The sequence below is a fragment of the Moritella dasanensis ArB 0140 genome (assembly GCF_000276805.1).
Taxonomy (GTDB): domain Bacteria; phylum Pseudomonadota; class Gammaproteobacteria; order Enterobacterales; family Moritellaceae; genus Moritella; species Moritella dasanensis.
In genome coordinates this window covers 173015-230685 of sequence record NZ_AKXQ01000002.1, presented here as the reverse complement: position 1 = coordinate 230685, position 57671 = coordinate 173015, and the positions used below count along the sequence as shown (strand labels likewise).

The 57671-nt window shown below is 40.8% G+C and carries 49 protein-coding genes and 2 tRNA genes (2 of these 51 running past the window's edge); 35 read left to right on the top strand and 16 right to left on the bottom strand.

Features of this window, described 5'->3' with window-relative positions; genetic code table 11:
• The 13 genes from A923_RS0102770 to A923_RS0102715 form a co-directional block, all read left to right on the top strand.
• Window positions 1-1217: the 3' portion of an HD domain-containing phosphohydrolase gene (locus A923_RS0102770; RefSeq protein WP_237716159.1), read on the top strand. The gene continues 1618 nt to the left of window position 1, outside the view; 1217 of the gene's 2835 nt are visible here — the last part of the coding sequence; the start codon falls outside the window, past its left edge; its stop codon occupies window positions 1215-1217.
• Window positions 1218-1528: 311 nt separating this feature from the next.
• Window positions 1529-4282 carry an HD domain-containing phosphohydrolase gene (locus A923_RS0102765; protein ID WP_337454607.1) on the top strand — a complete coding sequence of 918 codons (2754 nt, stop codon included), beginning with the start codon at window positions 1529-1531 and terminating at the stop codon, window positions 4280-4282.
• A 279-nt stretch (window positions 4283-4561) separates the two neighbouring features.
• Entirely contained in the window at window positions 4562-7108 is a 2547-nt protein-coding gene (gene nirB, locus A923_RS0102760; protein ID WP_017220118.1) for a nitrite reductase large subunit NirB, read from the top strand.
• Window positions 7105-7431 (top strand): nitrite reductase small subunit NirD, encoded by a 327-nt coding sequence (gene nirD / locus A923_RS0102755; RefSeq protein WP_017220117.1) that lies wholly within the window; start codon window positions 7105-7107, stop codon window positions 7429-7431. The genes nirB and nirD overlap by 4 nt, the downstream gene beginning before the upstream one ends.
• Window positions 7432-7578: 147 nt before the next feature.
• Window positions 7579-8427, top strand: coding sequence for a formate/nitrite transporter family protein (locus tag A923_RS0102750; RefSeq protein WP_017220116.1), 849 nt, complete (start codon window positions 7579-7581; stop codon window positions 8425-8427).
• A gap of 238 nt (window positions 8428-8665) precedes the next feature.
• Complete coding sequence (locus A923_RS0102745) at window positions 8666-9964, top strand: DEAD/DEAH box helicase (RefSeq protein WP_017220115.1); 1299 nt, start codon at window positions 8666-8668, stop codon at window positions 9962-9964.
• 197 nt (window positions 9965-10161) lie between these two features.
• Complete coding sequence (locus A923_RS0102740; protein WP_017220114.1) at window positions 10162-11100, top strand: metal-dependent hydrolase; 939 nt, start codon at window positions 10162-10164, stop codon at window positions 11098-11100.
• Window positions 11101-11244: 144 nt separating this feature from the next.
• A complete protein-coding gene (locus A923_RS0102735; RefSeq protein ID WP_017220113.1) occupies window positions 11245-12702 on the top strand; it encodes a YcjX family GTP-binding protein in 1458 nt (485 codons plus the stop codon).
• Entirely contained in the window at window positions 12693-13721 is a 1029-nt protein-coding gene (locus A923_RS0102730) for a TIGR01620 family protein (RefSeq protein WP_026006031.1), read from the top strand. The genes A923_RS0102735 and A923_RS0102730 overlap by 10 nt, the downstream gene beginning before the upstream one ends.
• 223 nt (window positions 13722-13944) lie before the next feature.
• Window positions 13945-14274, top strand: a complete 330-nt coding sequence (locus A923_RS0102725) for a DUF3302 domain-containing protein (protein WP_237716162.1) — start codon at window positions 13945-13947, stop codon at window positions 14272-14274.
• A complete protein-coding gene (locus A923_RS0102720) occupies window positions 14274-15233 on the top strand; it encodes an HlyD family secretion protein (RefSeq protein ID WP_017220110.1) in 960 nt (319 codons plus the stop codon). Before A923_RS0102725 ends, A923_RS0102720 begins: the two co-directional genes overlap by 1 nt.
• A gap of 184 nt (window positions 15234-15417) precedes the next feature.
• Window positions 15418-15657: a zinc ribbon domain-containing protein gene (locus A923_RS22705; protein ID WP_083849948.1), complete on the top strand. Its 240-nt coding sequence runs from the start codon at window positions 15418-15420 to the stop codon at window positions 15655-15657.
• Between the two features lie 174 nt (window positions 15658-15831).
• Entirely contained in the window at window positions 15832-16179 is a 348-nt protein-coding gene (locus A923_RS0102715) for a DUF2956 domain-containing protein (protein WP_017220109.1), read from the top strand.
• A 335-nt stretch (window positions 16180-16514) separates the two neighbouring features.
• On the opposite strand, the gene A923_RS0102710 is transcribed toward A923_RS0102715, so the two are convergent.
• Complete coding sequence (locus tag A923_RS0102710; RefSeq protein ID WP_017220108.1) at window positions 16515-18962, bottom strand: helicase-related protein; 2448 nt, start codon at window positions 18960-18962, stop codon at window positions 16515-16517.
• A 415-nt stretch (window positions 18963-19377) separates the two neighbouring features.
• On the opposite strand from A923_RS0102710, the gene A923_RS0102705 reads away from it, so the two are divergent.
• The 10 genes from A923_RS0102705 to A923_RS0102660 all read left to right on the top strand — a co-directional run bounded on the left by A923_RS0102705 (window position 19378) and on the right by A923_RS0102660 (window position 27661).
• A complete protein-coding gene (locus tag A923_RS0102705) occupies window positions 19378-19782 on the top strand; it encodes a GNAT family N-acetyltransferase (RefSeq protein ID WP_017220107.1) in 405 nt (134 codons plus the stop codon).
• 364 nt (window positions 19783-20146) lie between these two features.
• Complete coding sequence (gene dfrA, locus A923_RS0102700) at window positions 20147-20632, top strand: trimethoprim-resistant dihydrofolate reductase DfrA (RefSeq protein ID WP_017220106.1); 486 nt, start codon at window positions 20147-20149, stop codon at window positions 20630-20632.
• Window positions 20633-20740: 108 nt separating this feature from the next.
• Entirely contained in the window at window positions 20741-21361 is a 621-nt protein-coding gene (locus A923_RS0102695; RefSeq protein ID WP_017220105.1) for a hypothetical protein, read from the top strand.
• Window positions 21362-21872: 511 nt separating this feature from the next.
• Window positions 21873-22133, top strand: a complete 261-nt coding sequence (locus A923_RS0102690; protein ID WP_017220104.1) for a hypothetical protein — start codon at window positions 21873-21875, stop codon at window positions 22131-22133.
• Window positions 22134-22233: 100 nt separating this feature from the next.
• Window positions 22234-22869 carry an HAD family hydrolase gene (locus A923_RS0102685; RefSeq protein ID WP_017220103.1) on the top strand — a complete coding sequence of 212 codons (636 nt, stop codon included), beginning with the start codon at window positions 22234-22236 and terminating at the stop codon, window positions 22867-22869.
• Between the two features lie 22 nt (window positions 22870-22891).
• Window positions 22892-23476 (top strand): nucleotidyltransferase family protein, encoded by a 585-nt coding sequence (locus A923_RS0102680; RefSeq protein ID WP_017220102.1) that lies wholly within the window; start codon window positions 22892-22894, stop codon window positions 23474-23476.
• A gap of 143 nt (window positions 23477-23619) precedes the next feature.
• Entirely contained in the window at window positions 23620-24519 is a 900-nt protein-coding gene (locus tag A923_RS22595; RefSeq protein WP_017220101.1) for a JmjC domain-containing protein, read from the top strand.
• Between the two features lie 216 nt (window positions 24520-24735).
• Window positions 24736-24924 carry a hypothetical protein gene (locus tag A923_RS0102670; RefSeq protein ID WP_017220100.1) on the top strand — a complete coding sequence of 63 codons (189 nt, stop codon included), beginning with the start codon at window positions 24736-24738 and terminating at the stop codon, window positions 24922-24924.
• Between the two features lie 162 nt (window positions 24925-25086).
• A complete protein-coding gene (htpX, locus tag A923_RS0102665) occupies window positions 25087-25962 on the top strand; it encodes a protease HtpX (RefSeq protein ID WP_017220099.1) in 876 nt (291 codons plus the stop codon).
• Window positions 25963-26206: 244 nt separating this feature from the next.
• On the top strand, window positions 26207-27661 hold the full coding sequence (locus A923_RS0102660) for an SLC13 family permease (RefSeq protein ID WP_017220098.1): 1455 nt from the start codon (window positions 26207-26209) through the stop codon (window positions 27659-27661).
• 13 nt (window positions 27662-27674) lie between these two features.
• Here A923_RS0102660 and A923_RS0102655 read toward each other — a convergent pair whose 3' ends face one another.
• Window positions 27675-28604, bottom strand: coding sequence for a hypothetical protein (locus A923_RS0102655; protein WP_017220097.1), 930 nt, complete (start codon window positions 28602-28604; stop codon window positions 27675-27677).
• Between the two features lie 132 nt (window positions 28605-28736).
• A complete protein-coding gene (locus A923_RS0102650) occupies window positions 28737-30116 on the bottom strand; it encodes a class II fumarate hydratase (RefSeq protein WP_017220096.1) in 1380 nt (459 codons plus the stop codon).
• Between the two features lie 194 nt (window positions 30117-30310).
• On the opposite strand from A923_RS0102650, the gene A923_RS0102645 reads away from it, so the two are divergent.
• Window positions 30311-31369 (top strand): hypothetical protein, encoded by a 1059-nt coding sequence (locus A923_RS0102645; protein WP_017220095.1) that lies wholly within the window; start codon window positions 30311-30313, stop codon window positions 31367-31369.
• A 156-nt stretch (window positions 31370-31525) separates the two neighbouring features.
• Here A923_RS0102645 and A923_RS0102640 read toward each other — a convergent pair.
• The 3 genes from A923_RS0102640 to hmpA form a co-directional block, all read right to left on the bottom strand.
• A tRNA-Val gene (locus A923_RS0102640) sits at window positions 31526-31601 on the bottom strand.
• A 6-nt stretch (window positions 31602-31607) separates the two neighbouring features.
• Window positions 31608-31683 (bottom strand) — tRNA-Val (locus A923_RS0102635).
• 95 nt (window positions 31684-31778) lie between these two features.
• Window positions 31779-32969 carry an NO-inducible flavohemoprotein gene (hmpA, locus tag A923_RS0102630; RefSeq protein WP_017220094.1) on the bottom strand — a complete coding sequence of 397 codons (1191 nt, stop codon included), beginning with the start codon at window positions 32967-32969 and terminating at the stop codon, window positions 31779-31781.
• Between the two features lie 419 nt (window positions 32970-33388).
• On the opposite strand from hmpA, the gene A923_RS0102625 reads away from it, so the two are divergent.
• Entirely contained in the window at window positions 33389-33889 is a 501-nt protein-coding gene (locus A923_RS0102625) for a GNAT family N-acetyltransferase (RefSeq protein WP_017220093.1), read from the top strand.
• A gap of 201 nt (window positions 33890-34090) precedes the next feature.
• On the top strand, window positions 34091-34609 hold the full coding sequence (locus tag A923_RS0102620) for a YgjV family protein (protein WP_017220092.1): 519 nt from the start codon (window positions 34091-34093) through the stop codon (window positions 34607-34609).
• Between the two features lie 82 nt (window positions 34610-34691).
• On the opposite strand, the gene A923_RS0102615 is transcribed toward A923_RS0102620, so the two are convergent.
• The gene (locus A923_RS0102615) at window positions 34692-35924 is read right to left on the bottom strand and encodes an NAD(P)/FAD-dependent oxidoreductase (protein ID WP_017220091.1); all 1233 of its coding nucleotides are present in this window, start codon (window positions 35922-35924) and stop codon (window positions 34692-34694) included.
• A 250-nt stretch (window positions 35925-36174) separates the two neighbouring features.
• Between A923_RS0102615 and norR the strand changes: the two genes are divergently transcribed.
• The gene (gene norR / locus A923_RS0102610; protein ID WP_017220090.1) at window positions 36175-37830 is read left to right on the top strand and encodes a nitric oxide reductase transcriptional regulator NorR; all 1656 of its coding nucleotides are present in this window, start codon (window positions 36175-36177) and stop codon (window positions 37828-37830) included.
• Window positions 37831-37950: 120 nt separating this feature from the next.
• On the opposite strand, the gene A923_RS21925 is transcribed toward norR, so the two are convergent.
• The gene (locus A923_RS21925; RefSeq protein ID WP_017220089.1) at window positions 37951-39324 is read right to left on the bottom strand and encodes an MATE family efflux transporter; all 1374 of its coding nucleotides are present in this window, start codon (window positions 39322-39324) and stop codon (window positions 37951-37953) included.
• Window positions 39325-39597: 273 nt separating this feature from the next.
• Between A923_RS21925 and A923_RS0102600 the strand changes: the two genes are divergently transcribed.
• The gene (locus A923_RS0102600; RefSeq protein WP_017220088.1) at window positions 39598-40203 is read left to right on the top strand and encodes a riboflavin synthase; all 606 of its coding nucleotides are present in this window, start codon (window positions 39598-39600) and stop codon (window positions 40201-40203) included.
• Between the two features lie 118 nt (window positions 40204-40321).
• Here A923_RS0102600 and A923_RS0102595 read toward each other — a convergent pair whose 3' ends face one another.
• The 3 genes from A923_RS0102595 to A923_RS0102585 form a co-directional block, all read right to left on the bottom strand.
• Window positions 40322-40525, bottom strand: coding sequence for a CPXCG motif-containing cysteine-rich protein (locus A923_RS0102595; protein ID WP_017220087.1), 204 nt, complete (start codon window positions 40523-40525; stop codon window positions 40322-40324).
• A 124-nt stretch (window positions 40526-40649) separates the two neighbouring features.
• Window positions 40650-41339, bottom strand: coding sequence for an LrgB family protein (locus A923_RS0102590; protein ID WP_017220086.1), 690 nt, complete (start codon window positions 41337-41339; stop codon window positions 40650-40652).
• On the bottom strand, window positions 41336-41731 hold the full coding sequence (locus A923_RS0102585; RefSeq protein WP_017220085.1) for a CidA/LrgA family protein: 396 nt from the start codon (window positions 41729-41731) through the stop codon (window positions 41336-41338). The genes A923_RS0102590 and A923_RS0102585 overlap by 4 nt, the downstream gene beginning before the upstream one ends.
• Window positions 41732-41871: 140 nt before the next feature.
• Between A923_RS0102585 and queE the strand changes: the two genes are divergently transcribed.
• The 4 genes from queE to A923_RS0102565 all read left to right on the top strand — a co-directional run bounded on the left by queE (window position 41872) and on the right by A923_RS0102565 (window position 46685).
• Complete coding sequence (gene queE, locus A923_RS0102580) at window positions 41872-42540, top strand: 7-carboxy-7-deazaguanine synthase QueE (RefSeq protein WP_017220084.1); 669 nt, start codon at window positions 41872-41874, stop codon at window positions 42538-42540.
• A 121-nt stretch (window positions 42541-42661) separates the two neighbouring features.
• Window positions 42662-43063, top strand: a complete 402-nt coding sequence (locus A923_RS0102575; RefSeq protein ID WP_017220083.1) for a nuclear transport factor 2 family protein — start codon at window positions 42662-42664, stop codon at window positions 43061-43063.
• Between the two features lie 290 nt (window positions 43064-43353).
• Window positions 43354-45216, top strand: coding sequence for a DUF1302 domain-containing protein (locus A923_RS0102570; RefSeq protein WP_017220082.1), 1863 nt, complete (start codon window positions 43354-43356; stop codon window positions 45214-45216).
• A 92-nt stretch (window positions 45217-45308) separates the two neighbouring features.
• Window positions 45309-46685: a DUF1329 domain-containing protein gene (locus tag A923_RS0102565; RefSeq protein ID WP_017220081.1), complete on the top strand. Its 1377-nt coding sequence runs from the start codon at window positions 45309-45311 to the stop codon at window positions 46683-46685.
• A 154-nt stretch (window positions 46686-46839) separates the two neighbouring features.
• Here the strand turns inward: A923_RS0102565 and A923_RS0102560 are convergent, their stop codons facing one another.
• Window positions 46840-47367, bottom strand: a complete 528-nt coding sequence (locus A923_RS0102560; RefSeq protein ID WP_017220080.1) for a carboxymuconolactone decarboxylase family protein — start codon at window positions 47365-47367, stop codon at window positions 46840-46842.
• Between the two features lie 159 nt (window positions 47368-47526).
• On the opposite strand from A923_RS0102560, the gene A923_RS0102555 reads away from it, so the two are divergent.
• Window positions 47527-47970 (top strand): MerR family DNA-binding protein, encoded by a 444-nt coding sequence (locus tag A923_RS0102555; RefSeq protein ID WP_017220079.1) that lies wholly within the window; start codon window positions 47527-47529, stop codon window positions 47968-47970.
• Window positions 47971-48010: 40 nt separating this feature from the next.
• Here A923_RS0102555 and mobB read toward each other — a convergent pair whose 3' ends face one another.
• From mobB to radD, 4 genes are all read right to left on the bottom strand, one after another.
• Window positions 48011-48553 carry a molybdopterin-guanine dinucleotide biosynthesis protein B gene (mobB, locus tag A923_RS0102550; RefSeq protein ID WP_017220078.1) on the bottom strand — a complete coding sequence of 181 codons (543 nt, stop codon included), beginning with the start codon at window positions 48551-48553 and terminating at the stop codon, window positions 48011-48013.
• 163 nt (window positions 48554-48716) lie between these two features.
• Window positions 48717-51845 (bottom strand): multidrug efflux RND transporter permease subunit, encoded by a 3129-nt coding sequence (locus A923_RS0102545; protein WP_017220077.1) that lies wholly within the window; start codon window positions 51843-51845, stop codon window positions 48717-48719.
• An 11-nt stretch (window positions 51846-51856) separates the two neighbouring features.
• Window positions 51857-52966 carry an efflux RND transporter periplasmic adaptor subunit gene (locus tag A923_RS0102540; protein ID WP_017220076.1) on the bottom strand — a complete coding sequence of 370 codons (1110 nt, stop codon included), beginning with the start codon at window positions 52964-52966 and terminating at the stop codon, window positions 51857-51859.
• A 324-nt stretch (window positions 52967-53290) separates the two neighbouring features.
• On the bottom strand, window positions 53291-55006 hold the full coding sequence (radD, locus tag A923_RS0102535; protein WP_017220075.1) for a DNA repair helicase RadD: 1716 nt from the start codon (window positions 55004-55006) through the stop codon (window positions 53291-53293).
• A 199-nt stretch (window positions 55007-55205) separates the two neighbouring features.
• Between radD and A923_RS0102530 the strand changes: the two genes are divergently transcribed.
• Both A923_RS0102530 and A923_RS0102525 read left to right on the top strand, forming a co-directional pair.
• Entirely contained in the window at window positions 55206-56420 is a 1215-nt protein-coding gene (locus A923_RS0102530; protein ID WP_017220074.1) for an acetyl-CoA C-acetyltransferase, read from the top strand.
• 2 nt (window positions 56421-56422) lie between these two features.
• On the top strand, window positions 56423-57671 hold the 5' portion of the coding sequence (locus tag A923_RS0102525; RefSeq protein ID WP_017220073.1) for a 3-hydroxyacyl-CoA dehydrogenase NAD-binding domain-containing protein. It continues 902 nt past the right edge of the window; the window shows 1249 of its 2151 coding nt (coding positions 1-1249); it begins with the start codon at window positions 56423-56425; the stop codon falls past the right edge of the window.

The window sequence follows — 57671 nt, the reverse complement described above, 5'->3', positions numbered from 1 at the left end:
TAGCTTTTAATGAAATTGTACTTGAGCAACTTGAACAAGAGCATGAGCAACGCGCATTATTCCATTCTTTTGTGGAAATGATGGCGACGTCGGTTGATATCAAGTCTCCTTACACGGGAACCCATTGTCAGCGTGTGCCGCAAATTACCAAGATGATCGCGAAAGCAGCAGAGCAAGATAATCAAACATTTAAGGCGTTCTCATTAACCGAAGACGGTTGGGAGGAACTACTGATGGCGGCATGGTTGCATGACTGCGGTAAGGTAACAACACCTGACTATGTGATGGACAAAGCCACCAAGCTTGAGACGATTTATGACCGTATCCATGAAGTGAGAATGCGTTATGAAGTGCTTAAACGTGATGCTGATATTGTCTATTGGAAAGCCGTTGCCCAAGGGCAAGATAAAATTGCCGCGAAAGTAGCCTGTGATGAACAAAAACGCGTATTAGAAAGTGAGTTTGAATTTATTGCGCAGTGTAATATTGGTCATGAGCCCTTACAGCCCGAATCGATAGCGCGCTTAGAGCAAATAGCTGGCCGAACTTGGCTGCGCACACTGCCAGATAATATCGGCGTATCGCAAGAATCACTCGATAAAGCAGATACCGCGAGTCAAGCACTGCCGATCACAGAACAAATATTGGCAGACAAGCAAACGCATTTATATCCTTGGCTAGAAAGCAAAAGATTAGAATCGCAGAGCAAACGTGAATTCAAGTTAGTCAAACCTGAACATCAATACAACCGTGGTGAATTACATAATTTACGTGTCACCAGTGGTACATTGACAGCTGAAGAACGCTATAACGTCAATGACCACATCATACAAACGTATTTAATGCTGGATCAATTACCATACCCTGAACATTTAAAAAATGTGCCACTTATTGCTGGCTCTCACCACGAGAAAATGAATGGTAATGGTTACCCGCTGAAGCTAAAAGGTAATCAAATCCCGCTTGGTGGCCGGATGATTGCCATTGCTGATATATTTGAAGCGCTAACGACCGCTGAACGGGCATATAAAAAAGCGAAGACGTTAAATGAGTCGTTAATGATTATGGCTGCGATGGTTAAAAAGGGTGAGTTAGACGCAGACTTATTCGAATTGTTTATTACTCAAGGTATCTATCAACAATACGCAGATGAGTACTTAGCCGAGTCACAGCTTGATAAGGTTGATATATGCGCTATTAAAGCGGTGTTAAAATGAAAGTAAGCGTACAACTGTTAGCTAAGACGCTTGTTTTAGCTGTACTCGCGACACTATAAAGTGAACACTTTTATATAATGGGCTGCATTATAAAGTGAAATATTATCGTTTTATAAAGAGCAATATAGAAATTATGTTTATGCGATTTCAAGCGGTTATTTCATATCTTTCACGGAAACGAAAGCTTATTATAGCGACACTTTAACAGATGGAAGAGTAGTGGTTTGATCATTAAGTCGATGTCATTTAGGCGATATATAGCAAGTATATTTATTTCGATAATATCTTTGCTGAGTGGCGCGTTAATCTATGTGAGTGTCCAGCACTCTCAAGAAATATCAACAACCTTATCGAAAGATATCGTGACCAACTACGCAGAAGAACTGCCAGTTAAAATTGAAAAAGTGACTTCACCACTCAGTACGTTATTAAATACCTTGGCGATGGGGCGATTTAGCTCACGTGATGTGGGTATTCCCGATCCTGCTTGGCTTGATGCGATGACGACGATACTGGAAAAAAATCAGTATTTGGATTCAATGTATTTTGGTAAAGAAGATGGCAGTGCTTTTCTGTTTCAACCCCTGCATGACGTAAAGATCAAACAAAGCTTATCAGCGCCCGTCGATGCGCGCTTAATGGTGCGTTATTATACGCTTGGTGCACAGCGTATTCAGTTCTATGATACAAATATGAACTTGATGGAAGAACAGCACATTAGCAGTGATTACGATACCCGTGACCGACTTTGGTATAGCGAAGTTAAAAATCCTGAACAAATCTACATGACTGGTCCGTATAACTTTTCTAATCCAGCACAAGATGGCATCACTTTTTCACGTAAAACACGTTCTGGTGATGCGATTATTGGGGTAGATATTACCTTAGATAAATTGACTAAATTAGTACAGTATTTTGAATTCTCACCTAACTCTAATATATTTTTACTCAATGCTGACGCGCAAATCATTGGTAGTAATCAGCTCTTCTCGTTGATGATGGGTAAGGATTTATTTACTGCTGCAGACCTAGAGTTTGATACGTTAGTGACAGAATTAGCAGCGGAAAATAAATCAAGGCTGTCGGCAAAAACCGTCGTTTGGCAAGGTAAGACTTGGGAATTAATGATTTCGCCGCTAACGCTTGCAGATAGTAGTATGCTGCGCGTGGTGAACTTTGTGTCCCATGATGATTTGTTTGAAACCTCCTCTAGTCTGCGTAATGACCTTATTATCATTTCGCTTTTTGCTGTCATTATTTCATTTCTAATTGTGCTGTATATCGCTCGCCGCATTGCTAGCCCGCTGACTTATTTAACCAACTCTATCGAAAATATCCAACGTTTTCGCTTTCAACGTAAGCGTTATCAGCCATCGCATATTCAAGAAATTGATAAGCTTAACGAAGCGATGGGTTTGATGGAAAATGTATTATTAGATTTTTTTAATAATTTACGTAATGTTGCACGCACGTCACGTCCAGAAGCGCTGTCTGAATCCATCGTAACGCAAGTAAAAGAGATCTTGTCAGCGGATGATTGCCAGTTATTTACCAATACCCCCGATGGCCGTGATGTGTTTACACTGTCGGCAAAGTCGGGCGTAACTACAGATTTTAACTTACAGTGTCTGTACGACCACAATCCTAACGCTTTTACAGAGTCCATCTATGAGCTAACAGCGGATGAAGCCAATCATATTTTTACTGATATGTCGTGTCATTCAGGTTTTATCATTCCGTTGTTTAATCGCAACAATGATAATACCGGTGCGTTATTAATAGGTTTCACCCTTGATATCACAGATGATACCCGAAATCGTTTACGCTTTGTGCGTGAGTTTATTGGTTTTAATGAAATTGTATTAGAGCATTTAGAAAAAGTAGATGAACAACGTAAATTATTCCATTCATTTGTGGAAATGACTGCAACAGCCGTCGATATTAAATCGCCATATACCGGGGGACACTGCCAGCGGGTGCCTAAAATAACCAAGATGTTAGCCCAAGCTGCAGCAGACGATACCGATAAGTTTGCTAACTTTACGTTAACCTCAAAAGGCTGGGAAGAATTGCTGGTGGCGGCCTGGTTACATGATTGCGGTAAAGTGACGACGCCTGATTACGTGATGGATAAAGCCACTAAACTAGAAACTATTTACGATCGTATTCATGAGATCCGTATGCGTTATGAAGTATTAAAACGTGATGCTGAAGTGGTCTATTGGCAGTCGCTTGCTGGTGGTATGAATGAAACTGAAGCGCAACAAGTTTGTGATGATTTAAAAGATGAATTAGAACAAGAGTTTGCCTTTATCGCCAGTTGTAATCCGGGCAGTGAATTTTTAGATCCTGAAAAGCAGCAACGTTTAGTTGAAATTGGCGAACGCACTTGGTTGCGCACATTACCTGATGATATTGGTGTGTCGCAACAAGAGTTAGGTAAAAAGAATCAAGCTAACAAAACATTGCCAGTCACAGAGAAAGTGCTTGCTGACAAGCCCGAGCATTTATTTGTCTGGGAAGAGAAAAAACAGTTACAAGCAAACAGCAAGCGTGACTTTAAAATGTTACAGCCTGAACACCGTTACAACCGCGGAGAGCTGCATAATTTAATGATCAAAAGTGGCACGTTAACGCCAGAGGAACGCTACAACATTAATGATCATATCGTGCAAACGTATCTCATGCTTGATCAACTGCCGTACCCAGAACACCTCAAGAACGTACCGCTTATCGCTGGCAGCCATCACGAGAAGATGAATGGTCAGGGTTATCCACTGCAATTAAAAGGGGAGGAGATCCCAATCGGTGGTCGTATGATTGCGGTTGCCGATGTATTCGAGGCATTAACGGCCAATGATCGCCCATATAAAGCAGCCAAAACCTTAAGCCATTCATTGAAGATCATGTCATTCATGGTTAAAGATGAGCACTTGGATGGCGATGTGTTTGATTTATTTTTAACCCAAGGTATTTATCAACCTTATGCGGATGAATACTTGATGGCTGAACAGCTTGATGTTGTCGATGTCGACGCACTGCGCGCTATTTACTGTCAACGCTAGTTTATGGTGAGTTAACTAAACTTGTAATAAAATAACAAAATACACCTAAATACCTACTTGTGGGTATTTAATTTCATTGTTTTGTTGTTTTTTAATTACATTAATGCCATTATTCACGTGCATCCCCCTGCTCAAATGCCACATTTCGTCACAAAATGACGTTTTACTTCACACTTTTGATCTTGATCACACTTATCGTTATCCAAAATTGATCTAAGTCATGTTCATCCCTTAAGTAATACCTCAAAATACCTACATAATAAATATATAGGAATACTTATGAGCAAAGTCAGACTGGTTATTATCGGTAATGGTATGGTTGGCCACCGTTACATCGAAGATTTAGTAGAAAAAGCAGAAATTGAAAATTTTGATGTAACCGTGTTTTGTGAAGAACCCCGCGTTGCCTATGATCGTGTCCATCTCTCTTCTTATTTCTCTCACCACACTGCAGATGAATTATCGTTAGTAAAAGAAGGCTTTTACGACAAACATAATATCAATGTATTGATTGGTGAACGTGCGATTAATATTAACCGCTCGCAAAAAATCATTTATTCAAACTCAGGTCGTGAAATTAAGTACGACAAGTTAGTGATGGCGACAGGGTCAAAACCTTGGGTGCCGCCAATTAAAGGTAACGAAAGCAAAGACTGTTTTGTTTACCGTACTATCGAAGATTTAAAAACTATCGAAGCAACAGCAAAACGCAGTAAAAGCGGTGTTGTTATCGGCGGTGGTTTATTAGGACTTGAAGCTGCTGGTGCATTGAAAGCACTAGGTGTGGAAACACATGTAATTGAGTTCTCGCCGGTATTAATGGCAGAACAGCTAGACCGTGAGGGCGGTGAGCAACTACGCAAAAAAATTGAAAAACTGGGCGTGCAAGTGCATACCAGTAAAAACACCTTGGAAATTGTTGCTAAAGGCGAAACCGCACGTAACACCATGATGTTTGCTGATGGCACCACGCTTGAAGTTGATTTCATCGTCTTCTCAACGGGTATTCGCCCACAAGACAAACTGGCACATCAATCTGGTTTAGCAACAGGCCGTCGTGGTGGTATCACCATTAGTGACCATTGTATTACGAGCGACAGTGATGTTTACGCCATTGGTGAATGTGCATCTTGGAATGAACAATTCTTTGGCTTGGTTGCACCGGGTTACAAAATGGCACAAGTTGCTGTTGACCATCTATTAGGTAACGACAACGCATTCGAAGGCGCTGACATGAGTGCAAAGCTTAAATTGCTTGGTGTGAAAGTTGGTAGTATCGGCGATGCCAATGGTCGCACACCAGGTTGTAAGAGTTTTGTTTATCTTAATGAAACAGAAGAAGTATACAAACGTATTATCGTTTCTGAAGACGGTAAGAAGTTATTAGGTGCGGTATTAATCGGTGATACATCGGATTACGGTAGCTTGTTACAACTTAAGCTAAACGACATGGACTTGCCAGAACATCCAGATAGCTTGATTTTACCTGCCCATGCGGGTGGTGATAAACCGGCAATGGGCGTTGAAGCATTACCTGATGCTGCTGTACTTTGTTCTTGCTTTGATGTGACAAAAGGTAAAATTGCTGCTGCAGTTGCTGATGGCCATACGACGATGGGCGAAATCAAAGCAGTAACGAAAGCGGGTACCGGTTGTGGTGGTTGTGTACCACTTATTACGCAAGTACTGAATTCGGAACTGGCTAAATCTGGCATTGAAGTGAAAAACCACTTATGTAGTCATTTTGAATATTCTCGTCAAGAGCTATTCCACCTTATTCGTATCGAAGGCATTAAAACCTTTGAAGAGCTATTAACTAAATACGGTAAAGGTTACGGTTGTGAATTCTGTAAGCCAATCGTAGGTTCTATCTTGGCGTCTTGCTGGGGTGACCATGTATTAAGTCGCGACAATGTTGGTCTGCAAGATACCCATGATAACTTCCTTGGTAACATGCAAAAAGATGGTACTTATTCAGTTATTCCGCGTATGGCTGGCGGTGAAGTTACACCTCAAGCATTAGCGGTACTGGCGGAAGTTGCTGCAGAGTATAACCTTTATACTAAAATCACTGGCGCACAACGTATCGGTTTATTCGGTGCCCACAAAGGTGACTTACCAACAATCTGGAAAAAACTGATTGCTGCAGGATATGAAACCGGTCAAGCGTATGCAAAAGCACTACGTATGGCGAAGACATGTGTTGGTAGTACTTGGTGTCGCTTTGGTGTGCAAGACAGTGTTGCTTTAGGTGTGTTACTTGAAAACCGTTATAAAGGTATTCGTACGCCACACAAAATGAAATTCGGTGTATCAGGTTGTACCCGTGAATGTGCTGAAGCACAGGGTAAAGATTTAGGTATTATCGCAACAGACGCTGGTTGGAACATGTATGTGTGTGGTAACGGTGGCATGAGCCCTCGTCACGCAGACTTACTGGCTTCAGATTTAGATGAAGCGACGTTACTTCAATATGTAGACCGATTCATGATGTTCTATATACGTACCGCAGACAAGTTACAACGTACGTCGGTATGGATGGATAACCTAGACGGCGGCGTTGATTATTTACGTGAAGTGGTTGTTAACGACAAACTGGGTATCAATGCGCAGCTTGAAACAGACATCAACAAACTAATTGGTGAGTTCAAATGTGAATGGTCTGACGTTGTTGACAGTGAAGAGCAGCAAACACGTTTCGCTCACTTTATTAACTCTAAAGAGCATGACAGTAATGTGCGCTTTGTTCCAGCACGTGACCAACATCGTCCGGCTACAATCGCAGAAAAAGATACATACGCAATCACAGTGGGAGAGCACGCATGAGTAAATGGATTAACGTTTGTCAGTTAAACGACATCACCCCAAAAACCGGCGTTTGTGCACTGATTAATGGTAAGCAAGTTGCGATTTTCCGTCCACGTGACAACGATGAGTTATTTGCTATCGACAACATGGACCCATTTGCTAAATCAAACGTGCTTTCACGCGGTATTATTTGTGAGCATGACGAGCAACTTTGGGTAGCAAGCCCGTTGAAGAAACAACGTTTTAACTTAACGACAGGTCAATGTTTAGAAAATGACTTGGTGGCACTGGCGACGTATAAAGTGCGTGTGAACAAAGACGCTGTCGAGATCAGCGCTTAAGACGCACTGTGTGAATAGCGACAAGATTTTATAGTTCAAGGGTGCTAGCCACCAAAGGCTAGCACCTTTTCCTATACGATTTTGCTTTATTATTTACCTTTTTCTTATAATTTTACTTTTAATTTTGAATATTCTTGGAGTTCTTATATGTCTGCTTTAAAACCTGCTGAATTCGTTCAGACCATGATTGATGTTGGCGAAGCTAAAATTCGCACCAGTAGTAGGGATCTTGTTTTACGTGGCACTATGGCTGGTATTATTCTTTCTTTAGCCGTTGTTGTTGCTATCACGGCGATTGTGCAAACGGGTGTTGGTCTGGTTGGCGCGTTAGTTTTCCCTGTTGGTTTTTGTATTTTAAGTTTAATGGGTTATGACTTGTTAACGGGTGTGTTTGGTCTAGCGCCATTGGCTAAATTTGATAAGCGTAGTGGTATTACTTGGGGTCGCATTCTACGTTGTTGGGGTTTTATTGGTCTAGGTAACTTGATTGGTTCACTCATCGTTGCTTTCCTTATCGCACTTATATTTACGACTAACTTCAGTGTTGAAGCTGGCGCAGTAGGGCAAAAGTTCATTGGCGCGACGATGGCGCGTACAGTTGGCTATGCTGAGCATGGTTTTGATGGTTGGATCACGGTATTTGTTAAAGGTATTTTGTGTAACTTAATGGTTTGTTTAGGTGTTATTGGTAACATGACTGCACGTACGGTTGCAGGTAAAATCGCGGCAATGTGGCTACCAATCTTCATCTTCTTCTCGTTAGTATTTGAACATGCTGTTGTTAACATGTTCTTATTCCCACTGGGTATGTTGTTAGGCGCTGATGTTGGTGTTGCTACTTGGTTAAATTGGAACCTTATTCCAACGCTGCTAGGTAACCTTGTAGGTGGTCTACTATTTACATGTATTCCGTTATATCTAACGCACGCTAAAACAGCGCCAGCATTAACTGATAACGTTGAAACTGCAACAGCTGGTAAAACAGCTAAAGCATAATCATGTTGTGATTTGCATCGTTTAGAATAATTAATAAACGCCTCCTGGTATTCGTTATGAATGAAGAGGGCGTTTTTGTTTGTAAATGAAACCAGTCGTTGATGCGGTTGGTTTTTTTATATTCAGTCGTTACCCCTCTAACCCTTAAATCAGCCCTTTATCGAGTTTATCTGCAATCTTGTAAGAGTTCTGCTAAACTGCGCGACATATCGTTTTTGTTGTGTTTAGTAAGGTCATTATGGGTTTTTCTGCTTTAAATCTTAATCAAAATTTAATTAATACTGTTACCAAGTTAGGCTATGAAACGCCGACACCAATTCAAGCTCAGGCTATTCCAGCAATTCTGGAAGGGCGTGACATTATGGGTGGTGCACAGACTGGTACAGGTAAAACAGCTGCATTTGCATTGCCTATTATCCAGCAACTAATGGCTCAACAGTTAACAGCTAACGCATCAGAAGAAACTGGCAAAAAGAAAATCCGTGCTTTGGTATTAACACCAACACGTGAGCTTTCACAGCAAGTGCACAAAAGCTTTGTTACGTATAGCGAAGGTAGCGAACTAACAGCTGAACTTGTTTACGGTGGTGTTAGCATTAACCCACAAGTAAAAGCGCTGGCTCAAGGTGCAGACATTTTAGTTGCAACACCTGGTCGTTTACTTGATCTATTAGATCGTGAAACGCTAACACTTGAGTTTGTTGAAAAGATCGTATTCGATGAAGCTGACCGTATGTTAGATATGGGCTTTATGGAAGAGATTCGTCGTATCTTGAAGCACCTACCGAAAAAACGTCAGACAATGTTGTTCTCGGCAACCTTTGATGAAGCGATCTTTAAATTAAGCAAAGGCTTATTAAACGATCCATTATTAGTGGAAGTTGATACGCGTAATGCAGCGGCTGAACAAGTAGAGCAAATCTTTTACGCAGTTGATACCGATCGTAAACGTGAATTAACGTCTTACTTGATTGGTTCACGTAACTGGCGCCAAGTACTTATCTTCACTCGTACTAAGCAGGCCGCTGATAGCCTAGCAAAAGAAATGTGTAAAGATGGTATTAAAACAATCGCAGTACACGGTGATAAATCACAGGGCGCACGTGAACGTGGTCTTGAAGATTTTAAAGCGGGTAACGTTCGTGCATTAGTCGCGACAGATGTTGCTGCACGTGGCCTTGATATCGAACAGCTTAAGCATGTAATCAACTTTGAATTACCGTTTAAAGCAGAAGACTACATTCACCGTATCGGTCGTACAGGTCGTGCTGGTTTATCTGGTACTGCAACGTCTTTAGTTAGCATCGGTGAAAACTGGTTGTTAGAAGAGATTGAAACACTGCTTGATACCCGTTTAGTGGCGCAATGGTTACCGGGTTATGAACCTGACCTGAGCAAGCCTGTTGATGACGGTCGTAATAGCGGAGGTCAAAGCAAAGGCAATGGCCGTAACGATGACAAACGTCGTGCTAAAAACCGCTCTTATGGTAAGAAAACCAATAACCGTGCGAAGAAAGATACTAAACCTGCTCGTTAGGAAAAATCGCTAGGCAAGTTACTAGATAAAGTCGGTAATTGTATTTAGCACTAGATTAGTTATATAAATGGCTAAGGTTGAGAGACCTTAGCCATTTTTGTTTATCAGAACCCGCCAAAACTTGCCTCGCAGATAAAATACGATTAATTTAGCTATATACTCAATATAGCACTCAAAGTTTTACGTTAGGAACAAGCATGGACTCAGTTACACAAATCGTATTAGGTGGCGCTGTCGCTGCCGCGATAGGCCATAAGCAACTCGGCAGAAGCGCCGTAGTTATCGGTGCTGCTTTGGGCACGATACCTGACTTAGATGTTTTTATGCCAGCAGATGATGCTGTCGCAAGCTTTACCGAACACCGCAGTTTTTCGCATTCCTTGTTTGTATTATTTCCATTTGCGTTTATCTGCTTTGCGGCCCTCAGGTTTAAATTTAAAAGTGATGTGATATCCAATCAACGGCTATTCTGGCTATGTTGTTTAACATTAATCACCCATCCGCTGCTTGACGCATTCACAAGCTACGGCACGCAATTGTTTTGGCCGTTAGCTGGCAATCCTATTTCTATCGCCTCTATCTTTGTCATCGATCCCTTGTATACCATCCCGTTATTAGTTGGCTGTGTCTATTTGTGGCGCAGTAAAAATAGTGATGAGAGTAAGCAAAAGGCGAGGCGGGTTAATCATATTGGCTTGTTGCTCAGCAGTGGTTATTTGTTACTGAGTGTATTAATACAAAACCAAATGCAAAATAAAGTCGATGCAGCCTTACAAGCACAGGGGATTCCTGCGTCTAAGGTATTCCTGTCTCCGCTTTATCCAAGTCTTAACTGGTGGATAGCGGTCGTTGTTGATGACGGTATTTATTATGACGTTACCCTGAATGTACTGACGAATACGTTAGATATATCGGCACAACAAAATCTCGGTTATGGCGTGATAGATGTCACGACACCGGCGTTAACCTCGCTTGATTGGTTTACCAATGGGTTTATTCGTTTAGAAGAGGTTGAAGGACAATTAGTTGCGACAGACCTAAGAATAAAAACCGGCCATGTTGGTTATGCTTTCAAATTCGCCTTGGCAGAAAAAGAAACAGATGGTTGGAAAGCGATCTCGCCATTAAGGCTGTAACGCTGCACATTAATCGCTTTATTCATCTGCCATTCAGCTTGTTTGGGTATACTTCTTATCTATAGTAAACTAATTGTTAATAGTAACAGCTAGCCTGTTTGTAATAATAAAGTTCACCTTTCTTTTAATGTATGAAGTAGGTATATGCGAGACTCAGACAAAAAGTTTTCCAAGTTAATCAACAAAGCATCCCGCAAAGCAACGTCCCTTAAAGAAGATGGGCTGGCGAGTATTGCTAAGCTGCAAAACCGTTATTTTTGTATCGGTATAACAGGCTTAAGTAAAAGTGGTAAATCGACCTTTATCACCAGTTTAATTAATCAATTAATGCACCATGAGAAAGCCAGCTTAGCAGGTTTTTCACCGGTATTGAGTGAGCGTTTGCTTGGCGTGAAAATGCACCCATTAGCTGACACCAATATTCCGGTATTCCCGTATGCAAAGAACTACCAGAGCTTAACGCAAGCACAAGCAAAGTGGCCAGCGTCAACGACAGACAGTAGTGGTTGTTTACTGGAATTAAGATTATCGCGTGCTGGACGACGTTTAAACCCGTTAAAAGCAGAGCAGTTTTCTCTGTTCTTAGAAATTCGTGATTATCCGGGTGAATGGTTACTCGATTTACCGCTGCGTGAAATGAGTTTTGCGCGTTGGAGTGAACAGTGCCAAGGACAATACCAAGCATCGCCACGACGTGAGTTAATGGGGCCTTTATTTGACGAATTAAGTCAGTTAGATCCGTTATCGGCTGTCGACCAAAGCGTATTGAAATCGTTAAACGCGCAGTTTGTGCAGTTCTTACATGACTGTAAATATAAGCACAGTAGTTTAAGTTTGATCCAACCTGGACGTTTCTTATTGCCTGGTTCGGTAGAAAATAGCGAACTGTTAAACTTTGTGCCGCTACTTGGTTGTCATAAATACAGTGAAGATGCGTTAAGTGACGCCGCTGAAAACAGTTATTACAAGCACTGTCAGCGCAATTATCAAGGGTATGTAAAAGAGTTAGTTGACCCTTTTTATAAAAACTTCTTTAGCCGTATTGACCGCCAGTTAGTGCTGGTGGATGTCGTAAATACCTTAAACGCAGGGCCTGATTATCTTGATGATATGCGCCAAGCCTTAACCAGTATTACCGAGAGCTTTTCGTACGGTAGCCAAAATAGATTCGCGCAATTATTCAGACCCAAGATCGACAAGGTGGTGTTTGCGGCGACTAAGATCGATCAGGTATTGAGTGAAGATCATGATGCCGTACGGCAATTATTGGGCGTCATTGTCAAACAAGCTTATAAAAGTGCACAGCATGAAGGGGTACAGCCAGTTTGTGAAGCAACCGCAGCAGTACGTTCTTCTAAAGAGATAAAACATCAAGGCGATCGCGGTATTGCTGGGTGTGGTGTGAATGGTAAACCAATTGGTTATATTCACCCAACCATACCCACACGTATACCTGAAGGCGAACAGTGGCAGCCATTTTTAGATTGGCAAATACCCTTGTTAAATCCGCCACAAGGATTGTCGTTTAGTAACCAAGATGTATTACCACACATTCGAATTGATAGTATTTTAAATGAATTAATAGGGGACAAATGCCTATGACCAAGCAAGGTAAAACCATCGACATGCAAGCTGACGACTTGGTTGCAACGCCAACGCGTGAAGCCAAAGTGTTTATGCCCGATCTCGATAATGATTTAAGCCAAGTACCCGTTTCAATCACTGCAGACGATGGCATTGATGAAACATACAGTGGACTGACGTTAGAAGCACTACCAATCAAAGGTCTAAAATCGTTTGTTATTGGTGCAGCGAGTATCTTCGGTGTCATGTCATTATGGCAAATATACACCATCTTCCAAAGTGCATTAGCGTTACATTGGATTATTGCTGCGGGCTTTTCTGGTTTGTTAACCATCGTTACTGTGCTGGCATTACGCAGTGTATTCAGCTTCATGTCAGATAAAGAAAACATGGCAGCATTAGCGGGTATACAAGATAAAGCCGAGCAGTTAAAAGCCACTAATGATGTTGGTCAAGCCAAAGGGCTTATCGCTAAGCTAACGCAGTTTTATAAGGGCAAACCACAAGCGCCATTACTGGCAAAATGCATTAAATCTATGCCTGATTACAGTAATGATAAAGAAGCCATGGTTCATCTTGAGAATGTATTTTTAGCACCATTAGATAAAGAAGCACTGCAGCGTGTCTCAAAATACAGTGTGCAAACGGGTGTTGTGGTTGCAGCAAGCCCGTGGGCAGCCGTGGATATGTTATTAGCCTTGTGGCGCAGCATGAAAATGATTGATGAGGTAGGGCAGGTATACGGTATGCGTCCTTCGCTGGCGAATCGTTACAAGCTATTAAAAAGTGTGCTGCGTTATTTAGCTTTAATCGGTGTGAGTGAACTTGCCCTTGATGAAATGTTACAAGAATTTGGTACCACGAGTTTAGCGGGTATCACGGGCGCGCGTTTGAGCCAAGGTGTTGGTGCAGGTGTGTATACAGCGCGTATTGGTTTAGCGGCGGTAACAGCGTGTCGACCAATTGGTTTTTCGGCAGATAATAAACCCAAACTGAAAGATTTTATAAAGCGTATTTTACAACGGATGAATGGTTAAGTCGTTATTAACCAAGACTGGCAGTACTGGTAACGGTTAATTTCCTTATTTTCGTTTGAAATAGTCTATCATTGAAGCTTATAGCGTTAATTATATTATTGTTTTATCTATGTTTAATAGCAGGTTTAATAGTAGGCTTAATGTCAGGTTTAATGATAGGCTATCACTCATTACAAGAAGTCTTACATGAAGTAAGAACGTTTCTGAACGGTTAAAGGAGTTAATTATGTTGGAATACGTTGCACTAGGAATACTGGTGTTTGTTGCTATTGTGCTGTTTTATGGTGTTATCGTTATACATGATATTCCCTATGAAATTGCAGTTCACCGAAATCATCCTCACCAAGACGCCATTCATGTTGCCGGCTGGGTAAGCCTCTTCACCTTACACGTACTTTGGCCATTCTTGTGGATTTGGGCAACCTTGTACCGCTCTGATCGTGGTTGGGGTTTTTCTGATGGTCATTCAAGTAAAGAGCACATCGAAAAATTAGAACTAGAACTTAACGAAGTAAAACAACGTCTTAATACGTTAGAAGGAGGGAGTGAATAATGGATTTATTACTCATATTAACGTATACCGCTTTTTGTATCGCGATATTCAAAATATTTAAGATCCCACTTAATAAATGGAGCGTACCAACAGCGGTCCTCGGTGGTATTATTTTGATTGGTGGACTGGTTTTTACCATGAACTACAATCATCCGTTTTCAGAAATTAGCCGTGAATACTATGTAACAACCCCGATTGTGCCAGCGGTTAATGGTAATGTCATTGAAGTGCCGGTTGAAGCAAATCAATTGTTAATGAAAGGTGATGTGCTTTTCAAGTTAGACCCAAAACCATTCCAAGATAAGCTTGATTCAATTGAAGCGAACCTCGTTGTGGCAACGTCAGACTTCAAACGTGCGAAAGAGCTGTACCGTAAAGGTATTGGTAAACAACGTGATGTAGACCTTACTCGTGGTCAAGTTGATGATTTAACAGCTAAACGCGAATTAGCACTATTCGATCTAGATAGTACAATTGTCCGTGCACCGACCGATGGTTATGTAGTGCAACAAGCATTACGCCCAGGTATGCGTGCTGTGAGCTTACCGCTACGACCTGTGATGGTATTTAAGCATAAAGGGGATAAAATGCTTGTTGGTTGGTATCGTCAAAACAGTATGCTGCGTCTTGAAAAAGGCTCTAAAGCAGAAGTGATCTTTGATGGTCTACCAGGTAAAGTATTTAGCGCGAAGGTTGTTGGCGCTATTCCGGCTATTCCAGAAGGCCAAATTCAAGCATCGGGCACGTTAATTTCTGTGCAAACGGCACGTTTTCCTGGTCGTATTCCAGTGTTATTTGAAATTGATGATCCCCGTTTTGCACAATACAGCGATGTAATGATGGGTGGCGCGTATGGTCAAACGGCTATTTACTCTACGCATTTTGAGCATGTGGCTATTATGCGCAAAGTCTTGTTACGTATGGCGTCGTGGATGAACTACTTCTTCCCATTCCACTAATACTGCTTTAATGCATGTTTCGTTAACGGTTTAGTTAAAGATGTTATTCAAAGGGGTTGTAGCTTAGGCTATAACCCCTTTTTGTATTAAAGCTATTTCTTTATGGGTACAATGAAGTCTTTTTCACGATTATCGATCGATATCGAAACGAATCACACATCACAATATCACTGGGAATTTCAACATGAGTAGCACTAATTCAAATGAGAACAACTGTAATCAATGCCATGAGCCACTTGCTTGGAAAGCAGGGCTGTATCATTGCGTTAGCTGCAATCAGGATTACAAAAAGATAAGCTTTTGCCCTGACTGTAATGCAGAACTTGAAAAGCTGCAGGCGTGTGGTGCGACCAATTACTTTTGTAATACCTGCAACTCATTGAAATCTAAAAGCCGTGTAACGCATCAGTTCAAGGTTGCTTAAGTGATGCACATGCTAATGCCGTTGTATTGTTTAGTATGTACAGTGTAGTGGCTGGGTAATCGTTACCATTTCATATTGCTAACTTGCAACATGGGCCTGAGTTATTTATCATCAAGTTAATTGAGTTTAGTTAATAGTACTGAGTTTATAGTACTGAATTAAGAGTGAAATTCCATGACACAGAAAGCATCAACAGAAGTGCAAGCTGAATCTACACGCATTGCTAACGGTATTAAAAAACCAGGTCAGAGTCGCGAGCAGACTAAATTGATCGCAGCTGGTATCGAGAAGGGTATCGCTGAGTACAAGAAGCAGCATAAAGCTAAGTCTCGCCAGCTCGATAAGCAGAAAAAACAAAAAATAAGAGCGAATGCAGCGGCAGCAGAGCAAGACAATAATGTAGAGATTGAAAGTGAACAAAAGCAAGTAAGGTCAAGCCGACTACCTTGGGCATTATTAGCACTAAGCTGGGCAGGATTTGCTGGTTACCTAGTGCAAATCGGTGTGCTTGTCATAGGTTAAATATTTCTGTTCCATTAGTTGTCGACCAATAGCTTAGGGTGATAGCCCTAAGCCGTTCCTGCCTCAAAGTGGCTTAGAGCCTTAACTCATTCACAATATGTTCATGTCGATTTGCCATATATTTTATCATGTAAAATTTACTAACTAAGTTAATCCTACTTATTTGTAAACGCGGATTAACCGTATTCAGATCTATCATTAAACATCCCTGCTTATTGACCTAATTATTTAAGTAAAGCAGGGATATAAAGAAGTGAGTCAAATATTAAAGGGATAGCTAATTTAGCCGTATTTTAATACTTCATATTGAGGTGCTAATGGCCTCAGCAGCAATGCTATCTCACATCGACAACTTTACTTGCTCGTTGATAACGTATTTTCCAGCCATTGAACTTCGGCAGCTCCCAGCGTTTGGGTTCTGTTTTTCGTTGTCCTCTGAGGTAGTGTAATTTTATTTGTTTGCTGTTAACAAGGTATTCGACCTGTAATTCTATATCCGCCAATTTAATGGCTTGTGGATGACGTTGATCAAAATCGGCTCTTTCCCATTCAGGTATACCTTCAAAGCTGATGTCTTGAGCTTCAATTAACGTCAAATCAGCCAGCGTTTCAACCCCTAAATCAACCAGTGAATCATGGATAAAATCGGCAGGCGTAGGGAGCGCATCAATAACTTTTTTGTTCTGTGGTGAGCTATTCAACATGAGATAGAGCTGATAGGCCTTTATATCCATTTCAAGTCGGTCATGCAGGCCTTTTAATAAACGATTATCTCCAATCAACGTGGTTAAAATCGGGATAATTTGATCTGTAGGTGGACTTGCAAGCTGTGACTCTATGGTTCGTCCGGCGTAGATACGCTTGTTCTCGACGAGGATCTTGTTGTTTTTAATACGTGGTTGCGTGCACTCAATGTTGCCGAATCCCAGTTTGGTGAGTGTCGCAAGTGGCATCGGCATGATGCAAGTAGCTAGCGTCTTGGTTTCTTTAGTACCGCGCCCAGGAATGGCGTGGGTATTTAAAATCAGCGCCGCTTGGTTACTATTATTGTCTGGTGCATCGCCCAGTCGAGAATTTTTGGCAGGGATGACCTCGATATAACCGTTGGCTAACACACCCCGTTTCTTTTCTCGCTTTACAAAACACAGATCATGTTGTGCGCTAGCGATTGCAGCGCACAACTCCAGCCGATTATAAGCAACCAGTCCTGAGTTCGCTGTTTTCAAACCAACAACAGTCTTCAAGTCAAATGCCTGTTTGATTTGCGCTGCGTTTTGTCTGGCTTCGGCAATGGCGCTGTTGTTGAGTATGACGAGTTCCCGTTCGATTAGCTGTTCACAAGACTTGGGTCTAACACAGGCAATCAATAACTCCGCATCGCATAAACTCGGTAACAAGGTATTTAATTCTTCAATTTGTTGGGCGTTGTTACTGAGTTGATAGAGTGATTGATTAACACATAATGCCGCAGCTAAGTCGATCATCGCCAGCTGTAATGCTGGTGTGGGCATCGATAAGATCAGGTGCGCAAGGTGACTATCCAAAGGCAGCGGATAGATACGCTTGCCATGTGCTGTGGCTAGGTTTTGTGGGTCTATCGCCTTAATGCGCTGCAGATTGGTCAATGCCAGTTGTAATGAGGAATTAGGCAAGGGATTGATAAAATCCAATTGGGTAATATCTTCCTGCGCACAGGCACTCGATAGCACCATTTCGGTTAAATCTTCACGTAGTATCTGGGCCGGTGTTTCTGCTTTGAGTGGGGCAAACTCACCAAAGAGTTGAATACACAGGCCATCCATGACACGACCAGCACGCCCCTGGCGTTGTATCGCACTCGATCTGGCTATGGGCTCAAGGCTTAATACCGTTCTACCACCGCGCAGGTGAGTACGCCTTTCTAATCCTGAGTCGATGACACAACTAATATTGGGAATGGTGAGACTCGTTTCTGCCACGTTAGTCGCGAGAATGATGCGCCGTTGCGGTTGACGGTTTAACGCTTGTCGTTGCACCGTTTGATCGCTACCAGCGTGTAAAGGCAATATGAGCGTGCTGTTGCAGGCTTCATCTCGCGCTAAGCTTTGGGCTATTTGTTGGATTTCTTTTTTGCCGGGTAAAAAAACCAGAATATCACCCTGATTGTATTGCGCTAAGCTCAAGGCTAACTGCAGCGCTTGTTTAACGCGTAGATCTAATTTGTCGCTGTGCGGCATTAATCGCATATCCGTGGCCACATAGCGAGATTCAATTGGAAAACAGCGCCCCTGAGCCGTGATTTCTTGTGCGCCAGTATAACTGGCTAAACTTGCACTGTTTAAGGTTGCTGATGTTAATATAAGGCGATGGCTTTTTCGCTTATTGAGTATCGCGAGCAATAAATCGGTATCCCAGCGACGCTCGTGAAACTCATCGAGCATCACCACATCAAAGTGCGCCAACTGATCTTCAAATAACCAGCGCAGCGCTACACCCGGCGTAGCGAATACCACGTTAGTTTGTGGCGTGTATTGGTTATCAAACCGAATGGCATACCCTATTTTTTTACCCACGGGGCTAGCTGATTGTGATGCAAGGTATTGTGCAAGGGCAAGGCAAGCAATACGTCTTGGTTCGATGACCAATACACGCCCTAATGACTGTGCCCAAAGTGGCAGGTGCGTTGATTTACCACTACCGGTATCCGCGCTGATGATGATGTCACTGTGTTGTAATGTGTCGATGACCTGAGTTTTTATCGCATTTATCGGAAGTTGTCGCTGCATATCTGAAGATGTGGTCATAGGTATTTTATTTAGCACATAAGAATATGCTGCGAATTATAATATTAATGACAATAAATAGATAACTTTAACTTCACTGCTCTTTTTTCACAGTTCACTCCATCAGGAGTCAAAAAGAGTTTTATTTATGTTCAGACAAGACCCCTATAGTGACGACTTTATATGATTCAGCCACCCCAAAATGGCTTAGAGTAGTTACTCACACGCAATATATTCATATCGGTTTGCCATACATTTATTCTGCATATTGAATTTATACTGTGTTATTGATATTTTGGTGAGTCGAGACGTCTTACTGTACAAACGTTAACTGACTAGAGGAAATATGGAAGTATCTCTAAAACGAATTGGCTCAAATTCTAGGCATGTATTGGAGAATCTGTTTCCCTATTATATATATGACATGTCGGAGTTTATGGGGTGGAACCCAAACTCGGATGGTTTGTTTACGTTCAACTGTGCAACTTTGGACTCGTACTGGAAAGAAGTTGATCATGTGCCTTACTTCATTCACGTTGGTAAAGAGCTTGCTGGTTTTGCATTAGTTCGTAATTACCCGAGTGAACCAGAAACTTTTGATATTGAGCAGTTCTTCGTATTGCGTAAATTTAAAGGAAAGGGTGTTGGTAAAAAGGTACTTTTAGCGGTTGTAGCTAATCACCCAGGCAAGTGGCAAATTCGAGTTTTAAAGGAAAATGAAGCGGCATTGAAGTTTTGGCTTTCAGCGGTTAAAAATGTAGTGAGTAGCTGTTACGAAGTTTCATTGGACATCGATGTGGATTTAGAAATGCAATTCATACGCTTTGAGACAGTCAGTTAACAAGCCTCTGAATTAAAATCCACTAGGGCTGTCACGCCATTTAAAATTTCAACTCTAAGCCGTTATTGCCCCAAAGTGAGTTAGAGCTTTGGCTCTCTCGCAATATACTCATATAGACTTTCCATACATTTGTTGATGTATTATTAATGTAGTGAAGTGAAAAATAACTTGATCATAAATTTCAATTTATACTCAAAGGTGTTAATTTACAGAACATAACAGATAGGTTTATAAATTAGCTTGTTACAACTGCTAATAATGCTCTTAAACGGAACTAAAACAGTTGGTTAGCGCTCTATCATGTACACGTTACAACCAACAATTTCAATCCGCTTAAGGCGGCGTTAACCCTCAATGGAGTCGCATGAAATTATCATTAATCGCAGCTGTTTCTGAAAATGGTATTATTGGTTCAGGCTTAGATATTCCTTGGTCAGTAAAAGGTGAACAACTATTGTTTAAGGCGATGACATATAATCAATGGCTGATTGTCGGTAGGAAGACTTTCGAGTCTATGGGAAAGTTACCAAATCGAAAATATGCTGTAATTACTCGGTCTCCAAGAGAGTCCGATGATGAAGATGTATTTTACTTTTCTTCTATAGATAACGCGTTATCAACTTTAAAAAATGTAACTGACCATGCATTTGTATCAGGTGGTGGAGAAATTTATAAGGCGCTTGTTAATAGTGCTGATACGCTTCATATCTCCACTGTTCACAAGGAAATAGACGGTGATGTGTTTTTCCCTAAAATTCCAAACGGGTATCGGAAAGTGTTTGAGCAAAGTTTTAGTTCAAACTTAGATTATACGTACCGTATTTGGCAAAAGGGTGGACAAGAAATTTAAACGGAACAACAACAGTTGGCTATTGTTCGTTCCTTACAAGATTATAGCCAACAATTTTTGTCCCTTAAGTGGGCGTTTAGCAATACTAAATCGAGGAAGGAGTTCGCGTTGAATAAAAGTGCAGTAAAGGATTTGTCAGCAAACGCTCTAGAGGTTGCTTTAGACAATGGATTAGAAAATGGAATTTTAAAAGATATACCTGTCTTTGGTATTGCTATAAAAATAGCTGAACTAACAATGTCTATTAGAGACCACTTTTTCTTACAAAAACTTAGTAAATTTATTTTTAAACTTGAAAGTGTCTCAGATAAAGAAAAAAGTGCTATTAATGATTTTTCTCGATCTTCAGACAGTGAGAAGATCTCGAATAAAATAATTCAAGTCATAGATAATGTCACTGATATCGAAAAGGCAGAATTAATTAGTAAATTGTTTATTTCATACTGCTCGGGGAAAATTAACAAGTCAAACTTTTTAAGATCTGTGGATACCATTCATAGCTACTTCATTGATGATATTACTGAGTTTGTTTCTGCATCAAACCTCTGGTTTTACACATACGAAGATTTGGAACACCAAAACCTTGAAAACTTGGTGGGAAGTCCTTTAATCAAAGAACAATTTATGGACCGGCAAGATTTAATCCGCTCCGGCAGAGAAAGCGAAATTGGTATCACCAACTATGAAAACTCAAACTTTGGTGAAATTTTTAGAAAGGCGTTAAAGTAATTGCTAACAAGTCAAAGCACTCAGACTTGGTGAAGTTAGGTGTTTGAGGCGTTAATCTCAATTTAATCGTACTTTCTGTAATCCGAACTGTACCGTTTAAAGTTTAAACTTTAAACCATTTCTGTCCACGAATGAGTTAGCTAGCATAGCTAGATTAATGTGAACACTGTTGTGGCTTAATGAATCTGTACACCGAAATGGTTTAGATTTATCGCTCTAACTCGATTACCCCTTTTTCTTGTTAGAGCTGTTACTCATTCACAATATGCTTATATCGGTTTTCCTATTTTTCATTGTTATCATTATCTGGGGAGTAGCTAGCTTAAGGACAGTTTTAGTTCGGGGTAAAAAAGCAATCAACATTCTGCTTATTACATTCAACGTTTTTGGTGAAGTGTAGGTTTGGCCATTAAGGCATTATGAATCGTTAAAATTAATGCATAACATGCTGATTAAATAGAATAAAAACAGTTAGTTACCGTTGTTTATTTAGCTAATAAAAAGGATCTTTATGAATAATAATGAATCAACATTGGTGTCAAGGTATTGCCAGCAATGTAAAGCTGATACAAATCATCACTTACTTATGATCTCGAATTCAGCAGTTAGACCTGAAAGTAGAAAAGACCGTATAAAAGTGTTTATGACCGCTTTTTTTGCAGGGTGGGGCGCTGGACGAGCCGCTTCATTTATGGACCTTCGTGATAAGCATCTAATATGTGATGTTTGTGGCACCAAAATAATAGAGAGCTTTGGTGATCAAACTGAATAGATGTAAAAACCGTATAACTCAATTATGCTCATTGCTGTCAGCACTTGGTTCACTTATTTGGGTGTGAACAAGTCTGAGCCATTCTTTAAGGAGTCACACTATGCATCATGTAATGTTTGATATCGATGGAACACTTATTGAATCGTATGATTTTGACTCTGAGTGTTTTAACGAAGCAGTAAAAGAAGTAACTGGATTCGATATTGATACAAACTGGGCTCGTTATAAACATGTAACAGATGCTGGGATCCTTAATGAGTTTTTTAATGAAAAGAACATTAAAAATACCAATACAGTGACTGAAAATATTAAAAATGTATTCTTAACCAAAATTCAAACTCGGGTTGATGAAAAGCCAATTCGTGAAATCACTGGGGCATCTACATTTATCGCCAATTTAAAAGAACTCGATGATGTCGTCATTTCATTTGCAACTGGCGGTTGGTATGAGAGTGCCGTTTTAAAATTGAAGTCCGCTGGTATCGACATTTCAGATATTCCAATTGCATCCTCCAATGATCACTATTCAAGAATCGAGATTATGAAGATTGCAGAAAAAAGAGCGGTTAAAGAAGTCCGGTTATCATTTACATATTTTGGTGATGGAAGTTGGGATTTAAAGGCTTGTAAAGAGTTAGGCGTTAACTTTGTTTTAGTGGGTGATAAATTGGAACATCATCAGTCAATTAAAAACTTTGAAAAGAAAAACGAAGCGTTTGCGTATATTGGCTTGTAACGAGCGTTAGCAGGTTGGGAAGATGGAACTAAAACTACAGCAATTAATTAAGTCGGTTCCAGAGTTGATGGAAACCGCTGAAGCGTGCAGGGATGTTGGTTTACCTAACTTCTATATTGCTGGTGGAGCGATCACCCAATTAATTTGGAACAGCTTAGATGGAAAAGATCTGCTGGATAAGGTGAAAGATTTTGACATAGTTTATTTTGATAAAATCAATGCTGTTTCAGAAACGTCTTTTGAACAATATTTTGCTAAACACCTACGACATAGTGTTGAAGTGGATATTAAGAATCAAGCGACAATGCATGAACGTTACCTCCAGAAGTTTGGTTGCTCAATCGTAGAATACGCGAGTGTGGAGCAGGGTATTAAATCTTGGTTAACTGCGTTTGCTATCGGTTTTACTCTCGACTCTTATGGTAATGTCGTTATCTATGCACCTTATGGTCTAGAAGATGCTTTCAATATGTTAGTACAACCTAATAAGTCTGCAATGACTGTGACCAGTTACAACAAAATGACCGCTGGATATAAGGCGCGTTGGCCGAAAGTGCAGGTGCTCCCATGGGATTCATCGGCGAAAAAATTACTTAAGAGTGATTAAGGTGTGATAATCCATAATCCCTGAGGAAAAATATCAATAGAGTGAAATTTGCTGAAATGGGTATCTGTTTCGTTATTAGTTTTCATATTGTTTATTTCATGCGATAGTCCGCGTTATTGACCATTAAATAACGCGAATTAAATATGAGTAATACAGAAATCAATCTACAGTCACTTATTGGTGATAACACCAAAGAAGAATTTTTAAAGTTACTCGAGTCTCAAACACCTTTTGTATCCCATGGTAATACAGAATCTCTTAAAGATTTAATGGGTCTTCCATTTCTTAAATCTGTTGAAAACCTTGCGGCCTACTGGCAAGACACTGTGGATGTTTTTAATCCACAGGTTGCAGATGAAATTTCAAAGACTTCAGTTTCTCCTGAAGACGCGATTAATGAATATTATTGTGGTAACTGCATTCTTTTTAATGACGTCAATAGAATGATTCCTGAGTTTGACATGTGGAATCAAAAAATCAGAAAGGAAATTGGATTCTCTGAGTTGACCTATGTTAGAAACTTAGTCTACGCATCACCAGCGGGGAAGGGCAATGCGCCTCATTTCGATCAGAATTTTAATTTTGTTGTGCAATTAGAAGGCACAAAAAAATGGTGGTTAGCAGAAAATAAAACCATTAATAATCCAATGACTCGCCATGTGATCGGCCACCCAGTTGACCATGAACTAGCAGGTTATGCAGATAAAGAATTTCCAGAAGCATTCCCTGCAGATTGTATTGAATATATATTAGAACCGGGTTCAATTCTATTTGTACCACGAGGCGTTTGGCATATGACCGAAGCCGTTACAGATGCCGTTTCGTTTAATTTTACTTTTACACCGCCGACTTGGATTGATATTGCCACTGCGGTTATAAGAGAAAAACTATCTCATTCTGAAAAGTGGAGAGAGTCGGCAATTATCGATGATAATGGTGTTTCCAACAGTGAATTTAACGAACTTCTAAAGGATTTAAGTGCCGACGTTAAGAATTGGAATGCGGTCAATTTCTTAGATGTTACTGAGAATCAAGAGCTATAACTCATCCCCAACTCTTTAAGTGTACAGATTCATTAGGCCACAACAATGCACTGATGAATAACGCGTGTCCATCTTGCAAGTTTGCCAAATAAATCAACGCGGAATTACTCAATAGATTATTCGTTGATCTACATCAATAGCGTTAATAGGCATGTGCGTTTATATTTAATGTGAACAGTATGTAAAAACACTCAACACATGATTAAGGTGGTAAAGATGGAATTATTACGCAATCCTAAATGTTACACGGACGTATGTATTGATGGTACTTGGTATCACTATGATCATTGTGGTTCGAAGGTCTACTCTTTAAGTGGTGGCGCGGGACCTGAACTTGATTTAGCGCGTGAACCTGCGACTGAAAATGAGTTGATTGATCTGATTCAAAATGCCGTTAACTATTAACGCTGGCTAATGTCGCGTTATTTTGACCTTTAGATGCACTGGGCGTTTAAAGGTCATTTTTTGTTCTTTATTGTTCTTTACTTCTCTTTACAAATTTCCCTATATGCGTTCTCTTCATTTTGTCATATTATGTCACTCTATTTTATTGGAGAACAAAAATATATGAAACGCATTATGCTATTTCTTGCAACCAACCTGGCAGTCATGCTGGTTTTTAGTATTGTATTAAACATTATCTATGCAACTACTGGTATTCAATCAGGCAGCCTGTCTGGGTTGTTGGTAATGGCGGTATTGTTTGGTTTTGGTGGTTCATTAATCTCATTAATGCTGTCGAAGAAAATGGCACTACGTTCAATTGGTGGCGAGATCATCACGCAACCACGTAATGCCAATGAACATTGGTTAATGGAAACTGTTACTCGACAAGCAAAACAAGCGGGTATTGGTATGCCTGATGTTGCTATTTATGATGCTGCCGAGATGAATGCCTTTGCCACCGGTGCTAAACGTGACGCTGCCTTAATTGCAGTATCAACGGGTCTACTAGCACAAATGACACGTGATGAAGCTGAAGCGGTTGTTGCTCACGAAATCAACCACGTTGCTAACGGCGACATGATCACGATGGCCTTGATGCAGGGTGTGGTGAATACGTTTGTTATCTTCTTATCACGTATTATTGCTAATGCAGTAAGTGGTTTCACATCGAATGATGAAGAAGGCGAGGGGGAAGGCGGTAGCTTTATGACTTACTTCATCGTATCAATGGCGTTAGAAATGCTATTCGGTTTCTTAGCAAGCTTCTTAACGATGTGGTTTAGCCGTCAACGTGAGTTTAAAGCAGACTCAGGCGCAGCGAAACTGGTTGGTAAAGAGAAGATGATTGCTGCACTTGAACGTCTTAAAACAAGCCAAGAAACACAGCTTGAAGGTTCGATGATGGCGTTTGGTATTACGGGTAAGAAGACCATGATGGAGCTATTAATGAGCCATCCACCATTGCAAAACCGTATTAACGCATTACGTAATCTTTAATCTTACGGATGTTCTAGGCTGATAATAGCTTAGGGAACAAAGCCCCAGAGAGACTCTAATTCTTAATTATAATAAGATTGTTTCGTTGGGGCTTTTTGCTTTCTATAAGGTAATCAGTATTTACTACCCCCTTGTGGTTAAATAAATGCAATTGTAACTTGGAAACGTGATAGACAAGCGAATAATTAGCTTCAAAAGAGTGTATTTTATATCTTATGAATTAGTGGCTTATCAGGTAAAGCTAATGACGAAAACAACACTAGATAAAGTACATACAGATAACGGAAATCATCCTTTGATGGTGAGGTTGGTTAAACTTCTGATTGCATTTGGAATTCCATTATTTTTACTGTCTGTGCCCACCTCTCTGTTACCCTTTGACGACCTCAGTATTATCCAACATCGATTGCTCGCTATTTTTATTCTTGCTGCACTGTTGTGGATCCTCGAACCCGTTCCTGTGTTTGCCACGTCACTGTTGATCATCACCCTTGAACTGGTGATGCTGTCAGACCAAGGGCTTTACAGTTTTCGATTTGTTAATGATGGGTTAGATCCTGCGACGACTATCGAAGGATTAATGCATTACAACGATATCTTCGCTGCTTTCTCGTCTCCGATTATCGTGTTGTTCCTCGGTGGTTTCTCGTTAGCCATTGCTGCGAATAAATATGCCCTAGATACCAACCTTGCTAATGTACTATTAAAACCATTTGGCACTAAACCAGCGTCTATCATGCTGGGATTAATGATGATCACGGCGTTGTTTTCTATGTTTATGTCTAACACGGCAACAACGGTGATGATGTTGTCTTTGTTAGGTCCAATTCTAATGTCAGTGCCGAAGGAAGAAAAGGGCATTAAAGCGTTGGTTTTAAGTGTGCCGATTGCCGCAAACCTTGGTGGCATTGCGACGCCGATTGGTACGCCACCCAATGCTATTGCGTTGCAGTATCTTGATGGCCTATATAATGTCACTTTTCTGGATTGGATGATGGTTGGTTTACCTTTTGTTATCGTGTTATTAGCCTTTGCTTGGTGGCTGTTACAAAAGCTGTTTCCGTTTAGTGGCGACTGTTTACATTTGCAATTAGGCGGTGACTTTCAGCGTAGTTGGCAAGCAATTGTTGTGTATATCACTTTTGGGATGACAATCGTGTTGTGGATGACGACAGGTTTACATGGCATGAATACGTATGTGGTCGCGATTGTACCGCTGGCGGTATTTACGCTAACAGGTATCATTGGCAAGGAAGAATTGAAACTGATTAACTGGGACGTGTTGTGGCTGGTTGCCGGTGGTATTGCGATTGGTATTGCGTTAGACAAAACGGGGCTCGCGGCGGTGATGGCTAATTCAATTGATTATGCAGTATTGCCGGCCTTGCTGGTGATGTTAGTCATGTCTTTTGTGTGTTGGTTAATGGCTAACTTTATCTCGAACACGGCAACGGCGAATTTGTTAATGCCGATTGCGGCCGCAGTGGCAACGTCGATGGATGACTTGTCGTTGTTGGTGATGTTAGTCGTGGTGGCGTGTTCAGCTTCACTCGGGATGATATTACCCGTTTCAACACCGCCTAATTCGTTGGCATATGCGACGGGCTTGGTTGCCAGCAAGGATATGGCAAGAATCGGACTTATCATGGGCCTTGCTGGTTTAATGTTGGTTTACGTTGTTATTCTCGTTGTAGTTTAATTGGCTAAGGGTTTTAATTAACGGCTTCCTTGGTTAAAACCGGTTGCGTGGTATTTATAATATTGCGAGTATTATCGAGTTCATATACCCAATCACATTGGTTGGGTAAAGTCGCTAAACATTGTTCGGTAATACGTTGGAAGTAAGCAGTGAAGTTGCGTACTTCAGCACTCGTCATAAAGGTTTCTTTTTGGGTGTTATCTGTACTCTTTAAGTGTGCTTGACGTTTACTTTCTTGTTCTAGTCGCCATGCTTGCACACTGTCAAAACTCGGCGCTTTGAGCATCAACAAATGATCTACACGTTGATATAGGCCTTGATAATTTTGTTTTAGCTGTTGGTTCACATAGCTGCGCCAAATACCATATTTGTCTTTGGTGGCTTCTAATTTGTTGATTGGATAAATAAGGTCTTTCATCAATTGCGGCTGCACGCACAAACACCAACCTTCTAAGACAATCACATCAATCGGGCGATCGACAATTGGCCATTGTGATTTTGGATAAGGATTGTCTGCAAATTTATTAAATCGGGGTAGTAGTACTGGATCGCTTGCCGTCGCGCCTGCGCAGAGTTTTTCTAATGTCGCATTGGCAAGATCGACATCGTGTGTTCCAGGCACTCCGCGGGTACGTAATAAAGGGTGAATTTGGTTAGCAAGTTCGTTACGTTGCTTTTTGCTGTAATAAAAATCATCGAGAGATAACACGGCCACGTTTAAATCAAATTCGCTGCTGAGTCGGGTACCTAAATAATCGGCTAGCGTTGATTTACCTGAGCCCTGGCAGCCGTTGATACCAACGATAAAAGTATGCTTTGCTTGTTTTTGGTGCGCGACGATACTTAATAGAGCACTAGAAAAGGACTCTGATGCATGCGTTAAATAATCCTCATCCAACTGGTGACGCTGAATGAACTGGTCTAGCATTGGGTTTGTCTTCATAGAACACCACTTTTCTTTAAATTAATGTTTTGAATTTAATATCAATAATAATCGCTACAACATTTAAACAGTTTTCAATCAACATTTAAATACCTAATTACTAGCATACAACTAACATGCCAGTTTTAAAGCTTATTTTATATTACGTGTTAATTGAGCAGGATCTAACAATGTAGTTAGTTCTTGTCGGGTTAGCGTCGTATTTTCTTCTGCGACATCGATAATTGGCCGCTGCTCCCGATAAGCCTGCTTTGCGATTTCCGCTGCTTTAAGGTAACCAATGATGGGGTTAAGTGCAGTGACCAATATCGGATTTTTATAGAGTGCTTGTGTTAATTGTTGCTCATTCACCTCAAAACCTGCAATTGCTTTGTCGGCGAGTAACCGTGAACTTGATGTAAGTAAGTTAATGCTGTTAATGAGGTTAGTCGCAATCATGGGCAGCATGACGTTCAACTCAAAGTTACCTGATTGCCCGCCGATGGTGATTGCTGCGTCGTTACCTATTACTTGTGCGGCTACCATTGCCGTTGATTCTGGAATAATCGGGTTTACTTTACCTGGCATGATGGACGATCCGGGTTGCAGTGCCGGTAAACTAATTTCGCCTAATCCTGCTAACGGACCGGAATTCATCCAACGCAGGTCATTGGCTATTTTCATTAACGAGACAGCTGTTGTTTTTAACTGGCCGGATAACGCGACGGCTGTATCTTGTGTTGCCATTAAAAATGAGAAGTTATCCGCTTGGCTAAAGTTGACGGATGTTAACGTTGATAGTTTTTGATTAAAGTGACCGGCGAAATCGGGATGCGCATTGATCCCCGTTCCTACCGCTGTGCCGCCTTGTGCAAGTTGCTGTAATTTAGCTTGTAGCATTTTGATATTATCAATGTTGTAACTGATTTGAGCTGCCCAACTGAATAATGCCTGACTCATTCTTACAGGCATGGCGTCCATTAAATGGGTTCGACCGGTTTTAACTAAATGATTTAAGCTCAAGGCTTTGTCTACGATGGTTTGATGTAAGTGATGCAGTGCTGGTAATAATTGTTTGTCGACTAAGATTGCGGCACTGACGTGGATGGCGCTGGGGATAACGTCATTACTGCTTTGGCCATAGTTAACATGGTCGTTGGCATCAATCGCGGTTTGACTATAGATACTGGCAAGATGGGCAATTACTTCGTTGGCATTCATGTTTGAACTGGTTCCGGAACCTGTCTGGTAAATATCAACCGGAAAGTGCTGCATGATATTTTCATCGGCGAGCAATTGATTTACTGCCGTGCAGATCGCGTTGGCGATTTCTTCGGGTAATAATCCGAGGGCAAGATTGGCTTCTGCAGCGGCAGATTTGATCAGTAATAGCGCTTTAATGAAATCAATGGGCAACGTTTGGCCGCTGACTGGAAAGTTGTCGATTGCACGTTGGGTTTGAGCGCCATATAGAGCATTGGTGGGGACGTTTACTTCACCCATGCTATCGCGTTCAATTCGAGTATTAACCATGATTGTCACCTGTTGCTGTGAATTGAAAACTAAGAGATATCATTAAATAGTATAGCGAACATCGGGTAGTATGAAGTAAGTCGATTAAGTCTGTGGAATAGGGTAAGCTGATGTCAGTTAAAAATTTGAAGTTGATTATGTTGAGTTAAACATGTGGTTAATTTGCATAATCTTAAATTGAGTAGGATAAAATAATGTCATCTTTGGAAACTAATCGTTTACTACAAGATAAAACACTAAACGACGATGTCCGTATTTGTGCTGCTAAGCAGCTCAGTAACTTGGGTATTTCGGGTTTGATGACACTTGAAGCAATCGAATTCCAAACCCTTGAGCTTAATGCTGCTTTGGTTAGCTGTGTACAATTACAAGCTCGTTATGCACAACGTAAAGCCGTTTTACCATCAGAATTACATATCTGCTTACAAGGCTCTACAATAAGTATCGAGCAGCTTGCAGCATTGGTGCAACTGATTAAGAGTGCACCGCAAGTATTGTGGTCGTTAAGGGATGATAGTTTTAATCATTACGAAATGGATTTTCGTTTAGCGGCATTACAACAGCATTTACTTGTTTTAAAACCATTAAAGAAGAAACTTGCGCCGTTTGTTAATACCACTGTGCTTGATTCGGCGGCATCACTGCGTTTAATTCAACGTTGCTTGGATAACGGCGGGATGTTTCGTTGGTTTTCGGCTAAATGGCGTAATGCCAAACAACAAGCGTTAACACTGGCCACCAATGATCAGCTAAAGCTTGATGACATCCAGATGTTATTCCCTGCGATGATTAAATACGTGACGACCCAAGCGCGATTTGACGAGCTGTTTGTACAAGCGCCGATCTTATCTGCTTGTCATCAGGGATTGAATACCGATGTCGTCCCATTGTTAGCCGTGCGTGAGTGGTATAAAGATGTTCAGTTTGCAGTGACGGAACACTTTGTCGGTGACACCGGGATCTTACAAGGTTTGTCTGTTATTGATAAAAAAGTCGCGGATAGGTTGGTCAGTGATTATGACGAAAATCTAGTGACGGTTATTAACAGCATAGATAAAAAGTTGAATAAGTTGAGACTTAGCTTCCCTGATTATCAAGCGTTGCAACAGGGTGATGTTGATTACGTGACGGCGGTTACTGCGTTAAAAGCCGTTGTTGAGAATGCGTTAAGGGTTTTACAAGAGAGTGGGACGGATAGTCATACTTGTCTCTCTACGTTTTTAAAAAAGCAGACATTAAATTGCGAAGAGTAAGTTAGGAATAGGTCAAGAATAGACGTGTAATGGTAACGCTATAAAGGTAATGAAATCTTGCTAAGCCAGATTGGTTTAGCGAGGTTGCTGCTAATATAACAATCTCTAAATTTTAGACATAAAAAAGCCTCGCTCATTGAGCAAGGCTTCATTATTTGGTGCGTCCTACAAGATTCGAACTTGTGACATCTAGCATGTCGAGCTAGCGCTCTACCAACTGAGCTAAGGACGCGGAATGTGGTGCTCGCTACAAGATTTGAACTTGTGACATCTAGCATGTCGAGCTAGCGCTCTACCAACTGAGCTAAGCGAGCAGAATTTGGTATGTCGTTAAGACGAATCAAATACTATCCCGCATCCTTATTATCATCAAGTCTTTTTTAAACAATATCAGTACATTGCTTTAAAACTAAGCAGTTGGGTCGATATTTAAATCTTCTGCAGGACCAAAAAATTCAAAATGTACATTTTCAGCAGGAATACCTAACTTCGGCGCGAAGCTATTCATTGCTTGCATGAAAGGTTTTGGACCTAAGAAATAGAATTCTACGTCACGGTCGTTACCGATTTTCTCTTCAAGCATTGCTAGGTTGATGAAACCAGTTGCATCTGGCTGACATTCTGGCGTTGCATCACTGTAAACGAAGTAAGGTTTGATGTTCGCATTATTCGCAGCAAGGTTTGTTACATGGTCACGGAATGCGTGAACCTTGGTGTTCATCGCCGCATGAATAAAGTGAATCGGGCGGTTTGTTGCTTTCAAGCTATTAAGCATGCTGATTGCAGGTGTAATACCAACGCCACCAGTGACGAGAACAACGGGTTTGTTGTTGTCTTTTAGGATAAAGTCACCAGCTGGTGCTAATACGCGTAGTGTGTCGCCCGCTTGAACACGGTTGTGTAGGTAGTTAGATACAGCGCCACCTTCTTCACGTTTTACACTGATACGTAAGAATTCTGAGTTTGGTGCATCAGACAAGCTGTATTGACGACGTGTTTCTTCACCATCAATGCTTAATACTAAACCAATGAATTGACCCGGTGTGAATGATGTAACTGGCTTGCCATCAGTTGGTGTTAGGTAGAACGACGTGATGTTGTCGCTTTCAGCTACTTTTGTTGTTACAGCGAATTCACGCTCACCACGCCAGCCGCCTTCTTTTTCTGCATTGGCAGCGTAGGTAGCTTCTTCTGCTGCGATTAGCAGATCAGCTAGCTGCCAGTATGCTTGTCCCCAAGCTTCAATTACAGCGTCTGTCGCAGCGTCACCCAATACGGCTTTGATTGATTTTAATAAGCACTCGCCAACAATCGCGTATTGTTCTGGTTGGATATTAAGTGAAACGTGCTTGTTCACAATGCGGTTTACAGCAGCTTCTAATACAGCTAGATTTTCGATGTTACCTGCATATGCTACAAGTGCGTTTGCTAGTGCTTTTGGTTGCGCGTTACCAGCTTGGTTGCTTTGATTGAAGAAGTTTTTTACTTCTGGATATTCTCTAAACATTAAAGGATAAAAATGCGCTGTAATATCATTAGCATGAACAGAAACAGCTGGGACAGTCGCTTTAATAATATCAATAGTTTGTTGAGTTAACATAATAGCTACCTTGTATAGGTGGTGAATCGATTAGGGAGATAAATTGATCTACATCAATATTTATATTTCCTGTATTGCAGTCTCCGTGCCAAGTTTTTAACTTGTTGATTATATACGTTTAATATTTTAATTATCAGTATGGTTGTTTTTATGACAACGCATGTGCGTTGTCATAAAAACAACTTGTAGTCATTGTGACAACTGGTGTGTAGGTATAATATGCAACAATTGGATATATATAATCTATTCCATTTTTTGTTTAAATTGACGAAATACCAGCTATAAAATAGTTTATAGTCAGTGGTGTTGACTGTTAAGTTGATGAAGTTAAAGCCAACTTTATGATCGAGGAAGATATGGAATGGGGATCATGATAAATATCACCCGTAAGGGTACAAGTTAGACATTCAAGGAAAACGATGAAATTAACCATTAGAGATGTTCAACAAGCAGATGCGCAAGCCATTATGAACATATTGAACCCAATTATTGAGGCTGGTCTTTATACCATTCTTGATACACCGTTCTCTCTTGAAGAGGAAGAACAATTTATCCAAGATTTCCCTGAAAGAGGGGTCTTCAATGTGGCTGTGAACTCCGCAGAATCAACCATTGTTGGTTTTCAAAACGTAGAACCGTTTGCTACTTATACCCATGCTTTTGATCATGTCGGCATTATTGGTACCTATGTTGATAGCAGTTACAGAAGGCAAGGTATTGCATCGAGCTTGTTTAACGCAACCTTTGAGCTAGCAAGGTCTAAAGGCTATGAAAAATTGTTTGCTTATGTTCGTGATGACAACAAAGATGCCTTGTCAATTTATCTGAAGCAGGGGTTTGAAGTTATTGGTATAGCGAAAAAGCACGCTAAGATCCGGGGTAAATATATCGATGAAGTCCTGATCGAAAAATTATTATAATTTTATACTTCATCGTTTAATCACTATGCTAAGTTTAAAAATAACTTCAGCGTTGAAGAACTGGTCGTACATAAGCAGTTTGTAAATATAAGTATAGATATAGTTACTTGCTGTTATCACTAAGAATGACCCTGTAGACTGTGGCTCTTAAATTGAATGATAGGTCATTATTACGATGGCTACGTTTTAGGAGACCCCTCAGTGTCATTATTTTTTATATCCCAAGTGCTAGTAGCCATCGCTATTTGTTTCGATTTAATGTCTTTTCAGTTCAAAGAAAGGCAGAAGATTGTTGCTTGTTTATTTTGTGCTGGCGTGCTTATTTCTAGTCATTTTATATTACTTGAACAGTGGACTGCCGCGAGCCTAATGGTTATCGCATCGGTGCGTTATTTAGTGAGTATATTCTCGACGTCACCAAAGCTCAAATATGTGTTTGGTTTAGCATCACTAATCGCGACCATACTGACTTACTCAGGGCTGATTAGTGTGTTGAGTTTCTTTGCTTCAAGTATTCAAACTGTAGCTGCGTTTAATAAAGATGATAAACGTTTAAGAGAATTGATGGTGGTTGGGACGAGCTTCTGGCTAGTACACAATTACTTAATTGGCTCACCGACTGCGGTGATCATGGAAGCTCTGTTTATTAGTAGTAATTTAATTGGTTACTACCGTTATTATTACAAAAAAGATATCGCGATTAAAACGACTGAGTTGTAGTTCAAACCCTGTAATACCATGTGAATAAATCGCATCGGATTACAGGAATTAATCGATAGGGTAAATAAGGCTAAATCGAACCTTAGCCCTTACAAAGCGCTGCTACCGCCTTCAATCGGCGTTCTGGCTCTGCCACAAACGGATTAGTCTCATCCCACGCATAACCGGCTAAAATCGAGCAGATCATTTGTTTAATCTTTGGATTAGGATTGTCATGTAAAACCACGTCTTGAAACTCACCAGAATACCAACCTTCAACATAACAACGGAAAGCATTAACACCTTTCATGAGTGCATCCGCGTAGTCAGTTTGCCAATCGACGGTTTCATTGTTGAATTGCTTAACCAATAAATCAGTAGCCAGTTCTGCTGATTTCATTGCGATGGTGACACCAGACGAGAATACTGGATCTAAAAATTCACCAGCATTACCCAGCAACGCAAAATTACGGTCAAACAGCTTAGTGACGTTAGCAGAATAACCCATGATAGAGCTACACGGGTTAGGGAATTTAGCTTGCGCTAATAATTTCGCTAGATTGTGTTCTTCAGTTGCTAACTGTTTTAACGCTTCAAGGTGGTCATCAGGGTAGTTGGCAAAGAATGCGGGTTCACCCACCACGCCAAATGAACAGCTGCCGTTACTAAATGGAATTAACCAATACCAAACCTTGTTATTTTTGGGATGAACAGACACTAGGATCTTGTTACGGTCATAATGGTCGGCGGTAATGTTGTCTTCAATATGGGTAAAGATAGCGCGTCTTGGTGGTAGTGTCGACGGTTCTTCCAATCCTAATAAACGCGGCAATACCCGACCAAAACCACTGGCATCAAGAATGAAGTCAGCTGCTATCTCATAGCTATGTTGGTTTTCATCCAAGACTGTTAATAACGGTTTGTCTGCTTCAATATCAATGCTTTTAACTTCGTGGTTATAGTGAATTGTTACGCCTTGTTGCTCTGCACAGTCGGCGAGTAATTTATCAAAGTTGCCACGTTGTACTTGGAATGTAGTTCCTTCACCAGCAGTGTATTTATCGGTGAAATCAAATTCAGTATATTGGCCACACGCATGAAATGCCGCGCCATTTTTAAACTGGAAACCAGCAGTGTTGACGACATCAAACATATCCGCTTTTTTAAGCGATTCCATACACGCAGGCAACAAACTTTCGCCAATTGAAAAACGCGGGAATGTTGATTTTTCGATGATGGTTGCATTAATGCCTTGCTTATTAAGCAGTGCAGCAGCAAGTGAACCTGAAGGGCCTGCGCCGATAATAACGACGTGTGCGGGATGTGTTAATGACACAAAGAATTCCTTTATTATGTCGAGCTTAGACCCGGCGGATTTATATAGTAACGTCTTTAATCGATAGATTTTATCACATGTTTAATAGTGGTTTAAAATTTATCGGTAAATCAATAAAAATAGTTGATTTGAATCAATGTGAGCAGGTGAATGACGTAAAATGAAACCTAATAGGGCTATTGACGTTGTCACTATGACTACTCAATGCTATAACTGCATACATTGAATGACTGTTTAAGGACTTGTTACCATGGATAACACCCGCTTTATCGAAAGCATGGATACTATTATTTATGATCTATCTCGAGAGCTACCAAAGTACCAACGCTACAATCGTTTGTTACAGGCATGGCGCGATACGTTTGCATGTGACGCATGTGTATTGTTAAAGCTAGAGGGTGATAACCTAGTGCCTAAGTCTGCGAACGGCTTACAAATTGAAGCTATGGGGCGACATTTCCCTATCGCTGAACACCCAAGATTCGAGCAGATATTAGCCCACTATGATAATGACAGTGAAAATGAAGTACAAAAGAAGGTGCACCGCTTTGATGCCGTTTGCGAACTTCCCGATCCTTATGATGGTTTGATTCAAACTCCAGATGGGCAGCTTAATGTGCATGATTGTATGGGCGCGGTATTAGTGATTGATAACAAGCCGTGGGGGATCGTCACTATGGATGCACTTAACCCACAACGCTTTGACTCGCTCGATTCTGCAATCCTAAACTCGATGATTGGCTTAACTGAAGTCGTGATAAAAACGGCTAACTTAATTTTTGCACTAGATCAAAAAGTACAGCGACAAGAGCAAGTGACGGCCAGCTTAATTAAAGAAAAATTCAGTGAAGAAATGATAGGCTCTAGTTCAGCGATGAACATGCTTAATTTAGAAATAGACTTAGTGGCAGACTCCGATTTAGCGGCATTGATATACGGTGAATCTGGTTCAGGTAAAGAGCTGGTGGCACGTAAAATTCACATGGCATCAAAGCGTGCAAAGGAAGCCTTGATCACCGTAAACTGTGCGGCCTTACCAGAAACAATGGTCGAAAGTGAGCTGTTTGGGCATGTGGCCGGGGCCTTTACTGGCGCGACTAAAAACCGCTTAGGTAAATTCGAACTTGCAGATGCAGGTACTTTATTTCTCGATGAAATTGGTGAACTGCCGTTATCTATTCAAGCCAAGTTATTACGGGTTATTCAGTTTGGCGAACTGCAACGTTTAGGCAGTGACAAACCGCATAAGGTCGATGTACGGTTAATCACCGCAACCAACCGCGACCTTGCTAAAGAAGTCGAAGCGGGTCGCTTTAGAGATGATTTGTATCACCGACTAACTGTTTATCCATTAAAGGTGCCAAGTTTACGTGAACGCGGCGATGATATTCTTCTATTGGCAGGTAACTTCCTGGCTAAGATCCAACGTAAAGTCGGCCTTAACAACTTAACCTTAGCGAAAGAAGCTGAATGTGCATTACTAGCGTATGAATGGCCGGGTAATGTTCGAGAACTGGAACATCTATTAAGCCGAGCATCATTAAGAGCCGCTGCACGCAACTGCAAAGATGACCGTGTGGTGGTATTAGAAAGCCGTGATTTAGATATTCAGTCTGCTATTGGTGAGTCACATATTGATCCGAGTATCAGTGCCGAGGCTATTAACAATATAAGCGATACTGAAAACGGTATAACCAGTGATGGTCATGTCGCCGGGCAAGACAAAATAGTAATTAGCACGGTCGAGAACGATAATAATTTAAAGCAAATAACTGACGATTTTCAAACTCAGTTTATCAGCAAGGTCTTAGCTGAGAATAATGGTAACTCTGCCGCGACAGCGCGTGCTATAGGGGTTGATAGAAGTAACTTACACCGCTTGATGAAGAGATTAGACATTCAGTAATCGCCGGGTTTTGCTTAGAAGATACAAATCAGGCATTAAGAAAATACTAATAAAAAAGGCGGTAGTGATGTGAATCACTACCGCCTTTTTACAAACCATACCTTAATCAGTTAATAGCGTTTAAGCCGCTGCTAGTGTTTGGGTATGACCTAGCGTTGTTTTTCTAAACACACTCGCCAGTTTAATCGCTAATAGTATTGCCGCCATTGTTAGACCAGAAATAAAGCCAATCCAAAATCCAGCAGGTCCCATCGCCGGTACAATTAAGTCTGTTAACGCTAACGTATAACCAATTGTCATGCCGACAGCCCAATAAGAGAAGAGGGTGATGGCAAAAATAATTTTGGTCTCTTTATAACCACGTAATGCACCCGCTGCAATCACTTGCACAGCATCCGAGATTTGATACACAGCCGCAATTAACATTAAGCCTGTCGCAATGTTAATCGTTGTTATGTCATCGGTATAAATCTCTGCTATCTCGTTACGCAATACGATAGTAAAGATTGCCGTGATAACTGAAAAACCAACGCCCATCCACATCGCTGTGATGCTGGCAAACTTGGCCTGCAGAGGTTTTTTCTCTCCGACATATTGACCAACAACAATGGTCGCAGCAATACCTAAACTTAGCGGTAGCATAAACACCATTGATGAGAAGTTTAACGCCACCTGATGCGCTGCAACTGTAATTGCGCCAAGCGGTGCTAACAGAATAGATACAACAGCAAACAAGGTTACTTCACAGAACATAGATGCGGCAATAGGGAAACCAACACCGATGATGTGTGACATTTCTTTCTTGTCGATAGGATAAACTTGATCAAATAATTTGATATCTTTAAAGTCTTTATGGAAATAACTATACGCGATCATCGAGATACACATAGCAATAAACACTAATACTGATGCAACGGCACAACCAACACCACCCAGTGCTGGCATACCAAAGTGACCATTAATAAAGATGTAGTTTGCTGGTACGTTTACCATGATCCCGATCAAACCGATTACCATGGTCGGTTTGGTAATACCTAAACCTTCATGGTAACTCCGGATCACTTGATAACCACAAGCAAACGGCAGTGCTAATGAAATCACGCGTAAATAATCTGTTGTTAATTCCGCTAATCTGTCTTCAACATGCATGAAATCTAAGATCATTGGACTGTAATAAAGCAGTGCCATCATTGGCAAGAAGATGATGAGTACAAACCAGACACCTTGGTGTACGACTTGCGCAATTTCACTTTGTCTTTTTGCGCCATAAAGCTGGGCCACGATAGGCGTGATCGCCATTAAAATGCCCACTAAAAACATGAGCACTGGGAACCAAATACTGTTGGCAATCGCTACTGCCGCCATGTCTGTTGCACTTACTGCGCCAGCCATTACGGTGTCAACAAAGCCCATCACAGTGAACGCCAGTTGGGCGATCAGAATTGGAACCATTAATTTAAATAAGTTAGAAACCTCAGATCGATATTTCTGCACTGGTACTCCGGATATTGTAGGGTTGTTATGTTGTGTATTCTAAGAATTGGTGTTGCTGAAAACGAAAGAAATGATTGTTAATGTAGTGATATTCGAGTTCGTGAGGACGTACCTGATCCAGCTAGGAGCATAATAATCCTTTATAGCTAGTATATACAGATGTATTTTAAATTATTTTATGTAATCTTAATATTGGCTTATTAACTAGATGAATTATCTAAACTAACGGGATATAGTGACGTATATTCGTTTAAGTCATGATGAAGGTTACTTATGTTTACTGGCATTGTACAAAGAAAAGCAAAGATTATTAGTATCGACAAAAAAGCGCAATTACATACGTTAGAAGTCACGTTAGCTAAAGCGCATCAAGACGGTTTAGTTATCGGTGCAAGTATCGCCAACAACGGCACCTGTTTAACGGTCGTAAAGATCAATGACAGTAGCGTGTGTTTTGATGTGATTGAAGAAACACTTAAAGTGACCAACCTTGTTGACCTCGCAGTGGGCGATGAAGTTAACCTAGAACGGGCCGCTAAGTTTGGTGATGAGATCGGCGGACACCTATTATCTGGTCACGTCCATACTCAAGCTGAAATTGTAACGATTAACCGTACAGACACTAACTGTGATATTTGCTTTAAAATAGCCCCAGAATGGCAAAAATACGTGTTACCAAAAGGCTTTATCTCGATTGACGGTATCAGCTTAACTTTAGGTGATGTAGCTGATGGCGAATTCTGGGTACATTTAATTCCGGAAACACTCGGGGTTACTAATTTAGGCGGTCGCAAAGTCGGTCAATATGTGAATATCGAAATAGACAGTCAGACCCAAGCGATTGTTGATACAGTAGAACGTATGATGTTGAATAAGTAACTGGTGTTTTTGGTGTTCAAAACACAATGTAATAAGAGCGATAGTCAGGTTTAGCTGTACCAATTCATTAAGCCATGACACAAACCGTATCGCTCTCATTTAAATCCTTTTAAAATCCTCAAAATATCTGTTCATCATCCGCATCAATGAATAATTCAAACTTCTCATGCACCTGATCATGCAATAACTTAAAATGAATGCTGTTACAGCAGACGCTACACTCATCATAAAAATCTTGCGCGCCATTGCTGGCATCAATATCAGTAGTAATAAATTTACCACAATGCGGACACACAACTGTCCTATGAGAAAACTGTTTCATGATAACCTCCAAAGGCTATAACTCTCTCCAATATAATTAGAGCACTTTACACCTTCTAAACTTATTTTAGCTGAAGATTATATTTTTGCCTGTTTGGAGGTCATAGCGTGCTAACAGATCGTCTTTACAGCATCCAACTCAACAGGTAAGGATAAAGTACTGGAGCAATGATTGAGGTTAAAACGGCACTGATTAACAAGGCTGTTGTACTAAAAGCGCCGTGTGTGCGGCTTAATTCCATGGCTTTAGAGGTGCCAATCACGTGCGAACCTGAACCGATTGCTAGGCCTTGTGCTTCAGGTGTACGAATACGTAAGTGCTTTAACAAGAATGGTGCGCAGACGTTGCCGAATATACCCACCATAATCACCATGATGGCTGAAATAGCAGGGATACCACCTATACTCTGACTGATTGCCATGGCGATAGGCGTTGTTACTGCCTTAGGCGCAAGTGAGGCTATGATCTCTGGGGATGCAGAAAAACTGATAGCGACAAAGGTAGTGACGACCAAACCCACAATGACACCAGCGCTGCAAGCCACTAGTACTGGCACAATTTTAGCCTTCACATGCACGAACTGTTGATACAAAGGGAAGGCGAGGGCGATCACCGCCGGTTCGAGCAAACGCGTCAGAATGTTTGTGCCTTCTTCGTATGCTTCAAGTTCAAATCCAAATATCAGCATGATGCTAATTAATGCCGCAATCGACAATAAAATTGGGTTTAATATTGCCAGTGCCGTTTTTTTATAAAACCATTGGGCTAAGAAGTAGACGGCAAGAGTCAGTGGAATAGCCAAATATAAAATCATTTATCATCACCTTGCTGCTTGGTTAACGCTGCTTTTTGTTTTGCTGCGCTGGCACGATTCAAATAACAATAAGTGTGGCCAACGGTAAAGAAGATCGTGACAGTCCCAATCAGGCCCGCCATGATCAGCGCGACGAGATTTTGTTGTACTAAATCAAAGTAACCCATGAGTGCGACACCTGCGGGCACAAACAAAATTCCGATATGACGATTGAGTTGTTCACAGACTTTTTCGACATATTTTTGTTTCAGCATACCACTACTGAGCGCGACGAAAAGTAACAACAACCCGATGATGCTCGAAGGAAATTCCACGGGTAATAACATGCTGATGACACGCCCTAAAACCACGAAACAAAAAATGGTGACAATATTGTACAGCCATATTTTCATTGATTACCTACCTACTAATTATGCGATTGCGAAGCAATTACTGTGCGATCTAAAACGTCCTATATAAAATGTTAAAAATATATAGGACAGATGATACAATAAACGTTACTTGAAGTTTATTAGTTTATTAGGTTATAAAAATGCAGTATCCGGTTAATGAAATTTTTGAAACAGTACAAGGTGAAGGCCATTTTACTGGTTATCCCGTCATCTTTATTCGCCTACAAGGCTGCGACGTTGGTTGTTCATGGTGCGATACCAAGCAAACTTGGAAAGTCGACCCTGAAATGCAAGTTTCACAACAGACAGTGAACAAGGCATGCGACGATAAACCACATTGGGCGAACTTTACTGCACAAGAATTCATGACCATGATACAAAAAAATGGTTTTGTTGCAAAGCATATTGTGATCTCGGGCGGTGAACCTTGCCAATATGATCTTGTTGAAATGACAAGTGAATTGGAACAAGCAGGCTATTTCTGCCAAATTGAGACCTCGGGTACATCAGAAGTGCGCGCCACAGACTCGACTTGGGTGACTGTATCACCAAAGATCCAAATGAAAGGTCAGTTACCTGTTCTACAAAGTGCATTGCGCCGGGCTAACGAAATAAAGCATGTGATCGCCATGGAGAAGCACATTGATGAACTCGATGTGTTAATTTGTGATATTGATATCACGGATAAGATCATGTGTTTACAGCCTATCTCGCAACAGCAACGTGCAACAGAACTCGCGATTAAGTTGTGTATTGAGCGTAACTGGAAGTTATCAGTGCAAATGCATAAATATATCTTTATAGATTAAGCTATAAATCTTATTCGTTGGACTGTATGCGTCATATACTTTAATTACTGAGCAAATCTTAAGCTATGGCGCTATAAATACGACTAATGAATAATGACTACTAATTAAAGTAAGGACAAGGATGAACCATTTCGACAAGGCAGAGCATAGCGATAAATCGGTTGCTGCGCTGAATGACAGTTTTAAACAACGTGAAGAAACGTTACTGCACACAGACTTTTCTCACTGTCCGACGCAACTTGATGATTTTTTACATCCCGCGTTATTTGAAATCTCCCCAATGGGACGTTATACCTCGCGCAGTGAGATTGTGAACTGGCTTTTAGCGAAGTCGCCAACGCAACGTTGGCATTTATCGCAGTTTAAAGTGGTGGCATTATCGGCCGATAGCATGTTGGTTTGTTATCAAGCGAATTCAGTTAATGCAGGGTGCGTAAAAGAAACGGGCAGTTTACGCAGTTCAATTTGGCGTTTTCATGATCAACAATGGCGACTCCAATTTCATCAGGCAACAAAAAATTAATATTTGTATGTAATTTATATCTTAACTTATCTTTCTCCTACCTATCTAATACTAAATCTCTATTTACCTCCTCTTTAGGGGGATGACTTTAGCGATATTAAGTTTCTTAATTGAGTCTAAATCTTTGACCTAGCTCGCATAAAATATCGCATTGGCTTCAATAGACAATAATTTGGCACGTTTAGCCTGTATCTGACACTGTGTAACAAAAGTATTATGTGAATATAATACCTACGACCTAATTGTTAATGGAATGAAAACAAATTTAAGGGTGTAGAATGGATACTATAATGAAAAACACAACTCAGAAGAGATTTTTTAAAACAACGCCAATTGCTTTAGCACTTATCGTTTCAGGCTATACTGCAGCACCTCAAGCGATCGAGTTTAATTGGGGTGATGTTGAAGGTTCGTTTAACTCTCAAATTACAGCCGGTTCAAGCTGGCGTGTAGAAGATGCTGATGCGAAAAATTTAGGTGCTGGTAATGCGATTAGTAATGGCCTAACCGGGGCAATCGGTAATACACCGACAGGGGATGACGGTAACCTTAATTATAAAAGCGGTGACGCTTTCACCCAAACAATTAAAGGTATCCATGACCTAGGTCTAACGTATGAGACGGAAGAAGGTACAACTTTTGGTGCTTTTGTTCGTGGTAAATATTGGTATGACTATGCTTTAGATCAAAATGATGTTGATCACGGACATGGTAACAACGGCTATACAGCTAATGCGCCCCTTGATGACAGCAAATTTGATGATTTGACACAAGCTAAAGGTGTTGCATTACTCGATGCATATGTATTCACAGGTTTCTATATTGGTGATGTGGCAGTCGACTTACGTATTGGTAAACAAGTGGTTAACTGGGGCGAAAGCTCATTCATTCAAGGTGGTATCAATGCGGTGAATCCGATTGATGCTGCAGCTTTCCGTCGTCCTGGCGCAGAAGTAAAAGAAGGTTTATTACCAGTAAACATGATTTTTGCTAATATTGGCTTAACGGATAATTTAAGTTTTGAGACATTTTATCAATTAGAATTTGAACCGACTGTTATTGATAGTTGTGGTACTTATTTTTCGACTTCTGATTTCCTTGCCAGTGGTTGTGACACTCTAGTATTTTTAGATGGTGTTCCTGTTGATAACCCTACCTATCTTGGTGATCAAATCGTTTATAATAATAACTTGTATGCACAAAGAGGTACTGATGAAGAAGTCTCTGATGATGGGCAATTTGGTTTAGCGTTTAAATATTATGCTGAAAATTTTAATGCGACAGAATTTGGCTTATATTATATGAATTACCACTCTCGTTTACCATATGCGAGTGCAGAAGCAGGCTTTGTTGACCGCTCAAGTTATAACCCTGCGAATCCAGGTAATTATAGTCCGTTTGCACCTGTAGGCATTGCCCCTGATGGTTATAATGCGGCTTACCATACTGTTTATCCTGAGGATATTCAGTTATTTGGCTTAAGTTTTAATACTACAATTGCGGAATGGGCTGTATCTGGTGAAGTTAGCCACCGTTTAGATATGCCGTTACAAATTAACGGCTCAGACTTATTAGGTGCAGCGTTAACCGGGGGTTTATCAGGTTCACCTATGGATGATAGGTATGCTGATGCTGATCCGGGAGATACTGTAGACGGTTTTGATCGTTTTGATTATACCCAGACTCAATTCACCTTCATCAAATTCTTTGATAAAGCATTAGGTACAGACAGAATTACAACTGTTGCGGAACTAGGCTATGGCCACGTTTGGGATCTAGCTGAAGGTGAAGATGATATTAAGTATGGTCGCTCTACGACTTATGGTAATAGCTACGATGAATTTGGTAATGATAAGGATGGTTTCACTACGACAGACAGTGCAGGTTATCGTTTAGCTGTTAAAGCTGATTACCGTAATGTTTTCGCTGGTGTCGATTTAGCGCCTTCAGTCGCTTGGTCGCATGATGTATATGGTTACAGCCCTGAACCACAAGGTACGTTCCAAGAAGGTCGTACAGGTGTGAATCTCGCGCTTAAAGCTGATTATCTCAATATGTATTCTATGTCAGTAAGTTATACGCAGTTCGGTGGTGATTTTAATCCATTATCAGACCGCGATTATGTTTCTGCAGCAGTTGGTATTTCGTTCTAATAAATAATAGCAATGTAATAATGTGTTTATTGCATTGCTAAATCAGTTTAAACGGATAGAACGAATAGTAGTTTTCGAAAAGGATTTTAATGATGAAAGTATTCAATAAAGCATATAGCGTAGCGGCCATTTCAGTGGCTATGGCATTCTCGGCATCAACACTTGCGAAAGTAAGTGAAGCTGATGCAGCCAAATTAGGAAACGAATTAACGCCAGTGGGCGCTATAACTGCAGGGAATGCTGACGGCTCTATCCCAGCATGGACGGGCGGTATTACGAATGCAATACTCGGTACAGATTTTGGTAAAAATGATCGTATAACTAACCCATATGCCGCAGACAAACCACTGTTTGTGATCACGGCTGCGAATGTTGATAAGTACAAAGATAACTTAACACCTGGCCAGCTGGCTATGTTTAAGAAATACACTGATACCTACACTATGCCTGTGTATGAAACGCGTCGTAGTTTTGCGCAGTCGGATGATATTTACGAGACGATTAAAGGTAATGCATTAAACACGACGTTATCGGCTGGTGGTAATGGTTTAGATAATTTCAATATTTCTATTCCGTTTCCAATTCCAGAGAATGGCTTAGAAGTTATCTGGAATCACATTACCCGTTACCGTGGTGGTCATGCAGAACGTGTAATCACAACTATCCCAGTACAACGTAATGGTGCATACACGGCTGTGAAAGTAGAAGATAAATTCTACATCCCGGAAGCCTTAAAAGGCGGACGTGATGCCAAGAAAGATGACAATATTTTGTTCTATTACATGCAGCGTATTATTGCACCAGCACGTTTAACAGGTACGATTGCGTTAGTCCATGAAACGGTAGATCAGGTTAAAGAACCGCGTAAAGCATGGATCTATAACTCAGGTCAACGCCGTGTTCGTCGTGCGCCTAACGTATCGTATGATGGCGAAGGCATTGGCGTAGAAGGTTCACGTACATCAGATAACTATGATATGTACAATGGTGCACCTGACCGTTATGAATGGACATTGGTCGGTAAGAAAGAGCTCTACATTCCATATAACTCTTACAACCTTTCTTCTACCGATCTTGAATACAAAGATATTGTAACCCCAGGTCATATTAACCAAGAATACACGCGTTACGAGAAACATCGTGTGTGGGAAGTACAAGCAAAAGTGAAAGACGGTCAACGTCATGTTTATGCACAGCGTAACTTCTTCATTGATGAAGATAGCTGGCAAGCAGGTGTTATCGATCATTATGACGCACGTGGCAACCTATGGCGTGTTGCTGAAGCGCACTCTGTACAATACTACAATGCTGACGTGAACTGGTTTGCTGCAGAAACATTATATGATGTTATCGCGGGTCGTTACCTTGTTACTGGCCTGAATAATGAAGAAAATAAAGGCATTCAGTTTGATGTGAAAGCGAAGCGTAAAGACTTCTCTACATCAGCATTGAAACGTATGGGTCGTTAATCTTTAATCAACATCTTTGATTGTCATGATTAAAATCTTGGCAACAATGTAATGACAACGAGAGGTTTAGTACTTAATTAAAGTATTAAACCTCTCGTTTTTCGTTTATTGATTAAAGTTCACCATACGAATTAGTAGAGTGAATTGTAGACGCCTAAACCGTCTTTTTACATACATCAAATGCAGCGTTAAATTTTGTGGTCATATTTTGGAACACAATAATCGTTGTTAATTCCACGATTTCATCATCATTATAATAACAACGTAACTGGTCGATATGCCTGTCGGTAACATGCAATGAGCTATCGGTGATCGCATCTGTATAGGCTAACACCGCACATTCTTGGGGTTTAAAATCACTGCAATTTTGCCAATCTAATAGTTTATCTTTGTTTAACCTTTCTTTCAGACTTCGTAATACTTTAGAATCATGTTCAATGGTGAATCCACATTGATTTAGCTGCGCAACGCGCACACTCATTAATGCGTGAATATAAGGTTTAATAGGCGATGTTTTTCTATTTATGGTTTTATATAACAAGAACATCGAAATAAATAGTTTTGGTCTACGGCCTAGTAGTTGCGCAGGCTTTAAGGTTTTATTTTGTTTTCTTTCTAGCAGCCACAAGAACGGACGTATAAACCACGAGTATTGGCTTGGCTGTAATTTGGGAACACGCATAACTAACCTCGATGCCTTATTTAGTTCGAATGACGTAGCATTGCAATACTAATTATGGTTTAAATTAAGCAATAGCGTAAATTTGTGGTAAATTATTCATTGCTAAGTAAAAATCAGATTTTGATAAAATTAAATAAGAGTTAGGAAGGGTTACACTAAATGACGACGTATTATACCGCGGCAGATCTTGCTGAAGAATTCTCGATTACGAGACGCGCTATCCGTTTTTATGAAACGAAAGGGTTGTTACAATCGGAACGTCGTGGGCGGTTTATGTATTATGATTATCGTCAACGCGCCCGTTTAATTATAATTTTACGCAGCAAGCGTTTAGGTATTAGTCTAGAGTCAGCAAAACATTATTTGGCACTGTATGATGACAAACCGGATAGTCCGCCACGTATGTTATACATGTTACATCAGAGTCGTTCAAGATTAGATGAATTGCGTGAACAGCAACTTGCGCTGCAAGAAAGTATCGCTGAACTTGAAACATTGGAAGCAATCGCGATGAAAGATTTAACGGCCTGCGATATTGATATTGAATCAAGTTATCAAGACTATCTTGATGGATTAACTGCAACGACAGACCTAAATTCATAAGGTTAAAGCTTGAGTCATCGGCTGACTATGGCCTTTGTGGTTATGCCTTTTGGCAGTAATGTATGATGAAATCAGTGATGGCATTGATGTCGTTCAAATCTAAATAAGTTAAGCCTTTAGCTAATAATTTCTTTTGTTCAATCGCTGCATCTGTAGCGATTGCGATAATGTGTTGATCATCAACAGCGAGCAATGGTTTTCCTAAGCTTGGGCGATGTAGTTCTATCTTCGTAAATGCTTCATGACGAAACCCTTCAACTAACACCAAATCCAATTCATCAGTGTTCAGCCAATTTAATTGCGTGATCAGTTTCGGCTCTTCGGCTTCAGCTTGTTCGGCAAACATAATCGTGCGGTGGGGTGACGCTAAGACCATTTGGCATGCGCCTGCTTTTCTTAATTTATAACTGTCCTTGTTAGGGTTATCCATTTCGATATCATGATGGCTGTGTTTCACCATGCCGATACGTAAACCGTGCTCAGTTAGTTTTGGTAGCAGTTGGGTAATCAAGGTTGTTTTACCTGTGCCGCTAAAGGCTGAAAAACCAAGTAGCGGGATAGGGAAGTCGTCTATACAGAACATAAGAGTACTCACTTAAAGGCTGAAGCAGAAAAATAACGTGGGGTGAGTTAATATACCTTTTAACTGAAATTAAGGGTAAAAAAGAGGCCGCATAAGCGACCTCTTTAGATCAATATCTAATCCATGTTAATTAGATATTGATTACTGCATTATCATGTTTAAATTAGATTGCTGGCTTTACTTCAGCAGCAGTTTTAGCACATTCAATAGCATGTTGCTTATCACTTTCTTCCAATTCTTCGTCTTCAACGAATGTCGGTAATGGTTTATGTTCAGTCGCAAGGAATGAATAAATTACCGGTAAGATGAATAGTGTAAACAATGTACCGATAGCAAGACCAGATACGATCACAATACCAATACTAAAGCGCTGTTCTGCACCTGCACCAGTGGCATACATTAACGGAATAAGACCCGCAATCATTGCTGCTGTTGTCATTAGAATTGGACGTAAACGTACTTTAGCCGCTTCAATTACAGCATCTGTTCGGTTCTTTCCGTGATGTAACTGTTCTTCTTTTGCTACTTCACAGATCAAGATACCGTGCTTAGTAATCAAACCGACGAGGGTAATCAAACCAACCTGAGAATAGATATTCATGGTTGATAGACCCCAAGCCAGAGATACTAACGCCCCAGATACAGCAAGTGGTACAGATACCATGATAACTAAAGGATCACGCGCTGATTCAAATTGAATCGCAAGTACAAGGTAAATGATAGCCAATGCAAGCGCAAAGGTCATATACAAAGCACTACCTTCAGTTACGAACTGACGTGATTCACCCATAAAGTCATAACGGTAACCTTTTGGAAGCATCGTTGAAGCTGTATTTTCGAACCATGAAATTGCATCGCCCATCGCTACACCAGGGCTAGGTACAGCACCAATTGTTGCTGAGTTAAGTTGGTTAAAGTGAGGAAGTGAACGTGGTTCTGCAACTACATCAATGGTAATTAAGCTGCCTAGTGGTACTGCGCGGCCATCAGCTGCGCGTACGTAGTAGCTATTCATTGACTCCGGATTCAAACGGTATTTACGTTCAACTTGAGGAATAACCTCGTAAGAACGGCCATTTAAATCAATACGGTTAACGTAACCATCAGACATCATCGTACTTAAGGTTATACCAATGTCTTGCATGGTAATACCGTAAGCACCGGCTTTGTCTTTATCAATGTTAATCTTCATTGTTGCAGAATCGTAGTTAAGATCTAAATCCGAATATACAAAGAGCGGGTTAGCTTGTAATTTCGTCAATACGTCTGTTGCTACTTGGAATAGACTTTCAAAACTATTCGGTGTCGTAATCACAAATTGAACGGGTAGGCCTGAACCTGCACCTGGTAATTCAGGCATTTGGAAAGCAATAACCGACATGCCCGGTACATCTTTAACTAAACCTGTTACACGTTTAACAACCTCAGCTTGGCTTGCTTCACGCTGGCTCCAAGGAACTAGCGATGCAATACCTAATGCTTGGTTTGAGCTAGGTACACCAGAGAAGATCTGAGCATAAGCAATTTCAGGTTGTTCGTTTAGCTTTGCGTTCACTTCACTCATCGAGTTTTCAATGTAATCTAAGTTAGCATTTGATGGTGCAGTACCCATCATCATCATTACACCTTTGTCTTCCGACGGTGCAAGTTCGCTTGGAATAAATTTAAATAACATTGGCATTGCTGCGAATACGATAAGAGCAAATGCAATCATTACTGGACGTTTGTGCATTACTGCACTAATCATCTTCTCATAACGATTAGTCATACGCTCAAGGAAAGCATGTACAGTTTTTTCAAATCTGTTTGGTTTTGCGTTTGCTAACAATATTTTAGAACACATCATTGGTGACAATGTCAGTGCTAAAATACCAGAGATGAATACTGCACCCGCTAAGGTAAGCGCGAACTCTTTAAATAATGCCCCTGTAATACCACCCATTAACGCAATCGGCGCATATACTGCACCCAGTGTTAATGTCATTGCGATAACTGGTACGGCTATTTCACGTGTACCAATCACGGCGGCTCGGAAAGGGGACTCGCCGAGTTTGATGTGACGGTCAATATTTTCTAATACCACAATCGCGTCATCTACAACCAGACCAATCGCCAGTACCATCGCCAGCAGTGTCATTAAGTTCCAAGAGAAACCAAACATCTGCATAACCATAGCAACACCAATAAGTGACAATGGAATCGTTACAATAGGAATGATTACGGCACGCAGTGAACCAAGGAATAACGTAATTACCACGATAACGATAAGTGCTGCTTCGATAATGGTTTTAATTACTTCTTTGATTGATTCATTGATCGCAACTGTTGAGTCATACATCACGTTCATGTTGATGTTTGTCGGTAAGTTACGTTCTAGTTCTGGTAATAATTCTAATACGTCAGCAGCAATGTTAATTGGGTTTGCTGTTGGTGCAGCATTAACGGCAGCAACAACGGCTTCTTTACCATTTGCTGATGCGCGATAAACGTCATGGCTCTTCTCTAAAGACACTTTTGCAATGTCACTTAAGCGAATCACTTGACCTTTATCTGTTGATACAACAAGACGTTCTAGATCTTCAACACTAGCTACTTGGGTATCGGCATTACCATTGTAAAGCACGAATTCACCAATAGCTTGACCTGTTGCAGACTGATAGTTGTTACTATTCAGTACACCCATAATTTCGGTTGCGGTAAGGTCATAAGCTGCCATTTTTAATGGGTCTAACCAAACACGTAGTGCGTATTTAATACCACCATACATGTCTACTTTAGATACACCATTAATGGTGAACAGCTGTGGGTTGATTACACGATCAAGATAATCGGTCACCTGACTCGAAGATAGTTCATCACTGCTAAAGGCAATGTACATTACTGCAGTGGTTGAACCCGTAGACATAGTCACGGTTGGATCTTCAGATTCTTTTGGCAATTGTGAACGAACCGAGTTCGTTTTAGCCAAAATATCAGACAGTGCCGCATTCGGATCGGTATTTAGCTTCATCGTAATGGTAATAGTTGAACTACCTAATACACTTGATGATGTCATAAAGTCGATATTATCGGCTTGGGCTACCGCTTGCTCTAAGGGCTGAGTAATAAAGCCTTGGATCAAATCGGCACTAGCACCGTAGTAGCCAGTTGTTACGGTAACAACCGTATTGGTCATGTCAGGGTATTCTCGAACCTGCATTTTGAAAATTGCTTGAACACCAAGCAACGCAATCAAAAAGCTGATAGATACCGCTAGAACAGGACGCTTGATAAAAATATCAGTAAAGCGCATGTATCCTCCGATTAAAGCATTGGTGTTTCAGCTGGTACTTCCAACGTATCGTTTTCAATAATACGCACTTTCGCGTTATTACTTAAACGTACTTGACCTGATGTGACGATTTTGTCACCGGCTTTAACGCCTTTCAATACATGAGCGATTGCATCAATACGCTCGCCCACTTTGACAACCGATTGAGTTACACGTAAGTCGCCTTTTTCGTCTTCACGAACGATGTATACATTGTCACCGTAAAGCGTAAATGTAATCGCGGTTTGTGGAACCGTAATTTGCTGTTCGACTGTTGGTAAGATGACATTTGCACGTGCAAACATACCTGAACGAAGTTGTGAATCGTTGTTTGGAATATCGGCTTGGATTTGAATTAAACCACTTTGATAGTTTACAGCAGGTTCGATAGCACTAATTTTACCACTGAATGCTGTTTCAGGATAAGAATCAACAAAAATCTCAACAACTTGACCTAAATAAACTTTTGAAATTTGAGTTTGTGGAACGGTGAATCGAAGACGCATTACACTACTATCTTCTAAACGAACGATTGATGTGCCTACAGATAAAAACTCACCTAAGAATACATTACGTAAACCAACTTCACCGTCGAACGGTGCTGTGATTTGGCGACGTTCAATCACTGCTTTTTGACTTTCAATATCAGCAAGTAGTGAAGAATATGCAGCTTCAGACTCGTCCAATGCTTCTTTTGATACGGCATTCTTTTTGTAAAGCGCTTCGTAGCGTAAGAATTTAGATTTTGCTGCGTTAAGTCTAGCTTGTGAGCTCTTAAGATTTGCACGTTCCACTTTTGAGTCTAGATTAACCAGTAATTGACCTTTAGTTACTTTGGTACCTGAGTCAAATGAGATGCGATCAATTTTACCCGCGATTTCGTTAGAAATTTCTACACCTTGGTTAGGTTCGATAAAACCAATCGCTTGAATAGTCGGGATCCAATCTGAAGTCTTGATATCGACAACGGTAACTGGAAATTCCGGTTCAGGTCTATTGGCCATAAATTCAGCAATTTTTTGCTCTTTAAAAATATTAAAACCAATCACACTGCCAAACAAGGCTAGTGCGATTAGTAACATGGCTAAGGTCCACTTTTTCATGACTAGGTTAACTCCGGGGTGTTATACATATATTATAAATTCTGATATGAAACTGAGCTTGTCCATGCTGCATCGATGCCGCTGACTTTAGCTGAACACTCGTTCAGAGGTGTATTTGATATAGCTATTTTAGATGTTAACCAATCTCAATCAAGTATTTTGTCTATTAAAATAGGTTATTTACGTATATTTACTAAATAGGTAGTTTTACTAGTATTTTATATTGACAAGAATGTTAAAAGAGTGACAGCCGACTGGTTTAAACTTAGTCGTTGAAGGTCGTTTTTAACTCGTTTTAGTTTAGTTCAATTTATTATTGATTGGTTATTGTTGATTAGCTTTTCGATAATTTCCTTTGTAGTCAAATATACGGTGTTCAATTTTCCAGAAGTACTTTTCTTTTTTCGCAATGACAAAGTCCGGTGGCACAAATCCTTGAATTTCAGCCGCTACTTGTTCGGCTGTCGTTGCCGTGATTGTTTTGCCTGTTACTGTTCTTGAAAAGATGCTGAAAAAACGTTGGCGTTGTTTGTTGTTACTGAAATAGAAAGTTTCTTTAACAACATCACCATCTTCATCATGATAATTAAGTTTGATTTTATCGCCATCGGCTTGTGCTGACATTCCTGAGCAGCGCAGCACTTTACGGTCTTTTAATTGCAGTGCTTTTTTCAGTTGGTTGTCAGGATCTATTAAATCTGCGTGACATTGTTGGCATTCTCGGGCGGCAATGTCATTCTCGGCATTACACTGCGGGCATTGCTTGTATTTAAAACGATAGTTGCACTGCGCTTCATTGCCATTGCTGTCCTCAACTAAACCTTGGCAGCGGCGACCATAGTGCTCAATGATGTCTCCATCTGCATCAGTGATCCCCCAAAATAAATTGGCAAAGTCACAACTTGGGCAGGGTACTTGTACAAGATCGCTATTGCTGTTGGGTTTGGTTGAGCCAATTTCAGGTTGGTATAAATCAAATCCGTTACCCGCGTAATCAATAATTAAACAATCGGTTTTACCTTCAGCAAGACGTAAGCCACGACCCGCTATTTGTTGATACAAACTGACGGAGTCTGTTCGGCGTAAAATGGCGATAACGTCAACGTGTGGAGCATCGAAACCTGTGGTTAATACTGACACATTAACGAGGTATTTAACTTCCTTGGCTTTAAACTGACGAATAAGTTCATCACGTTCTTTGATCGAGGTTTTACCTGTGATTATAGCGGCTTGCTCGTCAGGTAATTGTTTAAATATTTCTTTTGCGTGTTTGATACTAGCAGCAAAGATCATGATGCCCTCACGATTGGCTGCAAGCTCGATTAATTGCTTACAGATCGCATGGGTTACACGTGGGCTCTTCGCTAAAAATTGATCCAGTTGTACTTCATTATATTCTTGTGGCAAATCATCAAACTGATAACGGGCAACGGGTGCATCGATCACGGTTGGTGTGGTTAAGAACCCTTTTTGTACGAGATAGCGTAGCGGTAATTCAAAAATACAGCTTTCAAACGGGGTATCGTCTTCTGTTCTGACATAACCCTGATAATGTTTTTTGTATATCCAGCCTTTATCTAAACGGTAAGGTGTTGCTGTAAGGCCAAGTACTTTTAGTTTTGGGTTGGTGTTTTTTAAATGGCTGATGACTTTTTGGTATTGGCTGTCTTCACTTAAACTGACGCGGTGGCATTCATCAATAATCAGCAAGGAGAAGAAACCATCAAACTTATCCAGATTGCGACTCAGTGATTGCACACTGGCAAAGGTGGTTTTAAGACCATGCTGTTTTTTGCCTAATCCGGCCGCAAAGATACCCGCTTCAAAACCGTCATGTTCAAACTTGCTGTGATTTTGTTCCACCAGCTCTTTTACATGGGCAAGGATCAGTACCGGGTGTCTTGCTAGTCTGGCTAATTCAGCCAGTACATGACTTTTACCTGCGCCTGTTGGCAGCGTGATAACTGCGGGTTGATCCGATTTTCTAAAGTGAGCTAAAGCGGCATCAACAGCTGCTTGTTGGTAATCGCGAAGAGGCATATCTGATTTGTCATTGTTAGGTTAGTACAGTAAGTGATAGACAGTATAGCGCAAATCAGATTGTGTTTTATCTATAATTCATAGTGTTAATGGTATGTTCGGTAATTGGTAAAGTATTGTGCTATTTTTGAGGTGGGTCTAACGTATTGTTAATACTAAAGCGTATAGTAAGACTTAAATAAGTATTTAGGAGTAATTCATGATCCCTCAAGCTTTCATTTACGACGCAATTAGAACGCCGCGCGGTTTGGGCAAACCCAGTGGTGCTTTGCATGAAGTTAAACCCGTCAATCTCTTAGCTGATTTACTTAATCATTTACAAGCTCGAAATGGCTTTGATACCGACGCAGTCGATGACATTGTCTTAGGCTGCGTGACGCCAATTGGTGACCAAGGCGCTGATATAGCCAAAACCGCGGCGCTTGTTGCTGGTTGGAAAGACAATGTCGCGGGAGTAAGTATCAATCGATTTTGTGCCTCAGGGCTTGAATCTGTCAATATGGCGGCGATGAAAATCCGCTCTGGTTGGGAGCATTTAGTGATCGCTGGGGGTGTTGAATCCATGTCTCGGGTCAAAATGGGCGCTGATGGTGGTGCTTGGTCGATGGATCCTGAAACCAGCTTAGCCACTGATTATATGCCACAAGGTATAGGTGCCGATTTAATTGCTACGCTTGATGGTTATAGCCGTGAAGATGTTGATGAATTTGCAGCGCGCTCTCATCAGCGAGCTGCTGCGGCTTGGCAACGTGGTGCATTCGATAAGTCGGTGGTGCCAGTATGTGATCGCAATGGCATGTTATTACTTGATAAAGATCAGCTAGTTCGAGCTGATTGTTCTATTACTTCATTAGCACAATTAAAACCGGCTTTTGCTTATATTGGTCAAACAACGTTTGATAGTGTCGCTAAACGTCGTTATCCACAAGTCTGTCAAATTCAACATGTGCATACGCCGGGTAATGCTTCTGGCATCGTTGATGGCGCCGCATTAGTACTCGTGGGTAGTGCTGAAGCTGGCGTTAAATGGGGTTTAAAACCCAGAGCCAGAATCGTTGCGACTGCTGTGGTTGGTGCAGATCCTACCATCATGTTAACTGGGCCGGTGCCTGCAACAAAAAAAGCATTAGCAGTAGCAGGATTAACTATTAACGATATTGATTTGTTTGAGGTTAATGAAGCGTTTGCCGCTGTTGTAATGCGGTTTATGAATGAACTGAATATCTCGCCTGATATTGTTAATGTCAACGGTGGCTCGATTGCGATGGGGCATCCGCTAGGTGCAACTGGCGCGATTATTTTAGGGTCGTTATTAGATGAATTAGAAACACGTAATTTGAAACGTGGCCTTGCAACCTTGTGTGTCGGTGGAGGCATGGGGATAGCAACAATTATTGAACGTGTAGAGGGATAACTATGCCATTAATCAGAACTTTGCCATTAATCAGTACTATGTCATTAATTCTAGTTACGTCATCAATTCGAATAGAGCAAGATGATGCTGGGATAGTGCATTTAATTTTTGATAAATCGGGTTCAAAGGTGAATTTACTTGATCGTGCTTTTATTGATGACTATGTGACGACAATTAATAAGCTTAAACAGATGACGTTCACAGGTGTTGTCTTACGTTCTGCTAAAAAAAGTTTTTTTGCTGGTGGTGATATAACGGAACTGAGTCAAAGTGCAGATCAAGGAGTTGAGGAAAATTTCCAGTTATTGTCCTCGCTGAAAGAGGCAATGCGCTGGTTAGAAACAGGTGGAAAACCGGTTGTTGCTTGCATTAATGGTGCGGCACTTGGCAGTGGCTGGGAATTAGCACTAGCCTGTCATTATCGTGTTGCGTTGGTAAAAAATACCGAGTTAAGTTTGCCTGCAGTCACGCTCGGCTTACCGGAAGTCACTTTAGGCTTAATACCGGGTGTTGGTGGCGTTGTCAGAATGACTCGCTTGTTAGGATTTAAAGCAGCAATGCCGTATCTGCTAAAAGGTAAACAATTTGACAGTGAAGAGGGCTTTAAACTTGGCCTGATTAATCAAATATCGACATCAAGGGTACAAATGATGGCGCAAGCAACAAATTGGATCTTGTCGCAACAACAAACTGTGTACCAACCTTTTGATGTAAAAAATTATCAATTACCCGGCGGAAATGTAAATACCCCCAGTATCGCCAATCTGCTAGTGCAAGCACCTGCAATGTTAAAGCAAAAAACACAAGGTAACCTCCCGGCGCCCGAAGCTATCTTATCAGTCATGATTGAATCGACTGAAGTGGATGTCGAAACAGCGTTAAGAATAGAAACCCGTTATTTTCTGAATGTCATTCGTGGTCAAGTGGCTAAGAATATGATTAATACGTTTTGGCATCAGCATAATGAAGTTAAAGCGGGGGCATCACGACCTGTCGATCATTCGATTACGCACTTCAGTAAAATCGGCGTATTAGGTGCTGGTATGATGGGGGCTGGAATTGCTTATGCGCTAGCGAGTCATGGCATCACGGTGATATTAAAAGATATCAGTTTGGAAAAAGCGGTGTTTGCCAAGTCATACACAGCGTCTATATTGGCTAACTGTACATTGGCAGATGAAGATAAATGCGCAATTTTAAAACGTATTATTCTATCGAAAGAACCCGCAGATTTAATCGGTTGTGACATGG

What these genes read in the sequence shown, in the direction of transcription:
- nirB (WP_017220118.1), top strand. Translation starts at nt 4,562, where the DNA reads ATGAGCAAAGTCAGACTGGTTATTATCGGTAATGGTATGGTTGGCCAC.
- nirD (WP_017220117.1), top strand. Translation starts at nt 7,105, where the DNA reads ATGAGTAAATGGATTAACGTTTGTCAGTTAAACGACATCACCCCAAAA.
- A923_RS0102750 (WP_017220116.1), top strand. Translation starts at nt 7,579, where the DNA reads ATGTCTGCTTTAAAACCTGCTGAATTCGTTCAGACCATGATTGATGTT.
- A923_RS0102745 (WP_017220115.1), top strand. Translation starts at nt 8,666, where the DNA reads ATGGGTTTTTCTGCTTTAAATCTTAATCAAAATTTAATTAATACTGTT.
- A923_RS0102740 (WP_017220114.1), top strand. Translation starts at nt 10,162, where the DNA reads ATGGACTCAGTTACACAAATCGTATTAGGTGGCGCTGTCGCTGCCGCG.
- A923_RS0102735 (WP_017220113.1), top strand. Translation starts at nt 11,245, where the DNA reads ATGCGAGACTCAGACAAAAAGTTTTCCAAGTTAATCAACAAAGCATCC.
- A923_RS0102730 (WP_026006031.1), top strand. Translation starts at nt 12,693, where the DNA reads ATGCCTATGACCAAGCAAGGTAAAACCATCGACATGCAAGCTGACGAC.
- A923_RS0102720 (WP_017220110.1), top strand. Translation starts at nt 14,274, where the DNA reads ATGGATTTATTACTCATATTAACGTATACCGCTTTTTGTATCGCGATA.
- A923_RS22705 (WP_083849948.1), top strand. Translation starts at nt 15,418, where the DNA reads ATGAGTAGCACTAATTCAAATGAGAACAACTGTAATCAATGCCATGAG.
- A923_RS0102715 (WP_017220109.1), top strand. Translation starts at nt 15,832, where the DNA reads ATGACACAGAAAGCATCAACAGAAGTGCAAGCTGAATCTACACGCATT.
- A923_RS0102710 (WP_017220108.1), bottom strand. Translation starts at nt 18,962, where the DNA reads ATGACCACATCTTCAGATATGCAGCGACAACTTCCGATAAATGCGATA.
- A923_RS0102705 (WP_017220107.1), top strand. Translation starts at nt 19,378, where the DNA reads ATGGGGTGGAACCCAAACTCGGATGGTTTGTTTACGTTCAACTGTGCA.
- dfrA (WP_017220106.1), top strand. Translation starts at nt 20,147, where the DNA reads ATGAAATTATCATTAATCGCAGCTGTTTCTGAAAATGGTATTATTGGT.
- A923_RS0102690 (WP_017220104.1), top strand. Translation starts at nt 21,873, where the DNA reads ATGAATAATAATGAATCAACATTGGTGTCAAGGTATTGCCAGCAATGT.
- A923_RS0102685 (WP_017220103.1), top strand. Translation starts at nt 22,234, where the DNA reads ATGCATCATGTAATGTTTGATATCGATGGAACACTTATTGAATCGTAT.
- A923_RS0102680 (WP_017220102.1), top strand. Translation starts at nt 22,892, where the DNA reads ATGGAACTAAAACTACAGCAATTAATTAAGTCGGTTCCAGAGTTGATG.
- A923_RS22595 (WP_017220101.1), top strand. Translation starts at nt 23,620, where the DNA reads ATGAGTAATACAGAAATCAATCTACAGTCACTTATTGGTGATAACACC.
- A923_RS0102670 (WP_017220100.1), top strand. Translation starts at nt 24,736, where the DNA reads ATGGAATTATTACGCAATCCTAAATGTTACACGGACGTATGTATTGAT.
- htpX (WP_017220099.1), top strand. Translation starts at nt 25,087, where the DNA reads ATGAAACGCATTATGCTATTTCTTGCAACCAACCTGGCAGTCATGCTG.
- A923_RS0102660 (WP_017220098.1), top strand. Translation starts at nt 26,207, where the DNA reads ATGACGAAAACAACACTAGATAAAGTACATACAGATAACGGAAATCAT.
- A923_RS0102655 (WP_017220097.1), bottom strand. Translation starts at nt 28,604, where the DNA reads ATGAAGACAAACCCAATGCTAGACCAGTTCATTCAGCGTCACCAGTTG.
- A923_RS0102650 (WP_017220096.1), bottom strand. Translation starts at nt 30,116, where the DNA reads ATGGTTAATACTCGAATTGAACGCGATAGCATGGGTGAAGTAAACGTC.
- A923_RS0102645 (WP_017220095.1), top strand. Translation starts at nt 30,311, where the DNA reads ATGTCATCTTTGGAAACTAATCGTTTACTACAAGATAAAACACTAAAC.
- hmpA (WP_017220094.1), bottom strand. Translation starts at nt 32,969, where the DNA reads ATGTTAACTCAACAAACTATTGATATTATTAAAGCGACTGTCCCAGCT.
- A923_RS0102625 (WP_017220093.1), top strand. Translation starts at nt 33,389, where the DNA reads ATGAAATTAACCATTAGAGATGTTCAACAAGCAGATGCGCAAGCCATT.
- norR (WP_017220090.1), top strand. Translation starts at nt 36,175, where the DNA reads ATGGATAACACCCGCTTTATCGAAAGCATGGATACTATTATTTATGAT.
- A923_RS0102600 (WP_017220088.1), top strand. Translation starts at nt 39,598, where the DNA reads ATGTTTACTGGCATTGTACAAAGAAAAGCAAAGATTATTAGTATCGAC.
- A923_RS0102595 (WP_017220087.1), bottom strand. Translation starts at nt 40,525, where the DNA reads ATGAAACAGTTTTCTCATAGGACAGTTGTGTGTCCGCATTGTGGTAAA.
- A923_RS0102590 (WP_017220086.1), bottom strand. Translation starts at nt 41,339, where the DNA reads ATGATTTTATATTTGGCTATTCCACTGACTCTTGCCGTCTACTTCTTA.
- A923_RS0102585 (WP_017220085.1), bottom strand. Translation starts at nt 41,731, where the DNA reads ATGAAAATATGGCTGTACAATATTGTCACCATTTTTTGTTTCGTGGTT.
- queE (WP_017220084.1), top strand. Translation starts at nt 41,872, where the DNA reads ATGCAGTATCCGGTTAATGAAATTTTTGAAACAGTACAAGGTGAAGGC.
- A923_RS0102575 (WP_017220083.1), top strand. Translation starts at nt 42,662, where the DNA reads ATGAACCATTTCGACAAGGCAGAGCATAGCGATAAATCGGTTGCTGCG.
- A923_RS0102570 (WP_017220082.1), top strand. Translation starts at nt 43,354, where the DNA reads ATGAAAAACACAACTCAGAAGAGATTTTTTAAAACAACGCCAATTGCT.
- A923_RS0102565 (WP_017220081.1), top strand. Translation starts at nt 45,309, where the DNA reads ATGAAAGTATTCAATAAAGCATATAGCGTAGCGGCCATTTCAGTGGCT.
- A923_RS0102560 (WP_017220080.1), bottom strand. Translation starts at nt 47,367, where the DNA reads ATGCGTGTTCCCAAATTACAGCCAAGCCAATACTCGTGGTTTATACGT.
- A923_RS0102555 (WP_017220079.1), top strand. Translation starts at nt 47,527, where the DNA reads ATGACGACGTATTATACCGCGGCAGATCTTGCTGAAGAATTCTCGATT.
- mobB (WP_017220078.1), bottom strand. Translation starts at nt 48,553, where the DNA reads ATGTTCTGTATAGACGACTTCCCTATCCCGCTACTTGGTTTTTCAGCC.
- A923_RS0102545 (WP_017220077.1), bottom strand. Translation starts at nt 51,845, where the DNA reads ATGCGCTTTACTGATATTTTTATCAAGCGTCCTGTTCTAGCGGTATCT.
- A923_RS0102540 (WP_017220076.1), bottom strand. Translation starts at nt 52,966, where the DNA reads ATGAAAAAGTGGACCTTAGCCATGTTACTAATCGCACTAGCCTTGTTT.
- radD (WP_017220075.1), bottom strand. Translation starts at nt 55,006, where the DNA reads ATGCCTCTTCGCGATTACCAACAAGCAGCTGTTGATGCCGCTTTAGCT.
- A923_RS0102530 (WP_017220074.1), top strand. Translation starts at nt 55,206, where the DNA reads ATGATCCCTCAAGCTTTCATTTACGACGCAATTAGAACGCCGCGCGGT.